Here is a 54,452-nt window from a genome sequence, read left to right as displayed (position 1 = left end):
TGGTCAGCACCCGCTCGACCAGGCCCAGATCGGCACGCACCAGCGGCAGGCCGGGCGGGAAGTCCGCGTGCAGGCGCTGATTGCGTGCCTGCGCCGCCAGCTCGAACTTCTGCAGCACGTCCTGCAGCAGCTCCGGCAATGCGAACACCTCCCACTCCAGGCGTACTTCGCCGTGCTCCAGCCGCGCCAGTTCGAACAGCGCACGCGCCAGCCGGCCAACCTTGGCACTCTGCGCCAGGGCAATGCCGAGATAACGCCGGCGCTCATCCGGCGACAGCGTCGCATCCTTCAATGCCAGCGTTTCCAGGTAGCCATGCAGTGATGACAATGGCGTACGCAGATCGTGCGAAATGTTGGCGACCAGCTCGCGGCGCTGCAGGTCCTGCTGCCGCAGCTGCTGCCACTGCTCACCCAGCCGCTGCGCCATCTGCGCGTGTGCGTGTTCGAGGATCACCAGCTCGTCGCGCTCACCGGGGCGCAGCGGCTCCGGCGGCGGCAACGGCGTGGGTGCGTCGATGTCGAACGCCTGGATGCGCCGGGTCAGCCGCCGCAACGGGCGCGTCACCCAGTAGAAGGCCACCAGCCCGGCCAGCAGGCCCAGGCTGCCGACCAGCACCACCGACCACCAGGTGGTGTTCCACTGGCTGCCGGCGGCAAGATCGTCGGCGAGCATCTGCCTGTGCTCGCCTACCAGCACCACGTACACATAGCCGGCCTGGCGGCCCTGCACGATCAATGGTGCTGCACTGAACACCTTGCGGCCATCCGCGCTGCGCGGGTCATCGCCGAGGATCGGCAACGGCGCACTGGCCAGCAGGCGGCGCAGCGGTGCCACGTCCACCCGGTTGCGCACCAGATGGCCACTGGGTGCATCGTGGCCAAGGATGCGACCCTGGTCGTCCAGCAGGTAGACCTCGACACTGGGATTGACCGCCATCAATTGGCCGAACAGCGCGCGCACCGCGGCATCACGCATGCCGCTGGTATCCATCAGCTCGCTGCGCTGGGCGATATGCTCGGCCAGGCCCAGCGACAGCCGCTGCACCACCTCCTGCTCGTGGCGGGTATTGGCACGCATCTGCAGCGCCAGCAGCGCCATGCAGCACATCAGCATCAGCGCGGCGATCACCGCCGCCAGTTTCTGCCACAGGTTCGGCCTGATCATGCCGCCGCCCCGGCCGGGTCCACCAGCTTGTAGCCACGGCCCCACACCGTCAGCAGCCGCCGTGGATTGGCCGGGTCCGGCTCGATCTTGCTGCGCAGGCGATTGATGTGGGTGTTGACCGTGTGCTCGTAGCCATCGTGCTGGTAGCCCCAGACCTGGTTGAGCAGTTCCATGCGCGCGAACACCTGGTCCGGATGACGGGCGAAGAACAGCAGCAGGTCAAACTCGCGCGGCGTCAGCTCCAGCGCGTTGCCATCCACCGAGGCGGTACGCGCAACCGGATCCAGCTGCAGCCCGCCCAGTTCGATCGCACCGGCATCGATGCGTGCACTCTGCGCCATCGCCTCGGCACGACGCAGCAATGCGCGCACCCGTGCCACCAGTTCCGGCATCGAGAAGGGCTTGGCCAGGTAGTCATCCGCACCCAGTTCCAGGCCGACGATGCGCTGCGTTTCGCTGCCGCGCGCACTGATGATGATGATCGGTACATAGCGCGCCATCGCGCGTGCACGCTGGCACACCTGCAGGCCATCCACGCCGGGCAGCATCACGTCCAGTACCAGCGCATCCCACGGGCCGTCCTGCTCGAGCAGGCGCAGCCCGGCATCGCCACTGGCAGCATGGGCGACGTCGTAGCCCTCATCGCCCAGATGCATGCGCAGCAGGTCGGCGATGTGGGCATCGTCTTCAACGATCAGCACGCGTTTGGTGGACATCGGCAGCTCGGGGCCAGTGGGGAAGCTGGTTGCATTGTGGCGCGGGACGGCCGCCGATACCTCACGAAAAATTGAATCCTGCGTGAGGATTCGTTGACCCGGGCGGGCGCAGCATGGCCCCGTCGCCCCTTCCCGGAGTCCGCCATGTCCCTGTCCCGCCGCCATCTGCTGGGCCTGGGCGGTGTTGCCACCGCCGCCGGCCTGCTCGGCCTGGGGGCCTGCAGCCGCGCCACGCCGGCGGCCGCTGAAGCGCGCCCGCCGCGACAGTTCGAGGTCATGCACAGCGATGCGCAGTGGCGCCAGCAGCTGACCCCGGCGCAGTACGCCGTACTGCGCCAGCAGGCCACCGAGCGCCCGTACAGCAGCCCGCTCAACAAGGAACATCGGCAGGGCACTTTCGCCTGCGCGGGCTGCGCGCTGCCGCTGTTCTCCTCGTCCACCAAGTTCGAGAGCGGCACCGGCTGGCCCAGCTTCTGGGCGCCGCTGCACAACGCCATCGGCGAAGACCGCGACGTCACCTTCGGGATGCTGCGGGTAGAGGTGCACTGCCGCCGCTGCGGTGGCCATCTCGGCCATGTGTTCAACGACGGCCCGCGTCCGACCGGGCTGCGTTACTGCATGAACGGTGCGGCGATGGTGTTCGTTCCCGGTGCCGCTGAGGGCGGCACTGCCGATGGCTGGCGGGTGCCGGTCGGTTCTTCCCCTGCTTCCGGAGCCTGACGATGCTGCTGTTGCTGCTTGCCTACCTCGGGGGCGCGCTGACCCTGCTCAGCCCCTGCATTCTGCCGGTGCTGCCGTTCGTGTTCGCGCGTGCCGACCGTCCCTTCCTGCGCAGCACGCTGCCCTTGCTGCTGGGCATGGCGCTCACTTTCACCGTGGTCGCCAGCCTGGCCGCGGTGGGCAGCCAATGGGTGGCGCAGGCCAACCAGGTCGGACGCTGGATCGCCCTGCTGCTGATGGCGTTGTTCGCGGTCGCCCTGCTGTGGCCGCGACTGGCCGACCATCTGCTGGCGCCGTTCCAGCGTGTGGGTGCACGCCTGAGCGCGCGTGCCGATGCCGCTGATGCTGCTGGGCATGGCGGCGCATGGACCTCGCTGTTGATCGGCATCGCCACCGGCCTGCTGTGGGCACCCTGCGCCGGGCCGATCCTCGGCCTGGTGCTGACCGGTGCCGCCCTGCATGGCGCCAGCGTGGGTACCAGTGCCCTGCTGCTGGCCTATGCGCTGGGCGCGATCACCGCGCTGTCACTGGCGGTATGGGTGGGGGGTCGTGTGTTCCGTGCACTGCAGGCGCGGCTTGGCCTCGGCGATGTGCTGCGCAAGGTGCTGGGCGTGGCCGCGCTGCTGGCGGTGGTGGCGATCGGCATGGGCTGGGATACCGGCCTGCTCACCCGCCTTTCAACGGTCAGCACCGCGCGTATCGAGCAGGGCCTGCTGGATGCGGTACCCGGCGCGCAGCCGGCGGCACCGCCGATGATGATGATGGCCGGTGCCAACGCCGCGGCCGATGCACCGCTGCCAGTGGAAGGCACCCTGCCCGCGCTGGATGGCGCCACCGGCTGGCTCAACAGTCCGCCGCTGACGGCCCAGCAGCTGCGCGGCAAGGTGGTGCTGGTCGATTTCTGGACGTACTCGTGCATCAACTGCCTGCGCGCGATGCCGTTCGTGCACGAATGGGAGCGCCGCTACCGCGACCACGGCCTGGTGGTGGTCGGCGTGCACACGCCGGAATTCGCCTTCGAACGTGACCCACGCAATGTGATGAAGGCGGTGCAGCAGCTGAAGGTCGAATACCCGGTGGCGCTCGACAACCAGTACACGATCTGGCGCGCGTTCAACAACCGCTACTGGCCGGCGCAGTACTTCGTCGACGCGCAGGGCAACATCCGCGGCCACCAGTTCGGCGAAGGCAACTATGCGCGCTCGGAACAGATGATCCGTCGCCTGCTGACCGAAGCGGGCCAGACCAATCTGCCGCCACCGGCCGATCCCGCTGCCGCCGACCTGAAGGGCGTGGCCGCGCAAGCCGACATGGGCAATCTGCGCTCGCCGGAAACCTATCTGGGCCACGCCCGCGCCGAGCAGTTTGCCTCGCCCGGTGGGCAGCGCAGCGATGCCGCGTTCGACTACACCTTGCCGGCCACGCTCGCGTTGAACCAATGGGGCCTGTCCGGACGCTGGACCGTCACCGACGAGGCCGCACAACTGCAGCAGGCCGGTGGCCGCATCGCCTTCCAGTTCCACGCGCGCGACCTGCACCTGGTGCTGGCACCGCGCCAGGATGGCACGCCGGTGCGCTTCCGCGTCTGGCTGGACGGCAAGCCACTGCCCGCCGCCGATGCCGGCAGCGATGTCGGTGCCGATGGCAGCGGTGTGGTCGACGAGCACCGCCTGTACCAGCTGGTCCGCCAGCGCGGCACGGTCGGCCCGCATCGCTTCGAGATCGAATTCCTCGATGCGGGCGTGCAGGCCTATGCCTTCACCTTCGGTTGAACCAGGAGGACATGATGAGACTCTCCTTTGAACAGGGCATCGCCGCCGGTGTTGCCGGTCTTGTGGCCACGGCATTGATTGCCGGCGTGCTCCTGGTCGATCACGGCGCGGTCGCGGCGCCTATCGAGGCCAGCGCGCAGACCCAGGCACTACCGGTACCCACGGGCGATGCTGCGTTCCGCGATGACGCCACCCACGCCAGCGTCGTGTTCGCCGGCGGTTGCTTCTGGGGCGTGCAGGGCGTGTTCCAGCACGTCAAGGGCGTGAGCAATGCAGTGTCCGGCTACATCGGTGGCAGCGCGGCCAATGCGCGCTATGAGCGCGTCAGCGGTGGCCAGACCGGTCATGCCGAAGCGGTGAAGATCGACTATGACCCGCGCCAGGTGAGCTACGGGCAGTTGATGCAGGTGTTCTTCTCGGTGGTGCACGACCCGACCCAGCTCAACCGCCAGGGGCCGGACCACGGCAGCCAGTACCGTTCGGCGATCTTCAGTGATGACGCGCGACAGCAGGCGGCCAGCCGTGCCTACATCGCCCAGCTCGGCCAGGCCGGCAGCTACCGCTCGCCGATCGTCACCCAGCTGGTCAGCGGACAGCGCTTCTACCCGGCCGAGAGCTACCACCAGAACTACATGACGAACTACCCGCAGGCGGCCTACATCCGCTACTACGACGCACCGAAGCTGGCCGCGCTGGGCAAGCAGTTCCCCGCGCTCTATCGGCGCGAGGCGGCGCTGGTGCCGATGCGGTAACGGCACGACCTGCAAAAAAAGACGCACGGCCATCCGGCCGTGCGTTTCGAAAGTACCGGCCACGCCCCGATCAGGCCCGGCCGACAACGACATGCTAGGCTCGCCATCATCATGGGTACAGCACCAGATGGCGGGATGTTCGATGGATACAGATGACCAGACTTCGATGATTCCCCCCCGCTACCAACGGCTGTCGGATGAGTTGGCCGAAGCCATCCATGGTGGTCGCCTTCCGGTCGGCAGCCGCCTGCCCTCGCTGCGGCAGATGGCGTCGCAGCGCAGGCTCAGCCTCAACACGGTGATCGCGGCCTATCGCCAGCTGGAAGACGCCGGCCTGGTCATTCCGCGGCCCAAGGCCGGTTTCGAGGTCGCGCCGCGACTGTCGGTGCCGGAGCGTTCGCTGCGTGATACCCCGTCCGCGCCCACTGCACCGCTGCAGCAGGTACTGATGGCCCGCGTGCTGGAAGCACAACGCCGCCCCGGTGTGATCGACCTGGCGTTTGCCGGTCCGCGCGGGCGCCAGTTCTATCCGGGCGCGCAGCTGGCAAGGCATACCGCGCAGGTGCTGCGCCACGGCCAGCAGACGGTGGAAACCTATGCACGACCGAACGGCTCGCCCCGGCTGCTGGCGCAGATCGTGCGCCGTGGCCCGCGCATGGGCCTGCATACCCACAGCGAACGCCTGCTGCTGACCCACGGTGCGATGGAAGCGCTGCAGCTGGCGCTGCGTGCAGTGACCCAGCCCGGTGACGCGGTCGGCATCGAGGCGCCGTCCTACTTCAACCTCTACCCATTGCTGGCCAACCTCGGCCTGCAGGCCATCGAGCTGCCCACCCACCCGCAGCATGGGCTGGATGTGGATGCGCTGGATGCGCTGCTGGAACACACATCGCTGGCCGCACTGGTGGTGATGCCGACCGTGCACAACCCGCTGGGCTGCACCATGCCGACGGCCGCCAAGCAACGCCTGGCCGAACTGGTCAACGCACGCCAGCTGCCGCTGATCGAGGATGCGGTGTATGCCGAGCTGCAGTTCTGCGAACCGCCGGCGCCCTTGCTGAAAGCCTTCGATCGCGACGGCTGGGTGATGGTGGTCGGTGGTTTCTCCAAGACGCTGGCGCCGGATTACCGCATCGGCTGGCTGGATGGCGGCCGCTTCGCCGAGCGCATCGCGCTGCTGAAATTCCAGTCCACCGGCGGCGAGCCGCAGCTGCTTGGCGACGCGGTGGCCGCGTATCTGGAAGCAGGCAGCTACGAGCACCACCTGCATCGCATGCGCCGGCTGTACCGCGAACAGGTCGGGCGGCTGCGCCAGCTGGTGGCCGAGCACTTCCCGGCCGGCACCCGTGCCACCGAGCCACAGGGCGGCTTCCTGCTGTGGCTGGAACTGCCGGGCGTGGATACGCGCGAGCTGTTCGAGCATGCACTGCAGGAGGACATCGTGTTCATGCCCGGCCAGGTGTATTCGCGCGGGGCGCGCTACCGCCACTGCCTGCGGCTGTCGTGCTGCCAGACGCTGGATGCACGCTTCATCGGTGCGGTGGAACGGTTGGGTGCGATCGCGCGGGAGCTGGCGGCTGCAGCACGGTAGCGCCGGCCGCTGGCCGGCAACATCGGGATCACCGGGTGGATGCAGTTGCCGGCCAGCGGCCGGCACTACCCAGGATCAATCGAGCAGGTGCGCGCTCAGCGCTTCGCCATCCGCTCCCGGCAGATACGGCAGTCGCCCCCAGCACGGCATCGGCAGGCGCTGCTGCAGCGTTGCGATGTTCTCATCCTGGCGCTGCATCGCCGGGTCGATGTGGTTGCCGATCCAGCCCAGGCACTCCACGTCACTGGCCTGCAGCGACTGCGCGGTCAGTCGCGCATGGTTGACGCAGCCCAGCCGCATGCCCACCACCAGCAGCACCGGCAGCCGCAATGCGCGCACCAGGTCGAGCTGGTCGAGCGTGGCCGAGACCGGTGCCAGCCAACCGCCAACCCCCTCCACCACCACGACATCGGCCTGCGCACGCAGGCGCTCGAACGCAGCCACGATCAGCGCCAGCTCCACCTGCACGCCATCCTCGGCCGCCGCCAGCTCTGGTGCCAGCGGCTGGCGCAGCGCATACGGGTTCAGATCGGCATAGTCCGGCACCGGCCAGCTGGCCGCCTGCAGCGCCAATGCGTCTTCGTTGCGCAGGCCCTGGCCCAGATCCTCGCTGCCGCTGGCCACCGGCTTCATGCCCACCGCGCGCAGGCCGCGCCGGCGCAGTGCATGCAGCAGCGCGGTGCTGGCCGCGGTCTTGCCGATCTCGGTATCGGTGCCGGTGACGAACAGGGCGGGCGGCAGCGTGGCTGGCAACGGCATCGAAGGGCTCCAACGGGGCAACAGAGCGTGCATTATCGCCGGCCCGGCGCGCTTGCTAGACTGCGGGCATGTTCGCCAATGCCTCGCTCACCGGCAGCAAGCCGGAACAATACGCCCAGCTGCTGGAACAGGCCCGTGGCCTGGTCTACGCAGAGTCCGACCGCATCGCCAACGCGGCCAACCTCTCGGCACTGGTCTACCACGCCCTGCCCGACCTGAACTGGGTGGGCTTCTACCTGTACGACGGCAAGGAGCTGGTGGTCGGCCCGTTCCAGGGCCTGCCGGCCTGCGTGCGCATTCCGCTGGACAAGGGCGTGTGCGGTGCCGCCGCCAGCCAACGCGTGACCCAGCGCGTGGAGGACGTCGATGCCTTCCCCGGCCACATCGCCTGCGATTCGGCCTCGCGCTCGGAACTGGTGGTGCCGCTGCTGCGCGGCGATGAACTGATCGGCGTGTTCGACATCGACAGCCCGAAGGTCGGCCGCTTCGATGCCGACGACCAGGCTGGCCTGGAAGCCATCGCCCGCGTGTTCGTCGAGGCGCTGGGATGAGCGCACCGAAGCTGCGCAACATCGGCCCCAAGAGTGCGGCGTGGCTGCGCCAGGTCGGCCTGCGCAGCCGCGAAGACCTGGTTGCGACCGGCGCAGTCGGCGCCTTCGTGAAGGTCAAGCGCGCCGGCTTCAAGCCCAGCCTGAACCTGCTGTACTCGCTGGAAGGCGCACTGTTGGACTGCCACTGGCAGGAACTGAGCGAGCCGCAGCGCGAGGCGCTGGTGCAGGATTACGAAGCGCGCATTGCCGCGCATCCGCTGAAGGCGGCCGGCCCGGCGTCGGGCCCGGTGCATGAGCAGCGCTTCGATGCTGACGATGACGCTGAGCACAGCGTGGCCGAGCGCGCGGACGAGGATTGAGGCCTCCGCGTTCCTGGGGATGCCGGCCGGCGGCCGGCACTACCATTGTGATGCGGGATCGGTAGCGCCGGGCCATGCCCGGCGAGTGCGCTCAGGGCTGCTGCAGCTCCAGCAGCTCGCCCACCAGCCCGACCTCACCCCGCTCCAGCCACACCCGCAGGCGCGTGCCGTGGTCGATGCGCAGGGCCCAGCACAGCGACATCGGCAGGCCGCAGACCTGGGACAGCACCATGCGCAGCGGGCCGCCATGGCTGACCACCAGCGTCGGCACCGGATCGTCATCATCGAGCAGGCGATCCAGCGCGCGCGCGATGCGCCGCTCGAAGTGGCCCCAGCTCTCGCCATTCGGTGGCGGGAACGCGTGCGGATCGGCATGGAAGGCCGCCAGTGCATCCTCCGGCAGGTCGAACAGCGACTGCCCGTCCCAATCACCGAAATCCAGCTCTTCCCATTCCTCATCCGCTTCCACGTCCAGCCCACGGGGGGTGGCCAGGGCCATCGCCGTGTGCAGCGAGCGCAGCCGTGGCGAACTGATCACCCGTTCCCAGGGCCGCGAGGCGTAGGCGTCGACCAGTTCCTGCGGCAGGCGGGCCAGCTGCGGTGGATCACTGCGGCCATCGAGGAACTCATCGCGACCGTTGCCGGCATGGCGGACCAGGTCGAGGATCATGGCAGTGCAACCCTATACAACGAGCTTGCCGGCGACTGCATCACGCGCGGCGCAGGAAAAATCGACGTTTGAAGCAACATCATGAACACCACTTCTGGACAGCGTCCCCGTAGTGGGGCGCGTCATTCTAGCGTGGGCCGCCCTCAGCCTGCCTGGGAGAGGACCCTGCACGTGATGCGGACAGCGATGCCATCAAGCGTTTGCCCAGCCGGATCATCGGTGCTTCGATGCAGCGATGCCCCAGCGCAGCCAACGGCATTGCGACTGCCAGTACTAGCGCAGCGCACAGCAGATAGCCGGTTGTCCCATCTCCAACGACCGCCAACAGCCGGCGAAGCGCCGGCCCCAGCACAGCGATCACAATGGGATGCCCCAGGTAGAGCGAGTAGCTCACCGTACCCAACCAGGCCGTCGCCCGGTTGACGAGCAAACGCGGCGGGCATTGCGAGCAACCCAACAGCAACGCCAGATAGCCCAGCCCGGCCAGCTGCCATTGTCCTGCCCCGCTCCAGCCACCTGCGATTCCAGCCATGACCAGCAACAGCAGGAGGACACCGGCCATGTTCAGTGCCATTCCCCACAACCGCGCCCGCGCCGGTGGCAGCTGCGAGATTGCGTTGTACGCGTGGAACGCCACCAACCCCATAGCGAACACCGGCGCGTGCGTCAGCCAGCCATAGCCGCCCAGCGAAGCCTCCGCGCGTGCACCCAGCGTACCTGTCCCGGCCAACGCCGCCAGGCCCAGCAGGGACAAGAGGAGCATCCAGGCCCGGCGTCCGTCATCTACCAGCAGGTACAGCGCCGGGAAGATGAGGTAGAACAGCATCTCCACGCCAACCGCCCAGCTGGCCCATACAATGCCCTGCTCCCAGCCGGGGAACAGGTTGAATGTGAATGTGGCGTTCGCAACAATTTCGGCCCACGGGTGGCCGGCATGGCTGCCACGGCCATCGCGGAAGATCGAGAACGCCAGCAGCAGATAGAAGAGCGGTGCGATGCGCAGGAAGCGGTGCAGGTAGAAACTCAGCAACGGCCGGCCGCTGGCTCTGTGACGAGGCTGGGTATAGCACAGGGAGAACGCGCTGATCACAAAAAACAGTGCGACACCCGTGGCCCCCAGCTGCAGGGCGGGCAACAACCAGCCCGCGACAGACAGCGTCGGCGTCGGCATCGACTGCACGTGAAACAACACAACGTAGACGGCAGCCAGGCCCCGAAGCGAATCGAGGAACTGCAGGCGATCCTTTGCAATCATGTTCCAGGTTCCAACCAGAAGCGCGTGCGACGCTGCTCACTCTACCAGCCTGCGATGCCGTAGACTGCGCGCACTTCCAGGTGACCTGCGGCCACAGCCGGCAGGTTGAAACGGGAAGCCGGTGACGCGTGATTCCACGCCAGGCCGGCGCTGCCCCCGCAACGGTAAGCACGTCAGTTCCAGGCAACAACGCCACTGTGCCGCAGGCATGGGAAGGCGCCTGGACGGTGGCCTCGCGCCACCCGGCGGCAAGCCCGGAGACCGGCCCGGAAGCCTCAGGTCGCGATGCGGTGGGCATGGCGCTGGATGACCGCAGCCTGCGCTGCGGCGTCGGCGCATGCCTGCCTTCGCGGCTCCTCCCCTTCGCCACGCGGGCGTGCGTGGCACCTGGAGTCCCCCATGAAGCTGCAGTCCCGAATGCTGTCCCTGGCCGTGCTGGCCGCCCTGCCCGCGCTGGCCCAGGCCGCCGATGACACCACCGCGCTCGACCAGATCCTGGTTACCGCCACCCGCACCCCGATTGCCCTGCAGGACAGCATCGCGCCGGCCCAGGTGATCGACCGCGCGCAGATCGAATCCAGCCAGGCCACTTCGCTGCAGGAGCTGCTGCGCGGCCGCGCCGGCATCAACCTGACCAATGCCGGCGGCCTCGGCAAGCAGAGCTCGCTGTTCCTGCGCGGCACCAACTCGGGCCACACGGTGGTGCTGGTTGATGGCGTGCGCATCAACAGTGCCGACCTCGGCCTGGCCATGTACCAGGACCTGCCGCTGGCGCAGATCGAGCGCGTGGAAATCGTACGCGGCCCGCAATCGAGCCTGTACGGCGCCGACGCCCTCGGTGGCGTGATCCAGATTTTCACCCGGCGCAACCAGGGCGATTTCGCTCCGCACTTCCAGCTCGGCGGCGGCAGCAACGGGCTGCGCGAAGCCAGCGGCGGCATTGGTGGTGGCAGCGAACGCGGCTGGTTCGGTGCGGATATCGCCTACCAGCATTCTGACGGCATCGATGCCTGCCGCGGCTCCGCCTCGGTGTTCACCGCGGGCTGCTTTGCCGACGAGCACGACCGCGACGGCTACCGCAACCTGTCCAAGAGCCTGCGCGGCGGCTACAGCTTCAACGACCAGTGGACCGTGGAAGGCAGCGCATTGCGCGCCGACGGCAAGAACCACTACGACGGTTACTACAACTACTCGGAGACCCGCCAGCAGGTGCTGGCCGGCAAGGTGCGCTACACCCCGTCCGAACGCCTGGCATTCACTGCCAACGTCGGCCGCAGCGACAACGAGTCGGACAACTTCGGCGCACCGGGGGTGTTCGGCAGCGCCCAGACCCATCGTGACAGCGCCTCGCTGCAGGGCGACTTCGGCGTGGCCGAGGGTCAACTGCTGAGTGCAGGCGTGGATTGGAGCGAAGACAACCTGGATGGCAGCAGCGCCGGGTATCTCGTCGACAGCCGCCGCAATACCGGCGTGTTCGTGCAGTACCAGGGCCGCTTCGGCCGCCACCAGCTGCAGGTCAGTGCCCGCAACGACGACAACCAGCAGTTCGGCAACCACGCCACCGGTAGCCTCGGCTGGGCGATGCAGCTGGAGCATGGTCTGCGCGTCAATGCCAGCTACGGCACGGCCTTCAAGGCACCCACCTTCAGCGACCTGTACGACCTGTGGAGCGGCGTGTCGACGTTGAACCCGGAAAAGTCCAAGAGCGCCAACCTCGGCGTTTCGCAGCAGGGTCAGGGTTGGCATTGGGGCCTGGATGTGTACGAAACCCGCATCGATGACCTGATCACCTACGATGCGTCCACGATGAAAATGCAGCAGGTGGAGAAGGCGCGTATCCGTGGCGCCGAGCTGACCGGTGGCGTGCTGTTGGCCGGCTTCGACATCAACGCGCAGCTGAGCTACACCGACCCGCGCAACCGCACCCACGGCAGCACCCAGTTCGACAACTGGCTGCCGCGCCGTGCACAGCAGACCGCGCGCCTGGACATCGACCGCCGCTTCGGCGATTTCCGCGCCGGCCTGACTGTGCAGGGTGCGGGCAAGCGCTATGACAACGCCAGCAACTCGGTGAAGGTTGGTGGCTACGGCACGCTGGACCTGCGCGCCGAGTACGCGCTGACGCCGGAGTGGTCGCTGCTGGCGCGCGCCGCCAACGTGTTCGACCGTCGCTACGAAACGGTGGCATGGTTCAACCAGCCCGGCCGCGAGTACCAGCTGAGCGTGCGTTACCAGCCGAAGTGACCGCAACGGTCATGGTAGTGGCGGCCGCTGGCCGGCAACATCATGACCTTCGGCAACGTCCCCGGGGTTGCCGGCCAGCGGCCGGCACTACCCATTGCGCCGGCCCGGGGTTATCCGTTGCATCAGTCCTGCAACCCCGGCAACTCACGCAGGTCGTCGATCACCGCCACCGCATGCGCGGTGGCCAGGTCCAGGCCGCGCGGGTAGCCGTAACGCACCAGCGCGATTGGCATGCCGGCATCTTCGGCGGCACGGTAGTCGGTCACCGAATCACCGACCATCAGGCAGGCGTCCACCGGCAGCCCGAAGTGCGCGGCGATGTGCCGCAGCGGTTCACCACTGGGCTTGCGCTGCGGCAGCGAATCGCCGCCCAGTATCAGCGCGAACGCATCACCAATGCCCAGGTGCTGCAGCAGCGGCGGTACCAGCGCTTCGGGCTTGTTGGTGCAGATCGCCAGCGGCACGTTGCGTGCACGCAGTTGCGCCAGCGCTTCAGCCACGCCATCGAACAGACGCGGGCTGCGCAGCAGGCATTCGCGATAGTGCACCATGAATACCGGCATCACTTCGGCCAGGTCGATCTCGCGGCCGGCCACATGCACGGCCTGTTCGACCAGGCGGCGCACACCGTCGCCGATCCAACCGAGCACCGTGGTCTCCGGCACGCGTGCCACACCGATGTGCTCCAGCGTGCGGTTCAGCGCTTCGGCGATATCAGCTGCGCTGTCGACCAGCGTGCCATCAAGGTCGAACACGACCAGCGGATAGGGATACGACAAGGGACGGCACCTGCATGACGTGGGGCCGTCCATTGTACGCCGCTGTTTTTTGCGCCGATCCGCCTCAGCCGATCCGGCGCGCGCGGGTAGCCAGGAAGGTGGGCAGATAGCGGTCGATCAGGAAACGCGGCTGCGGCTGCCAGTCTTCCATGAAGCGATCGATGATGAAGCCGGCATCCAGCTGGCCACCGATCAGTTCGGTCAGGCTGTGGCCGAAGGTCAGTGCGTCGCCCCGTGCCAGCTTCGCCTCGCGCTCGGCCGGCGGCAGGTCTTCCAGGTCCGAATAGGGAATGGCGTACTGCGGCCGGATCAGGCCCTGTGCATCCAGCTGCGGATCGCGCGCACCAACGAACAGCACCGGGTTGTAGAAGCTGGCCATCAGCATGCCATCGCGTGCCAGCACGCGGCGGCATTCGGCCCACACCGGGCGCACATCAGGCACATACAGGTTCGAGATCGGGTGGAACACCACATCGAAACTGTCGTTGGCGAACACGTGCAGATCGCGCATGTCACCCTGCACGGTGCGCAGCTGCAGGCCATCGCGCGCGGCGACCCTGCGGTCCTGTTCCAGCTGCCCGTCGGACAGGTCGAACACGGTGACGTCTGCCCCGGCCGCCGCCAGCACCGGCGCCTGCTGTCCACCGCCCGAGGCCAGGCACAGGATGCGACGGCCGCGCACATCACCCATCCAGTCCAGTGGCAACGCACGGGGCGTCAGGTGCACCTGCCAGCGGCCTTCGCGCGCGGCGGCAATCGTTGAACTTTCCACCGGGCGCGACCATTCGCGCACTTCGCTGGCCTGGCGGTCCCAGGCAGCACGGTTGTGGTCGATCAAGGCCTGTCCATGGTTCATGTGTTCTCCTTGCCCGGTGGGCGCCAATCCAGATCCTGGAAGGCCGGGCTGGCGAAACACTCGCCCAGGAAATCCAGGAATCGCCGCATGATAGCGGGCTGCTGGCGCCGTGACGCGTACACGGCATGAATGCCGAGTTCGTCCAGGCTGAATTCGGGCAGCAGTTCGATCAGCTCGCCACTGCGCAGCAGCGGCGCCACCTGGTAGGTCGGCAGCATGGCGATACCGGCACCGGCGCGCACCGCCTCCAGTAGCAGCGAGGCCTCGTTGGCGCTGATGTTGCCGCCCACCGCCACCGACAGCGAACGCCCATCGCGGTGCAGCTGCCACAGGCTCTTGCCGACGTAATGGTGGGTCAGGCAGTTGTGCGCGGCCAGGTGCTCGGGGGCGGTCGGCGTGCCGCGCGCCTGCAGGTACGACGGCGTCGCGCACAGCACCGAGCGGCAGGTGGCCAGCCGCCGCGCGATCAGGCTGGGGTCGATCTGGCGCGCGATGCGCACGGCCAGGTCCACCCGCTCCTCCACCAGGTTCACCGTGCGGTCGACCAGCAGCAGCTCGATGCGTGCCGCCGGGTGGCGCGCGACGAAGCCGGCCACGGCCCGTGCCAGGTGACTCTGCCCGAATGAGACGCTGGCGGTCACCCGCAGCGTGCCGTGCGGCTCGGGATCATCAATGGCCAGCTCGCCCTGCAGTTCTTCGCCGATCGCCAGCATCTGCCGGAAGCGCGCCAGCGCCGCCTCACCGGGGCCGGTCAGGCTGATCCGGCGCGTGGTCCGGTGCAGCAGGCGCGCACCCAGCCAGCCCTCGACCTCGGCCAGGTAGCGGCTGACCATCGCCCGTGACATGTCCAGCACCTCGGCGGCGGCAGTGAGGCTGCCGCGCTCGGCGACCTCGACGAACACGGTCATGGCGGTCAATCGGTCCATATGCTCGATCCATGCAACAAACAAGCGCGTTATACGCTGTTTTTCGATCAACTGCAGCAACCTAGAGTGGCCCTATTCCCAGCCCACACCGCCCCACGGAGTCCTGCCATGAAGATCGCCCTCGTTGGTTCCACCGGCAACATCGGCCGCCAGATCACCCGCCACGCGCTGGCCCACGGCCACGAACTCACTGTCATCGTGCGCAGCGCGCAGGACCTTCCGGCTGAACTGGCCGGCGCCCACCCGGTGATCGCTTCGCTGGATGACCAGGACGCGCTGGTTGCCGCCATCGCCGGCCACGACGTGCTGGCCAGTGCCTACGGCCCGCGCCCGGGCGATGACATCGGCCGCGTCGGCGAGGTCGCTGCGCAGCTGGCTGCCGCCGCACGCAAGGCCGGCGTGCCCCGCCTGGTGGTGGTCGGTGGTGCCGGCAGCCTGGAAGTGGCGCCCGGCGTGCAGCTGGTCGATACCCCCACCTTCCCGGAGGCCTACAAGCCATACGCGCTGGCCCACCGTGAGGCGTTCAACCGCCTGCAGGCAGTGGACGACCTGGACTGGACCTTCTTCTCGCCGGCCGCCGAAATCGGCCCGGGTGAAGAGCGCGGCCAGTACCGCGTGCAGCCCAAGGCCTTCCTCGCCGATGCCAGCGGCCACAGCCGCATCAGCTATGCCGACTACGGCGCGGCGTTCGTCGCCGAGCTGGAAGCGCATGCGTATCCGAAGCAGATCATCACGGCCGCGTATTGATCGACACGCCTGTTCTGTAGAGCCAGGCCCACGCTCGGCTCTACGCAAACATGCCGCCGGGCATGGCTCGGCTCTACACAAGGACATTCCCATGCGTACCGCTACCCTGCTGCTTCCGCTCGCCCTGGCCGCCAGCTTCGCCAGCGCTCCGTTGCTGGCTGCACCGGCCTCCTCCCCGGCGCCGGCCACGGCAACGAAATCCCAGCTGCACCTGCAGACCTTCCATCCCGGCCCGCAGGCGATGTTCTCGGTGTCCTCGGTACTGATCGAAGGCCGCCACGACGCGATCCTGGTCAATGCGCAGTTTGGTGCCAGCGACGCGCGCAAGCTGGTCGAACTGATCCGCGCCAGCGGCAAGCAGCTGACCACCATCTACATCAGCCACGGCGATCCGGATTACTACTTCGGCCTGGCTACCCTGCAGGACGCCTTCCCGCAGGCGCGCATCGTCGCCACCGCGCAGACCGTCGCCCACATCCAGCAGACCCAGGCCGGCAAGCTGGCCTACTGGGGGCCAAAAATGGGTGCCGACGTGCCGGCACGCATCGTGGTGCCGCAGGTGCTGGACGGTGATGCCCTGCAGCTGGAAGGCCAGCGCCTGCCGCTGATCGGCCTGGATGGCCCGACCCCGGACCGCACGGTGCTGTGGGTGCCGTCGCTGCGCGCGATCGTCGGCGGTATTCCGGTGATGGCCGGTGAACACGTGTGGATGGCCGACACGCAGACGCCGAAGTCGCACGCCGACTGGCTGCAGACCCTGCAGCGGCTGCAGGCGCTGAAGCCGAAGGTGGTGGTGCCGGGGCACTACGCGCCGGGTGCGGCGCTGGATGCCAGTGCGCTGCGCTTCACCGCGGACTACATCCGGGCGTTCGATGCCGAGACGGCAAAGGCCAAGGACAGTGCGGCGCTGGTGAAAGCGATGCAGGCGCGCTATCCGAAGCTGGACGGCGTGGCATCGCTGGAGCTGAGTGCGAAGGTGGCCAAGGGCGAGATGCAGTGGCCATGAGGTAGGGGGGGCTTTTGCAGGTCTGCGCCCTGCACCTGCTCAATGCAACGGCAACAGCCGAAGCAACAGCAACAGCTGGCTATCCGTGGGATGGCGAGGTGGGTCCGGTTGCGGGGGACGCCGTGAATCCGTCCATGGAGGCTCGATCGCGCCATCCATGGCGCTCACGCCCCCGCAACTGGACCCACCCCGCCTTCGACAGTTCTCTGCGATCTGCCTGGGTGGCATGTCTGCGCAACCTGTCGGGATGGAATGACCTGCTCTTGGTGGGTGTCGACCTTGGTCGACACGTAGATCCACGCCATGCGTGGATGAACGATCAGGAGCGATCGGTCTGGGTGTGCTCGAACAATTCGCCCTGCACCACCGGTTCCTTCTCGCGGAAGCCACCAAGGCCGACGCCGACCAGGCGGTAGCGGGTCTCCGCCGGCAGGTCGACGCGGGCGCGCAGGGCCAGTGCGATGTCACGCAGTTCTTCCATCGATTCCGGCGGGCGCTCCGGGGTGAAGCTGCGGGTGAGAATGCGGAACTGCGCGGTCTTCAGTTTCAGCACCACGGTGTGGCCAACGCGTTCGGTCTTGCGCGTGGCATTCCAGGTCTTCTCCGCCAGCTGCACGATCGCCTCGCCCAGGTCTTCCAGCGGCAGGTCTTCGGCGAAGGTGTCCTCCGAGGAAATCGACTGCACCTGCTGGTCCGGTTCCACCGGCCGCTCGTCGATGCCGCGTGCGCGGTTGTACAGGCTGCGGCCGAAACTGCCGAACGCCTCTTCCAGATCGATCAAGGCCCACTGCCGCAGGTCGCCGCAGGTGACGATGCCGCGCGCGGCCAGCTTGCCTTCCATCACCTTGCCGACGCCGGGCACCCGGTTCACCGGCAGCGGCAGCAGGAAGGCATCCACGCGCTGCGGCGGAATCACGAACTGGCCATCGGGCTTGCGCCAGTCCGAAGCGATCTTGGCCAGGAACTTGTTCGGCGCGATCCCGGCTGAAGCAGTCAGGTTCGTTTCCTCGCGGATCTGCGTGCGGATGGTACGGGCGATGTCGGTGGCCAGTTCGATGCCGCTTTTCGGCTCGGTCACATCCAGGTACGCCTCGTCCAGCGACAACGGCTCGACCAGGTCGGTGTGGCGCAGGAAGATCGCGCGTACCTGCTGTGACACCGCCTTGTAACGTGCGAAGTCCGGCGGCACGAAGATCGCGTCCGGGCACAGGCGCTCGGCACGCACGGCGGGCATCGCCGAACGCACGCCGAACACGCGCGCCTCGTAGGACGCCGCGCATACGACCGAGCGGGCGCCGCGCCATGCCACAACCACCGGCTTGCCGCGCAGTGACGGATCGTCGCGCTGCTCCACCGACGCGTAGAACGCGTCCATGTCGACGTGGATGATCTTGCGCAGTCGGGTCATGTCAGGCGGAAAGGGCGGGGGCGTGCCGAATGGGCCACACGCCGAAGTATGGTCTTTGCACATCAACAGGATGCGCGTATTCCATTGAAAACACTACGGTTGCGTACGGTTGAAATGTTTGATCGGCGCAGTTTCCACGGGCATCCTCGAGCGCTTGTTTCCCTGTTTCCCCGCTTCCAGGATTGTGCTTCATGACCCGTCTCCACGCGTTCAACCGCGAACAGCTGCTGGCCAGCGCACGCGGTGAACTGTTCGGCGCCGCCGCCGGCCGTTTGCCCAACGATCCGATGCTGATGTTCGACCGCATCACCGACATCCGCGAGGACGGCGGACCGCATGGCAAGGGCATGGTACGCGCCGAACTGGATATCCGCCCGGACCTGTGGTTCTTCGGCTGCCACTTCATCGGCGACCCGGTGATGCCCGGCTGCCTCGGCCTGGATGCCATGTGGCAGCTGACCGGCTTCTTCCTGACCTGGCTGGGCGCCCCCGGCAAGGGCCGCGCACTGGGCTGCGGCGAGGTGAAGTTCACCGGCCAGGTACTGCCGGAGGCCAAGCTGGTGCGCTACGAGATCGACATCAGCCGTGTCATCAACCGCAAGCTGGTGATGGCCCAGTCGGATGCCCGCATGTACGTGGATGACCGCGAAATCTACAGCGCGCGCGATCTGCGCGTCGGCCTGTTCACTGAAACCGGGAGCTTCTGATGCGTCGCGTCGTCATCACCGGCATGGGCATCACGTCCTGCCTCGGCAATGATCTGGATACCGTTTCGGCCGCACTGCGCGAAGGCCGCTCGGGCATCACCGCCCTGGCCGACCACGCCGAAGCGGGCCTGCGCAGCCAGGTCGGCGGTCGTGTCGACCTCGACCTGGAGGCGCTGATCGACCGCAAGCAGAAGCGCTTCATGAGCGATGCGGCGGCCTTTGCCTACCTGTCCATGCGCGATGCCATCGCCGATGCCGGGCTCAGCCCCGAGCAGGTCAGCAACCTGCGCACCGGCCTGATCGCCGGTTCCGGCGGCGGCTCCAGCGAATGGCAGATCGGCGCGGTCGACCTGCTGCGCGAACGTGGTGTGCGCAAGGTCGGCCCGTACATGGTGCCGCGCACGATGTGCTCGACGGTCTCTGCCTGCCTGGCCACCGCCTACCAGATCAAGGGCGTCAGCTACTCGCTGTCGGCCGCCTGCGCGACCTCGGCGCACTGCATCGGCGCGGCGGCGGACATGATCCGCCATGGCGCGCAGGACATCATGTTCGCCGGTGGCGGCGAAGACCTGCACTGGTCGATGAGCGTGATGTTCGATGCGATGGGTGCGCTGTCGACCAGCTTCAACGAGACCCCGGCCAGCGCCTCGCGTCCGTACGACAAGGACCGCGACGGCTTCGTCATCGCCGGTGGTGGCGGCATGCTGGTGCTGGAGGACTACGACCACGCCGTTGCGCGCGGCGCGCACATCCATGCCGAGCTGATCGGCTATGGCGTGACCTCCGACGGCGCCGACATGGTCGCCCCGTCCGGTGAAGGCGCGGTGCGCTGCATGAAGATGGCGCTGCAGGGCGTCGATCGCCCGCTGGACTACCTCAACACCCACGGCACCTCCACGCCGCTGGGCGACGTCACCGAGCTCAATGCGATCCGCGAAGTGTTCGGCGATGCGGTGCCGCCGCTGTCCTCGACCAAGGCGTTGTCCGGCCATTCGCTGGGTGCGGCCAGCGTGCACGAGGCGATCTACTGCCTGCTGATGATGCGCGATGGCTTCGTTGCCGGTTCGGCCAACATCGGCGAGCTGGACCCGAAGGTGGAGAGCTTCCCGATCCTGCGCGAAAGCCGCGAGCAGAAGCTGGATACGGTGATGTCCAACAGCTTCGGCTTCGGCGGCACCAACGCCGCGCTGGTGTTCGGGCGGGTGTGATGGGGGCAGGTGTGCCGACCAACGGTCGGCACCCGTAGAGTCGAGCTTGCTCGACTACATTGAAAAGCGTGCCAACCAAGGTTGGCACCCACCGGGGCATTGGGGTGTGCCGACCAACGGTCGGCATCTACCGGTTACCTCGGCAACAACGGCAGCAGCAGTGCGTGCGCGTCCACCAGCGAACCAACGATGCGGTGGCCCAGTGCGCGCAGTTCTTCGTCAGGATGCACCAGGTCCGGCACCTGGATCACGGTCATGCCGGCGGCCAGCGCCGCACGCGTACCGGCCGGTGAATCCTCCAGCGCCAGGCAGCGTTCCGGGGCCTGGCCCAGCCGCTGCGCGGCCAGCAGGTAGATGTCCGGCGCCGGTTTCGGCCGCGCCACGTCGCCACTGGTGATCACCGCATCGAAATACGGCAGCAGGCCGGCGGCGGCCAGCTTGCGGTTGGCCCGCGGCTGCCGCGTGGTGGTTGCCACCGCACGCGGTACCGCGTGCGCCTTCAACAGCTCCAGCAGCTCCAGGATGCCCGGACGCAGCGGCAGGCCGGTCTGAGTGCGTGCCTCGTACAGCTCATGGCAGCGTGCAGCCACCGCCTCGATCACGCTGTCCTCGATCCCCTGCGCACGCAGCAGCGCGTGCGTGTCGCGGTCACCGAGGCCGACCATGCGCAGGAACACCGCCTCGTCCAGGCCCAGCCCGAACGCGTCGGCCGCCTCGCTCCAGCAGGCCAGCGAGACCCGCTCGCTGTCGATCATCAGGCCGTCCATGTCGAAGATGACGGCGTCGGGGAGGAACGGCAGCGCAGCGATGGTGGTCATGGAGCGAACAGCGTATCCAGGTCGGTGGAGGTGAGCTGCCGCCATTGCCCCTCGTCCAGTCCCTGCAGGTCCAGCCCGCCGACGCGGCTGCGGTGCAGGGCCTGCACGTGGTTGCCGGTGGCGGCGAACATGCGGCGTACCTGATGGTAGCGGCCTTCGTGCAGCACCAGGCGCGCGCGACGCGCATCGAGCACTTCCAGTTCAGCCGGCAGCAGGGGCGTCTTCTCGGACTCCAGCATCAGCGTACCGCTGGCGAACAGCGCTACCTCGTCGCCGCGCAGGTCGTCGCTCAACTCGACCTCATAGACTTTCGGCAGCTTCGACTTCGGCGAGATGATCCGGTGCAGCAGGCTGCCATCGTCGGTCAGCAGCAGCAGGCCACTGGTCTCGCGGTCAAGGCGGCCCACCGTGGACAGCACCGGATCACGGTCGCGGAAGCGCGGCGGCAGCAGGTCGTAGATCAGGCGGCCGGTATCCTTGGTCGAACAGGTGTAGCCGGCCGGCTTGTGCAGCGCGATCGACAGGCCCACCGGCGGGTCCAGCGGCTCGCCGTCGACGCGGATCGCCTCGTGCGGCACCTGGTCGTCGGCATACAGCACCTCGCCGTCGGCGTCGGTGACGCGGCCTTCGCGGAACATCCACTGCACCTGCTTGCGGCTGCCATAGCCCAGGTTGGCGATGAGCTTGACCAGCTTCACTTGCCCTTCCCCTTCACCGCTTCCACCAGCTTGAAGCCATCACGCTCTGCGATCACGCGCACCGCGCCAAAGCTCTCGTTGAGCGTGTACTCGTACGGCAGGTGGCGATTGGCCACCACGTACAGGCGTCCGCTCGGGCGCAGCGCCTGCGCGGCCACGGCGATGAAGCGCTGGCCGATGTCCGGGCGATCGGCGCGCGACGGCGTGTGGAACGGCGGGTTGCTGATGATGACGTCATAGCCCGGCTCGATGCCCGCGGTGACGTCCTGCCACAGGAAGCGCAGCGGCAGCGGGCGCGGCGGCGGCGCCAGATTGAGTTCGGCCAGTGCCAGCGCGCGCTGCTCGGCTTCGTACAGGTCCAGCGCGGTGATCTTCGGGCAGCGTTCCAGCAGCTCGCGCGACAGGTAGCCATAGCCCGCGCCGAGGTCGGCGGCGCGGCCGGCCAGGTCGGCCGGCAGGTGCTCGGCCAACAGCGCCGACGCCGGGTCGATGCGATCCCAGGCGAACACGCCCGGGCGGCTGAGGAAACGGCCGCCGACGATCGGCCGCACCGCATCCAGTGCCGACCAGCGCTTGGCCAGGTCGGCGTCGTGCTGGCCCTGCATCGGGGCGGTCCAGTACACGCGGCAGTGGTTCTTGGTCAGGCTGCCGCCGAGTCCGGTCAGCTGCTTGAGGTCACCCTCGCCCGAGCGTGCACCTTCGTTGTTGGACTGGCAGGCAACGATGCGGCCGCCGTCGGCAACCAGCGCCAGCGCGCGGGCGAACAGCGCGCGGGCTTCTTCACGCTGGCGCGGCGGCAGCACCAGCACCAGCGGGTAGCGGCCCTTGCCGGCCACATCATCCAGCTGGCCGCTGACGGTCCAGCCGGCGGCCTGCTGCAGCGGCTGCGCGAACGGGGCAAAGCTCTGCTCGCAATGCACCTCGCGGTTGCCGGCCGCTTCGCGCAGCGGCCAGCCGTCGCGGGCACGCAGGAAGGCCACCGGGCCCTCCGGCCAGCGCAGGGCGCCTTGGGAGAACGGCAGGAACAGGGTCTGCAGGGGGGCGTCGTCGCTGGAGGCCATCGGCGCGGGTACTTCAAGCGTGAGGGCCGTCCATTGTACCGGCTTGGCCGGGCCGGCCCCGGCAGCCGCTTTGCGAAACCCGAACGGGGCCTTGATCCGCCAGAAACATTGGAACGTTCAGGGTAGAGGCTCCCCCGGAAACCCAGGAGAACCTGCATGCGAGCCTTGTTCGTCGGTGGCGTGGTCGACAACAGTGAAATGGACCTGGAAGGCAGCCATCCGCCCGTGCATTACCCCGAGGACACCGGCGGCGGCCACTCGCGCTACCGGCTGCACCAGGTCGGCCATGGTGCCGACGGCAGCGTGGCCTATGCGGTGTATGGCGCGCCGGACCTGGCCGACGACGAGGTGGCCAGGGTCGCAGAGGAACGTGCGTACGCACGCCGGTTCGAAGCGACGCCGACCTTGTTCGAGCACTGAGCGCAGCAGCCACGCATGGCGTGGCTCTACTGCAACCTCTGGTAGATCCACGCCATGCGTGGATGGCATCAGGCCTGGCCGATGACGAGGTCACGCATATCCATGCGTGGCCCTTTCAAGTAGATCCACGCCATGCGTGGATGGGCCCAGCAGGTTGCCGTCAAACCCTCGGCGGCAACCTGCGGATGCTGGCGATCTCGTCCAGCCACACATGGTGCTGCTGCACCGGCGTGTCGTAGTCATCCAGGCGCAGCTGGCCGTTGCTGCCTTCGTCGCCTGCTTCGTTGCGGTACTGCTGCACGGTCGGCTTCACCGCCACGGTGCCGAGCAGCTGGCGACCATCGTGCAGGGTAAGTTGCACCTGCGTTTCACCTTCCAGCTGCGGCAGCAGGGCTTCCAGGCGCGCGATCTGCGCCGGATCGGTATGGATGCGGGGAGCTGTACGGGACATCGGCGACCTCCTGCGTGCAGGGTCGCCGATCGGCCGTGAATGCTCAGTGCAGCGCGCTGTCCGCGCGTGGCACCTGCACCTTGCGTACCGCAGCCACCAGCTGGGCCACCGAGTACGGTTTGGCGACATGTTCCTGGAAGCCGGACGCCAGCGCTCGGCGCCGGTCATCGGCACGTGCAAGCGCGGTCACGGCAACCGCCGGCAGGGTCATCGCATCCACGCCCATGTCCTCGCGCAGCGTGCGCACCAGGCCATAGCCATCCATGCCCGGCATGCCGATGTCGGTCAGCATCACGTGGTACTGCAGGTGGCCGGTATCAGCCAGCAGCGCCAGCGCTTCACCGGCCGAGCTGGCGGCCGACACGCTCGCGCCCTGCTCTTCCAGCATGCGCCGCAGGTACTCCAGCACTTCCGGCTGGTCTTCCACCGCCAGCACGTGCATGCCGCGCAGCGGATACGGTTCAACGATCACCGGCTCCAGGATAGGCCCGCTGATCACTTCGCGCAGTGGCCGCCGTTCGGCATCGGGAATGTGCTGCGGCAGACGCACGGTGAAGGTGGCGCCGTGGCCATGGCCTTCGCTGGCAGCGGTGACGGTACCGCCATGCAGTTCGACCAGCTGCTGCACGATGGCCAGGCCCAGGCCGAGGCCGCCATGACGGCGCGTGGTGGTGCCATCGGCCTGGCGGAAGCGGCTGAACAGATGATTGAGGAATTCGGGCGCGATGCCGTCGCCGGTGTCGCGCACGGTGATCACCCAGTGGTTGCCGTCGGCCTGCAGCTGCAGGTCGATGCGGCCTTCGGCCGGGGTGAACTTGATCGCATTCGACAGCAGGTTCCACATCACCTGCTGCAGGCGGGTGGCATCGCCCAGCACCAGGCTGGGCTGCTCCGGCAGCAGCAGGCTCACGTCCAGTGCCTTGCCTTCGGCGACCAGCTCCTGCGCACCGATGGCTTCGCCCAGCAGGTCGCGCAGGTCCAGTATCTCCACCTCCAGCTGCACCTTGCCCAGCAGCATGCTGCTGAGGTCGAGCATGTCCGAGATCAGCCGCTTCTGCGCACCGGCGCTGTTGGCGATCACGTTCAGGCCCTTGTACAGCGGGCTGGTGTTGTCCACGCGCTGCAGCAGCAGCTCGCTCCAGCCGAGGATGGTGGTCAGCGGCGTACGCAGTTCATGCGACAGCGTGGCCAGGAACTCGTCCTTCAGCCGCGCCATGTTCTCGGCGGCGCTGCGCGCGGCACGCTCGGACTGCAGCAGCTCCTCGCGGGCCAGTTCGATCTCGCGGCGTTCGGTCACGTCCGGGCTGCTGCCGGCCAGGCCGATGAAGCGGCCCATCCGCGAGAAGCGCGGGCGTGCGTTCATCTCCAGCCAACGCCACTCGCCATCGGCGCGTCGGGCCCGCACCAGCGCATGCATCGACCGCTGCGCCTTCAGTGCTTCCTGCAGTTCGTACTCGAACACCGACGCATCATCCGGATGCACCAGGCCGCGCCAGACATCTTCCGGCACGCGTGTTTCGTCACCGCCGAAGAACTCGCTGAAAGCGCTGTTGACGAAACGGGCATGGCCGCGCTCGTCGAGCACCCACACCGGCATCGGCAGGCCGTCGGCCAGCGCACTGAAGCGGGCTTCGCTTTCGCCCAGCTCCACTTCCATCTGCTTGCGTGCGGTGATGTCGAAGAACAGGATGCCGACCTTGTCTTCGCCCGGACGGCCCACGCGCACCGCATCCACCGCGAACGAGCGGCCCAGCGCACGCGCTTCCATCTCGAACTGGGCGGGGCGGCCACTGCGCGCGACTTCGCCGTAGATGCGGAACCAGTCTTCCTCGTGGCCCGGTTCCAGCGCCGTCATGCGCTGGCCACGCGCATCCTTCAAGCCGGTGTGGCGCTCGAACGCATCGTTGACCTCGATGAAACGGTAGTCCACTGCGCGATCACCCTCGAACAGCACCTGGATCACGCAGAAACCGGCGTTGATGCGCTCAAGCACGCCATGATGCAGGTCGGGTTCGGGCGCTGGCACCATCATCGGTGGGCGCTCCACGAGGGGCGGCAGTGTGGACAAGGGCGTCTGTGCAGGCCGGATTGGAAGCACAGCATCTTCCAAAGCGCGTATTCACAGCGTCAAGCGTCGTCAGTCATGGTTGACGTCGATGAATTGGCGGCAACCACCCTTGCGCACGACGCAATCGGCCATTGCGGTGGCCCGGCCACAGGATCACACTCGATCTGTGATCAACATCGTCCCCAGCGCGGGGACGCAGGAGACCGTCATGAAACGCTCACTCGCGATTGCCCTGCTGGCAGGCGCCCTGGTGGCGGGCGGCGCCAACGCTGCACCGCGTACCGTGACCGATGCGGACGCGCCGCGCGCGTTGCAGGCCGATGGCCCGGTCAGCGTGAAATGGGAGGATCCGGCCAAATTCACCGAGATCCGCCAGAGCACCAACCGCTTCGAGGCCGAACGCGGTGACTGGGTACAGCAGCTGGCCCGCCACCTGCAGACCACCGCTGCCAAGCCGCTGCAGCCTGGGCAGACCCTCGATGTGACCCTGGTGGACATCAAGCGTGCCGGTGACTACGAGCCGTGGCACGGCCCACGTGGCCGCGACATCCGGATCATGCGCGACATCTATCCGCCGCGGATCAGCCTGCAGTACACGTTGAAGGACGCCAGCGGCCGTATCGTCAGCGAGGGCGATGCGCGCCTCAGCGATACCGGCTACCTGCACAACCTGGGGCTGAGGAGCGACAGTGATCCGCTGCGCTACGAGAAACGCCTGATCGATGACTGGGTGAAGCGCCAGCTGGCCAGCCAGGCCACCGCTGCGCGTTAGGCCCCTCGGTCGACACGCATTCACAGCGCCGACCAAGGTCGGCCGCTACCAGAGCGGCGCATGGCGACCGCTGCGCGTCAGGCCCCTCGGTAGGTGTCGACCTTGGTCGACACGCATTCACGGCGCCGACCAAGGTCGGCCGCTACCAGAGCCGCGCATGGCGACCGCTCCGCGCTAGGCCCTTCGGTAGGTGTCGACCTTGGTCGACACGCCCTTCACGGCGCCGACCAAGGTCGGCCGCTACCAGAGCCGAGCGTGGGCTCGGCTCTACACGTACACCTTCGCCACGCGCTTGACCGCGCACGGCAGCTGGTACGCGCTCACGCCGCAGCGCGGCGCCAGTTCGGACAGCGTCGGCGCTGAACCCCACAGTTCCACCACGCTGCCGATGCCGGCCTGCGCATGCGCGGTCAGGTCCACGGTCAGCATGTCCATCGACACGCGCCCGATCAGCGCACCGGGCTGGCCGTCGATCAGCACCGGGGTGCCATTCGGGGCGAACTGCGGATAACCGTCGGCATAGCCGAGCGCGACCACACCCACGCGGGTGCGCGCCTTGGCCACGAAGCGCGCGCCATAACCCACCGGCTCACCCGCCTCGATCCAGCGTTCGGCGATCACCTTCGACTGCATCGTCATCACCGGGCGCAGGCGCTCGGTCAGTGCGGTGTTGTCCGGCAACGGATTGGCGCCGTACAGCATCAGGCCCGGGCGTACCCAGTCGCTGCGTACATCCGGCCAGCCCAGCAGCGCCGGCGAATTGCACACGCTGGTCTCGCCCTCCAGACCGTCGATGGCCCGCGCGAAGGTCGCCGCCTGTTCGTGGGTGCGTTCGCTGTCCAGCTCATCGGCGCGCGCCAGGTGGGTCATCAGCACGATGCGCTCGACCTGCGGCAGCGCCGACAGGCGTGCATGCGCGGCACGGAAGCTGTCCACGTCCAGGCCGAGGCGATGCATGCCACTGTCCAGCTTCAGCCACACCGTCAACGGACGCGGGCTGTCGAAGGCAGCGACGGCCTCAAGTTGCCACGGCGAACCCACGGCGAACCAGAAGTCATGCTCGGCCACCAACGCCATGTCGCTGGGCTCGAAGATGCCTTCCAGCAGCAGGATCGGCGCACGGATGCCGGCCTGGCGCAGTTCCAGTGCCTCTTCGATGGTGGCCACGCCGAAACCATCGGCCTCGCCTTCCAGTGCCTGCGCACAGCGCACTGCGCCGTGGCCATAGGCATCGGCCTTGATGATCGCCAGGGCCTTGCCACCGCCCAGTTCACGGGCCAGCCGGTAGTTGCTGCGCAGGGCGCCCAGATCGATCAGCGCGCGGGCAGGACGCATGTGCGGTTCTCTTGTTGCGGCGCGTGACCGTACTGGCCGTAGCGGAAAATATCCAGGCCTTCGGTGCTGATCTGCGGCTGGCGCGCGCTCATCAGGTCGGCCAGGTAGCGGCCCGAGCCGCAGGCCATGGTCCAGCCCAGCGTGCCGTGGCCGGTGTTGAGGTACAGGTTGCGGAACGGCGTGGCGCCGATCACCGGCGTACCGTCCGGCGTGGCCGGGCGCAGGCCGGTCCAGAACTGCGCGCGCGACAGGTCACCGCCCTTCGGGTAGAGGTCGCTGACCACCAGCTCCAGGGTCTCGCGGCGGCGCTGCGACAGCGACAGGTCGAAGCCGGCCACTTCGGCCATGCCACCGACGCGGATGCGGTCGTCGAAACGGGTGACCGCCACCTTGTAGCTCTCATCGAGGATGGTCGAGGTCGGCGCCATCGCCGGGTCGGTGATCGGCAGGGTCAGCGAGTAGCCCTTCAGCGGGTACACCGGCAGGCGCATGCCCAGCGATGCGACCAGCGCCGGCGAATAGCTGCCGAGCGCGACCACGAAGCGGTCGGCGGATTCCAGCTTGCCGTCGATGCGCACGCCGGTGATGCGGTCGCCATCGACCTCCAGGCCGGTGATGTCCTGGTCGAAGCGGAACTCGACACCGGCATCCACGCACATCTGCGCCAGGCGGCGGGTGAACAGCTGGCAGTCGCCGGTCTGGTCACGCGGCAGGCGCAGCGCGCCGACCAGGCCATCGACATGGGCCAGGGCCGGTTCGGCCTGGATGATGCCAGCGCGGTCCAGCACCTCGTACGGCACGCCGTACTGGGCCAGGATCTCGATGTCCTGCGCCGAGGCATCCAGCTGCTGCTGGGTGCGGAACAGCTGGGTGGTGCCCAGGTCGCGGCCTTCGAACTCGATGCCGATCTGCGCGCGCAGCTCGTTCAGGCAGTCGCGGCTGTACTCGGACATGCGCACCATGCGCGCCTTGTTGATCGCGTAGCGCTCATGGGTGCAGTTGCGCAGCATCTGCCACAGCCAGCGGTACTGGGCCAGATCCATGCCCGGCTTGATCGCCAGCGGCGCGTGCTTCTCGAACAGCCAGCCGATGGCCTTCTTCGGCACGCCCGGGGCCGCCCACGGCGAGGTGTAGCCGAACGACAGCTGGCCGGCATTGGCGAAGCTGGTCTCCAGCGCCGGCCCGGGTTGGCGGTCGATGACCGTGACTTCAAACCCGGCCTGTCGCAGGTACCAGGCACTGGTGGTGCCGATCACGCCGCTGCCGAGAACTAGGACTCGCATGGGACTTCTCCAACCCGATCATTCCCTGCACTGGAGCGTGCCGGGACCATAATTGGGGAAGTATAGACAGCCATTCCCAGTTGATTTGCCTGTTTTGAAATCAACCGGCAGGATGTTCTCCTGCAATTCATTCCCCAAGGTTGACGGCCATGGCCACCCGTATCCGCGAACTGGACAAGATCGACCGCAAGATCCTGCGCATCCTGCAGGCCGAGGGCCGTATCTCCTTCACCGAGCTTGGCGAGCGGGTCGGCCTGTCGACCACCCCGTGCACCGAGCGCGTGCGTCGATTGGAGCGCGAAGGGGTGATCACCGGCTACCACGCCCACCTCGACCCGGCTGCGGTGAAGGCCAGCCTGCTGGTATTCGTGGAGATCAGCCTGGCGTACAAGTCCGGCGACATCTTCGAGGAGTTCCGGCGTGCGGCCCTGAAGCTGCCGAACGTGCTGGAGTGTCATCTGGTGTCGGGCGACTTCGATTACCTGCTGAAAGCACGGATCAGTGAAATGGCCTCCTACCGCAAGCTTCTCGGCAGCACGTTGCTGACACTGCCGCACGTACGTGAGTCGAAGAGCTACATCGTGATGGAAGAGGTGAAGGAAACGCTGAGCCTGCCGATTCCGGATTGAGGCGGTTGCAGGATGGGGTCAGAGCCCGCTGTGCGGGATCCGACCCCGGAGTCCGTCAACGCTGCTGCGGATGTTTCTGCGAGCGCTGTTCCTGTTGCTTGCCGCCCTTGTGCGGCTGCTGCGGGTCCATCTGCTGTTGCTGTTGCTGCTGTTGTTGCTGCTGCGGGTTGCGGCCCTGCGGTTCCTTGCCGGGATGACGGTTCTGCTGGTTTTTCATGATCGCGATCCAGTGGACGAAGGACATGCGGCGGCGGAATGCCGGCGCAGGGCCACGGTGGTCCTGGAACGGTTAATCGCAGGCGAAAAAGCAGTGATCGCCAGGAAGCTGTTTTCGTGCGTTCAGCCCGCACCGCGTGCGGTCGCTGCCAACCTGCGTTGGTACCCGAGGTCAGCGCTTGATCTGCTGGCCATCGCCGGCCGGCACGCTGTCGTAATAGCGGCCGGTGCGCGAGTCGAACACGCGGTTCGGGCCGGCCGGGCGCACCCCGGGAACGATGCGGCCATTGCGGTCATAGACCTTGTCGGCCGGCTTCGGTACCGGCGCCGGCGCAGCCTGGGCCGGACCGGTGGACTTGATCGGCTGTGCCGGCTGCGGCGAGGGCAGTACCTGCGGCTGCGGGCGCGCAGCCTGTGGCGGCGGCACCACCGGCTGCGGTGCCACGGTGGTGGCACTGCGGGTGGCGGTCGGGCTCGACGACGTCGGTACCTGGGCCTGCGCGACCAGGGGCAGCAGGGCCATCAACAGCAGGGAAAGGGTCGGTTTCATGTCACGCTCCGGCGTGGATCGCATTCACCTTGCGCCTGCACCTGTGTGCCGGCCATGAACGGCCATCACACTTGCAAGCACGCGCCGGCACCCCCACGTTTTCCGGCATCCCCAGGCCATCGACCCCACGGAGCGCCGCCATGACCGCCTTCGACCTGACGCCCCCCACTGCTACCCAGACCGAGGCGCTGGTCGCCGGCCTCAGCAGCGAGGAACGCCGCGTGCTGCTGCAGCACGGCACCGAGGCGCCGTTCTGCGGCGTATTCCTCGACAACAAGCGCGAGGGCGTCTACTGCTGCCGGCTGTGTGCGCTGCCGTTGTTCCGCTCCAGCACCAAGTTCGATTCCGGCACCGGCTGGCCCAGCTTCTTCGCGCCGTTCGATCCGGCGCACGTGCGCGAGATCCGCGATACCAGCCACGGCATGGTCCGCACCGAGATTACCTGTGCGCGCTGCGGCAGCCACCTGGGCCACGTGTTCCCGGACGGCCCGCCGCCCACCTTCGAGCGCCACTGCCTGAATTCCGTCTCACTTTCGTTCACCGGCAACGGCGAGCCCTGGCCCGATCCATTGCAGCGTGGCGGCGCGGAAAGCGGTGTGGCGGGCTGAAATACCCCGCTGACCGATTTCACAGAATTCCCTCTTCAGAAATCCGGGCGATGGGCCGACAAGGAGATATCCCCTCTCCTTGCGTCGCCCCATGCTCATCATCGTTGGATTCCTGGTCGTCATCATCAGCGTGCTCGGGGGCTACCTCGGGGCCCACGGACGCCTGGGTGCCCTCTGGCAGCCCTACGAGCTGGTCATCATCGGCGGCGCCGCGCTCGGCGCCTTCCTGGTCGGTACCCCGGCCAAGACGGTCAAGCAGACCCTGCAGGCCATGGTCGGCGTGTTCAAGGGCCCGCGCTACAAGCAGCAGGACTACATCGATGTCCTCAGCCTGCTCTATGAACTGCTCAACAAGGCCCGCCGCGAAGGCTTCATGGCGCTGGAAGACCATGTCGAGCGGCCGGCCGAGAGCGCGCTGTTCGGCAACTACCCCAAGGTGCAGGCCGACCACCACCTGATCGACTTCATCACCGACTGCCTGCGCCTGATGATCGGCAGCAACATCGAGCCGCACGAGCTGGAACCGCTGCTGGAACTGGAGCTGGAAAAGCACCACGCCGAGGCGATGGCACCGTCGCAGGTGATGAACAAGGTCGCCGACGGATTGCCCGGTTTCGGCATCGTGGCGGCGGTGCTGGGCATCGTCATCACCATGGGCTCGATCGGCGGCGACATCGTCGAGGTCGGCGGCCACGTGGCCGGCGCGCTGGTCGGCACCTTCCTCGGCATCCTGCTGGGCTACGGCTTCGTCGGCCCGATGGCGGCCGCGATGGAAGCGCGCGCCGAGCAGGACAGCCGCATCTACGAATCGGTCAAGACCGCCCTGCTGGCCTGCCTGCGTGGCTACAACCCGAAGATCGCGCTGGAATTCGCCCGCAAGACGCTGCCGTCGAACGTGCGCCCGGCCTTCTCCGATTTCGAGCAGCACCTGAAGACGGTCAAGTAAGCCATGGCCGAGACCAAGCCCACCGTCATCGTCCGCCGGGTCAAGAAGGCCGGCCACGCCGCCCACCATGGCGGTTCGTGGAAGGTGGCCTATGCCGACTTCGTGACCGCGATGATGGCGTTCTTCCTGGTGCTGTGGTTGATGGCCACCACCAACAAGAACGACCGTGCGGCCATTTCCGAGTACTTCCGCAACCCCAGCCCGCTGAGCGGGCAGAACGCCACGCCGGCCCCCGGCATGGCCGGCCCGGGCGGCGCCAGTACCTCGATGATCAAGCTGGGCGGTGCCACCGACATCTCGCGGGGCAGCAGCAACGATCCCTTCCAGAACCAGAAGGAAGCAGTACCGCAGCCGGTGGACCAGCAGCAGCGCGACAAGCAGCAGCTGGAAGCGCTGATGAAGGAGCTGCAGGAAGCGATCAGCAGGAGCCAGGCACTGGAGCCGTTCAAGGACCAGCTGCTGCTGGACCTGACCCCGGAAGGCCTGCGCATCCAGATCGTGGACAAGCAGAACCGGCCGATGTTCGACCTCGGCAGCGCCACGCTGAAGCCGTACACGCAGCAGATCCTGCACGAGCTGGCCGAGTACCTGAACCACGTGCCGAACCGGATCAGCCTGACCGGCCATACCGACATCACCGCCTATTCGGCCGCGCGCGGCTACGGCAACTGGGAACTGAGCGCCGATCGTGCCAACGCCGCACGCCGCGCACTGGTGGACGGCGGCCTGGAGGACAGCAAGATCACCCGCGTGGTCGGCCTGTCTTCGTCGGTGCTGTTCGACAAGACCGACCCGCAGAACCCGATCAACCGCCGCATCAGCATCGTGGTGATGACCCAGGCCGCCGAAGCAGCCGCACTGGCCGGCGCCGGCCCGCAGGTGGGGCTGTCGGCGCCCACCGCCGACCCGGACGTGCAGGCTGCACAGGGGCCGGCAAAGTAAACGGTGGGTGCGGACCTTGGCCCGCACATCCGGGAGAAGCGTGCGGACCAAGGTCCGCACCCACCAGGGGCATCACCCGGCGCACCCGCTACAATGGCGGTCTTTCCGTTTCCAGGTGACCCCACCCCATGTCCCAGAACTCCAAGGCCAAGCGCGACAAGCGCAAGAAGCAGCAGGCCAAGCGCCCGTTCCTCCGCCTGAACGCGCAGCAGCAGGTGCAGAACCATGCCGTGCTGACCAACGAAGACGGCCAGGTGGTCGCGGCCATCGGCCTGCAGGGCCGTGAGTGGCTGCTGGCCATCGGCGGCCAGACCATGGGCAACGCCGAGAACCCGGTGCCGATGCTGGCCATGCTCAAGCACCTGGCCAACGTGCAGGAGAAGGAAGGCCGCAAGGTCAACCTAGAGTACTCCGAACTGCTGCAGACGCTGCTGGATACCCTGGCGGCCGAATCCGAGCAGACCGCTGACGAGTACCTGGACAAGCTGGTCGCCGAGTTCGAAGGCGTCGACGCTGCTGAAGGCGAGGAAGGCGAAGCCGCCGAGGGCGACGTGGCCGAAGACGCCGCTGCCGAGGCCGCTCCGGCCGCTGACAGCGACAGCAAGCCGCAGGCCTGAACCGGCCGCGGCGGTGACGGTCTACGTCGATGACGCGGTGCATCCCTGGCGCGGACAGCGCTGGGCGCACCTGATGGCCGACACCCTGGCCGAGCTGCACGCGATGGCGGCGCAGCTCGGCATTCCCCCGCGGGCCTTCCAGAACAAGGCCAGCGGTGCCCACTACGACGTCACTGCCGAACTGCGCGCACAGGCGATCGCGCTCGGTGCGCGGGCGATCTCACGGCACACCGACCGTGACCTGGTCAAAACGGTGATTGCCAACGCCAGGGCGCAGTACCGGCCGTAGGCAGGCGTTGGGGGCTACCGCTTGCTGTGGTGGGTGCGGACCTTGGTCCGCACATCAGGGACAGGGCATGCCAACCAAGGTTGGCATCCACCCATGGGCGGGCTCCGCACCCACCTGCCCTGCTCAGAACGGGTCGCTGCCCAGGCGGATTTCCACGTTCAGCAGCGAGCACAGCGCCAGCATCGCGTCGTCGTCGCGGGTCAGCGCCATCACGCCGGTGAAGCCGTCGCTGCCGGCATCCACGCTCCACAGCGTGTAGTTGTGCTCGCGCAGGCGGTCGAAGGCGGTGGACATCAGCTGCACGCCGTCCAGGTCTTCGGCGAAGTCCTCGTCATCCAGGTCGCCGCCCCAGTCCAGCTGCAGGTTGAAGCGCGCCGACAGCTCGTTCACCGCCGACTGCAGCGATTCCAGATCATCACGTTCCACCTCGAAACCGGACTGCCAGGCGATGGCCGTGAGCAGGGCCGGCAGCCAGTCGCTGTCCGCTTCCAGCGGCTGCCCGTCCTCGGCCAGGTGCTCGCGCCAGCGGTTGAACTGCTGCAGGGCCAGCTCTTCGTCGCCCGGGTTGATCAGCACCAGCAGGTTCCAGACCCGTGCCTCGAAGCCCTCCTCGTCGAAGTCGTGGATGTCTTCCTCGAAGTCGAAATAGTCGCTGTTGTCGGGCATTGCGGAACTTCCTCTGGGGCAGGCCGGCATTCTACGGTTTATCCTGTGCCGCTGAAGCCGGCCTTGGTGGCCGTCACTGTGAATGAAGCGATGAGCGATACCCCTCCCGACCACCTGGCAATCAACCCGGCCAGCCCCTTCCATGATGCGCAAGCGCTGGAGCGCGGCGTTGGCGTGCGTTTCAACGACGTCGAGCGCGACAACGTCGAGGAATACTCGGTCAGCGAAGGCTGGATCCGCGTTCAGGCCGGCAAGGCCCGCGACCGCCGCGGCAACCCGATGACCATCAAGGTCAAGGGCAAGGTCGAGGCGTATTTCCTGGAAACGAAGCCGGAATAAGGGCTGAAAGGTGTGCGGACCAAGGTCCGCACCCACCCGGGGTACACGGTCATTCGCGCTTGCGCGATTCCAGCAGGTCCAGGTTGCGGATCAGGCGCCGCGAGATCTCGTCGGAGATCACCCCGCGCCGGGTCAGCCGGAACAGCTCCTCGCGCTCGGCATTCAGGCCCGCGCTGCGCAGCTGGCGGTACCCCATTTCCATGCGCCGCACCTTCTCCGGGTCCACGTCGGGCCCGTCGCTGTCCTTCTCCAGGTGCCGCTGGTACAGCAGGCTGACCCGCGAGGCGGCGTCGTTGTACAGCTGCACGTTCTCGGTGTTCTGGTTCATCACCATCTGCTGGCGCATGCGCTCGACCCCGGCCAGCGCCGCCTTCGACGACAGCCGGCGCGCCAGATCCTCTTCCTTGCGCTCACCCGAATCGGACGGCAGCTGCAGGCCCTTCAACAGCCGCGGCAGCGCGATGCTGGCGCCCAGCAGCGAGAACAGGATCACCGACGCGGCCAGGAAGATCACCAGGTCACGCGCCGGGAACGCACTGCCGTCAGGCAGGAACAGCGGCAGGGTCAACACACCGGCCAGGGTGATCGCACCGCGTACGCCGGCCACCGAGGTCGCCACCACGATGCGCCAGTTCGGCGCCTCGCCCCGCTCCAGGCCGCGGCGGCGCGCGCGCAGCAGGTTCCAGCGCAGCGACAACCACACCCACAACAGGCGCAGCACGACCAGTGCCAGATTGATCACCACCACATACACCAGCAGCCACCACGCACTCTGGTGGCCGGTCTCGTTCATGGTGGTGGTGGCGCGTTCGACGATGCCCGGCAGCTGCTCGCCCAGCAGCACGAACATGATGCCGTTGAAGCTGAACTGCAGCATGTTCCAGACCCCGGCGCGCTGCACGCGCATGCTGCCGGAGACACGGCCGGTCAGCTCGACATAGCTCATCGCGATACCGGCGGCGACCGCTGCCAGGATGCCCGAGGCATGGATCTCTTCGGCCAGCAGGTAGGCCGCGAACGGAATGAGCAGGTTGACCAGCATCGCCGCGCCCGGCTCTTCGCCGAAGCGGCGCCACAGCCAGCGCTGGAAGGTGGACACACCCAGCGTCACCGCCACGCCCACGGCGAGGCCGGCCACCGCCACCCACACGAAGGTCAGCGAGGCCGTGGCCAGCGAGAAGGTGCCGGTCATCACTGCCGCCACCGCGAAGCGGAAGCAGACCAGGCCCGATGCATCATTCAGCAGTGACTCGCCTTCCAGGATGTGCATCAGGCGCTTGGGAATCGGCGCCTTGGACGCGATCGCACCGACTGCCACCGGATCGGTGGGTGACACGATCGCCGCCAGCGCGAAGCACACCGCCAGCGGCATCACCGGAATCAGCCAGTGGATCAGCAGGCCGGCGCCGATGACGGTGAACACCACCAGGCCGAAGGCCAGCTCGAGGATCGCGCCCTTGTCGCGGAACAAGCCCTGCTTGGGAATGCGCCAGCCATCAAGGAACAGCAGCGGTGGCAGGAACAGCAGGAAGAACACCTCCGGCTCCAGCGCATGGCCGCGGTTGAACACCCCGGCGATGACCGCGCCCAGGCCGATCTGCACCAGCGGCAGCGGCAACGAGAACGGCAGGACGCGAACCAGGTAGCCGCTGGCGACAACGGCCACCAGCATCGCCAGGACGACTTCAATGGTATGCATGCTTCTTCCAGGAAGCGGCGCGCGGGGAGGCTCGAGGGCCAGCGCCGGAAACCCGGAAAAAACTACCACATGCGGCCATGACCGCGACGGCCGGGGCCGCCGCGCGTCAGCCCCGGCTCATGCCCCGTCGAAGCGGTACAGATCCATGGCGAGGAAGCCGGCGTCGATGCCGGCGTCAATGCGGCGTGCACCGAAACCATCCTCTCCGGCCGCGCCCATCGCAAAGAACAGCGGCAACAGGTGCTCGTCGGTCGGGTGCGCACGTTCGGCGAACGGCGCCTGCCGGCGGTAATCCAGCAGGGCCTGGCGGTCATCGGCGGCCAGGCGCTGCTCCACCCATTCGATGAAGGGCCGCACGTACGGCGCTTCCTTGCCGTCCTGGTAGTCGCCCCAGTCGTGCAGGTTGTGGGTGATGCTGCCGGAGCCGACCAGCAGCACGCCCTGTTCGCGCAGCGGCGCCAGCGCACGGCCCAGCGCGAACTGATGCTCGGGGCCGAGCAGCGGCTGGATCGACACCGGCACCACCGGGATGTCGGCCTGCGGGCGCAACAGCCGCAGCGGTACCCACGCGCCGTGGTCGAGGCCACGCTGCGGGTCGAGCGCCACCGGCAGGCCGGCGGCGGCGATGCGGCCGGCCACCTCTTCGGCCAGCGCCGGATCACCCGGCGCCGGGTACTGCAGTTCGAACAGCGCGCGCGGGAAGCCGCCGAAGTCGTGGATGGTCGGCGGCTGCGGATGCGCACCGACCAGCGGCTGCCGGCCCAGCCAGTGCGCCGAGGCCATCACGATGGCGCGTGGCGTCGGCAGATCGCGCGCCAGCTCGGCCAGGCGCACGCCAACCTGGCCCGGATGCAGGGCAGTCATCGGCGAACCATGGGAGATGTACAGCGAAGGCAGGCGGGACATGGAATTCTCCAGTTGCAGGATCAGGCGGCGATCAGCGCGAACGCAGGGTCCACTTGCCGTCGCCGACCAGGAACAGCACCACCAGCGCCAGCGCCCAGAACGCCGGGTATTCCCAGCCGCCGCCGGCATTGGCGAAACCGAAGCCGTTGGCGCCGTGCACGGTGACGATGGTGCCCAGCAGCAGCGGCACGCCGAGCAGGCCCACCCAGCGCGCGTAGATGCCCAGCAGCAGCGCGACGGTGATCACCAGCTCGACGCCGATGGTGAGGTAGCCGAGCACGCCAGGCAGCCCCAGCGACTCGAAGAACGCCGCCGTACCCGCCGGGGTGAACACCAGCAGTTTGGTCAGCGCATGGACCAGGAACAGCACGCCCAGGGCCAGGCGCAGCAGGGTGGCGCCATACGGCGCCAGCGGCGAAACAGGAGCAGTCGTGGTGTGCATCGGAAAGCACCTTGAAGGGAGTGGACACAGGTTATTGCGCCTTCGCGGGCCGATAAATACGATCGTTTGACCGTATTTATTTCATAAGGCGCAACAATGGACACCCTCGAGGCGATGCGCGTGTTCGTGGCGGTGGTCGAGCGCAACGGCTTCAGTGCCGCCGCCCAGGCCCTGGATATGTCCACCGCCGGCGTCACCCGCCAGGTCGCGGCGCTGGAGAAGCGCCTGTCCACCCGCCTGCTCCACCGCACCACGCGCCGGGTCAGCCCGACCAGTGCCGGCGCCGCCTATTACGCCCAGTGCGTGCGCCTGCTGGCCGAGTTCGACGCGCTGGAGGCCAGCATCGGTGCGCAGGCGCTGGAGCCCTCGGGCACGCTGCGCATCAACGCGCCGGTCAGCTGGGGCATTGCCCGCCTCGGCCCGTTGCTGGCCAGCTACCGCGAACGCTTCCCGCAGGTGGAACTGGACCTGGCCCTGTCCGACCGCCTGGTGGACATGGTCGAGGAAGGCTACGACGTGGCCATCCGCATCACCCGCGAGCCCAGCCCCACGCTGATCGCACGCCGCCTGGGCGAATCGCGGGTGAGCCTGTGCGCCGCGCCGGCCTACCTGGCCGCACACGGCACCCCGCAGACCCCGCAGGACCTGCAGGCACACGCGTGCCTGAGCTACAGCTACTGGGCCGCCGGCAACAACTGGCCGCTGCAGGGGCCCGGCGGTGAAGTGAAGGTGGCGGTAAGCAGCCTTCTGCATGCCAACAACGGCGACGTGCTGCGCGAAGCCGCGATTGCTGGCATGGGCGTGATCCTGCAGCCGGATTTCCTGCTGGAAGACGCGCTGGCCGATGGCCGCCTGGTGCGCATCCTGCCGGAGTGGGAGGCCTCGCCGATCGGCATCTTCGCGGTCTACACCAGTCGCAGCCACCTGGCACCGAAGGTACGCAGTTTCATCGACCACCTGGTGGAGGCCGGGGTGTAGCCGAGCCTGGCGTTTGCCGGCAGTGCCGGCCGCTGGCCGGCAATCAGACCCATCCCGGTCCTGGGCGAATGCCGGCCAGCGGCCGGCACTACCACTTAGGCGGCCACCTCATCCAGCGCCTCGATGATCCGTTCCAGCGGTGCCGGCCGCCCCAGCAGGTAACCCTGCACCTGGTCGCAGCCGTGCGCAGCCAGCCAGTCCAGCTGTCCCGGCGTTTCCACGCCTTCGGCGATGATGGTCAGGCCCATGCTGTGGCCCAGCGACAGCAGCGCGCGGCAGATCGAGGCATTACGCGGATTGGTTTCCACATCGGCAACGAAACTGCGGTCGATCTTCAGGATGTCCAACGGCAGGTGCTGCAGGTAGGACATGCTGGAATAGCCGGTACCGAAGTCATCCAGCGACACGCTGATGCCCTGCTCGTGCAGGCGCTGCATGGTCTGCATCGCCTGCGCCGGCTTGCGCATCAGGCTGCTCTCGGTCAGCTCCACGTGCAGTGCGCCGCGGGCCAGGCCGAACTCCTGCTGGGCGCGGGTGAACTCGGCCACCAGGTCGCTGTTGAAGAACTGTACGGCCGATACATTGACTGCGATCGGCAGCTCGCCCCAACCGGCCTCGACCAGCCGGCGCTGCGCCTTGGCCGCGGCGCGGATCACCCAGCGGCCCAGCGCCAGGATCAGCCCGGTGTCCTCGCACAGCTGGATGAACTCGTTGGGTGGAATGAAGCTGCCATCGGCCTGCGGCCAGCGCAGCAGCGCCTCCAGCGCGGCCGGGCTGCCATCGCTGGCATGCCGGATCGGCTGGAAGTACAGCTGGAATTCGTTGTCGATGGCCGCATGGATGCGCCCGGCCAGGCGCAGGCGGTCGGCCAGCCGCGTGGTCACCGCCGCGTCGAACCAGACCACCACGTTGCCTTCGGCGCGCGCAGCATGCGCGGCCTGTGCAGCCATGCCGATCACCTGCTCGGCACTGTGGCCGTCGCCGGCAATGTGCACGGCCACGCCGATGCGCGGTTCGAACTGGTGCAGCGAATCCTTGCCGCGCATCGGCGCCGACACGATCTGCAGCAGGTCGTCCAGCACGCGCTGGGTATCGTGCTCGGCACCGATGGCGAACACGAAGTCCTCCGCCGGCTGGAATGCCAGCGTGCCGCAGCGCGCGCCCAGGCCACCGAGCCGGGTCGCCATCGACTGCAGCACCGCATCGCCGATCTCGCGGCCCAGCGTATCGGCCACCAGCTGCAGCCCGCGCAGCTGCACGAAGGCGATGGTGTAGCCCTGTTCCTGCTCGTCCAGCTGTCCGGTCAACGCACGCACGTTGAGCAGGCCGGTGGCCGGGTTGTGCCGCGCCTGGTAGGCCAGGTCGCGCTCGTAGGCCAGCCGTTCGCTCACATCCTCGGCCAGCACCAGGCAGGCGGGCTGGCCATCGAAATCGAGCTTGGAGAGATGTGCGCGCACTTCGAACACGCTGCCGTCCTTGCGCCGGTGCAGGCGCACGGTGGCATCCTGCAGCTCGCCGACACGGGCCTTGGCGATCGCACCCTTCACCTCGTCCCAGCCTTCGCGCGGGCGGATGTCGAGGATGCTCATCGCCAGGAATTCCTCGCGGCTGTAACCGTACTGGCGCACGGCGGCATCGTTGACCTCGATGAAGCGCAACGTGTCTGGATCGAACACCCAGAACGGCGCTGGATTGCGGTCGAACAACAGGCGGAAGCGGCGTTCCACTTCGCTCATCTGCTCGCGGGCCTGGTAGCGTTCGCTCAGGTCGGTCAGCGCACCGATCATGCGGCGCTCGCTGTCGGCCACCTCCACCCGCTGCCCGCGTGCGCCCACCCAGCGCACTGCGCCCCCGGGCAGTACCAGGCGGAACACCTGGTCGAGCACCGCGCCACCGGCGAAGGCCTGGTCGAAGGCCTGTTGCAGGCGCGCCGCATCATCACGATGCACGCGCGCGAAGAAATCAGCCACCGGCAGTGCATCGGTCTGCACGCCGAAGATCTCGCGCGCCAGCGGTGACCAGCGCAACAGCGCGGCATCCTCGTCCACGTACCAGGTGCAGACGCGCCCGACCTGGTGGGCCAGGCGCAGTTCGGCATGCCCGGTCTTCAGTTCCTCGGCCATCGACTGCTGGCGGCGGGTACTGCGGCGTACCGCGTACAACAGCACCATCAACACCACGATGTAGGCCAGCACGATGGCCACCGATGCCTGCAGATAGGGCCACCACGGTGCCAGCACATCCTCGTCGGCCAGGCCCACCTGTACCGCCAGCGGGCTGCGTTCCAGCGTGCTGATGGTGATGATGCGCTGCACGCCATCGACCGCGCCCGGCAGGCTGCCCAGCTCGACCACGGCCTGCTTGCCGAGCAGATCGCGATGCGGGAGATCGTAGCGACGACCGACCGTGCCGTGCGGGTCTGGCACGCGGGCCAGCATGTAGCCTTCCGCATCGCTGATCGAAACCAGCCCGTTCGGGCCAACATCGAGCCCGCCGACGATGCGCTGCAGTTCGCCGCAGCGCAGCCGCGCCAGCAACCAGCGGTCACCGGCCATCGGTAGCGCCAGCGGCACCACCCAGCCACCGTCGCTGGCGCGCAGCGGCGGGCCGATGTACAGCGAACTGCCCAGGCCGCGGCGCTGCGGATCGGTCCACAGCGGCAGGTTCAGGTCCCCTTTGCCGGCCGTCAGGGCGCGGCCATAGCTGTCCAGCACCACGATGCTGTGCAGCTCGGCATGCCGGCGCAGCACGCCGCCGATGGAAGCATCCAGCAGCGCCGGCGCCTGCGCGGGCACGCTGCGGAACACTTCAACGGCATCGGCGGCGATGCCGGACATCGCCCGCTCCAGGTTGCGCAGCTCCAGCGCCAGCAGGCGCTCGCTACCCACCGCCAGCGCACGGCTCTGGCGCTGTGCGGCCTCCAGCCGGCGGTGATGGTCGTTGGCCAGCATGGTGGCCAACCCGGCCACCAACAGAATGCCCAGCAACACCCCGCCCCAGGTAATGGCGCGCAGCGGCCGGGCCAACGCCCGTTTCAGCGCGGGCATCGGTTGGTCTTCCTTGTGCAGTCGGCTGGCTTCATGCGCGAACGAATCCTCAACGTCCCCGACCTCAACGGCCGGCGGACGCCATTCTTGACGCCTGACCCCACCCCGCATGGCCACCTCCCCGTGTCCGCGCAGGGTTCCTGGGCCCAGCATGCACCACCCCGGTGACGACGTGAAGATCGCTTCCGCGCGTTCAGCCAGATCCCGCACAGGGCAGGTGCCACAACGGGAGGGCCAGCCGGGGCGGAGCGGATTAGACTTGGGGTTTTCCGCTGCAAGAGAAGTCCATGTCCAAGCTGCGCCGTCCCACCCTGGCACTGGCCATTGTTGCCAGCCTGTCCCTGGCCGCCTGCGACCGCCCGGCCGATCCGGCGGCCGGCACCGCCGCGCCGGCCGATGCCGCACCTGCGGCCGCCAAGCCGATGCTGGGCAGCTTCGGCTTCGATGCCAGCGGCATGGACCGCAGCATCAACGCCGGTGACGACTTCTTCGGCTTCGCCAACGGCACCTGGGTGAAGAACACCGAGATCCCGGCCGACCGCTCGCGCTTCGGCAGCTTCAACGTCATCGCCGAGAAGACCCTGGCCGACACCCGTGCCATTCTCGAAGGCGCCGCCGGCAACACCCAGGCCAGCGGTGACGACAAGCTGATCGGCGACTACTACGCTGCTTACATGGACGAGGCCGGCATCGAGCAGCACGGCATCGCGCCGGTACAGCCGCAGCTGAAGGCCATCGATGCGATCGCCGACAAGGCCGGCCTGGCCCGTGCCCTGGGCGGCGACGTGCGTGCCGACGTCGATCTGCTCAATGCGACCAACTTCTACACCGACCGCCTGTTCGGCCTGTGGGTGTCGGTGGACCTGCTGCAGCCGGACCGCAATGCGCCGTACCTGGTGCAGGGCGGCCTTGGCATGCCCGACCGCGACTTCTACCTGGGCGGCGGCCGCATGGCCGAGCTGCGCAAGCAGTACCAGGCCTACATCGCACAGATGCTGCAGCTGGCCGGCGCTGCCGACCCGGCAGGCAAGGCGCAGCGCATTCTCGCGCTGGAAACGAAGATCGCGCAGGCGCACGCCACCCAGGAAGAAACCAATGACGTGACCAAGGGTGCCAATCCGTGGACCCAGGCCGACTTCAATGCCAAGGCGCCGGGCATGGACTGGAACGCTTTCCTCGACGCGGCCGCGCTGGGCAAGCAGCAGGACTTCATTGTCTGGCAGCCCAAGGCCGTGGCCGGCCTGTCCAAGCTGGTCGCCACCGAGCCGCTGGACGCCTGGAAGGATTACCTGGCCTTCCATGCATTGGACCGTGCCGCTGCCTACCTGCCAAAGAAGTTCGCCGACGCGCGCTTCGCCTTCCACGGCACCGCGCTGAGCGGCACGCCGCAGCAGAGCGACCGCTGGAAGCGTGCGGTGGACGACGCCAACCATGCAGTCGGCGAAGCGATCGGCAAGCGTTACGTCGAGAAGCACTTCGACGCCAAGACCAAGGAACGCGCGGACGAAATGGCGAAGAACATCATCGCCGCCTTCGCCAAGCGCATCGACGCGCTCGCCTGGATGTCGCCGCAGACCAAGGCCAGCGCCAAGGCCAAGGTGGCCGGCCTGACCGTGGGCATGGGTTACCCGGAAAAGTGGCGTGATTACACCGGCCTGGAGATCCGCCGTGATGACGCGCTGGGCAATGCGCAGCGCGCCGAACTGTTCGAGTACCAGCGCAACATTGCCAAGCTGGGCAAGGCAGTCGACCACAGCGAGTGGGCGATGCTGCCGCAGACCATCAACGCGATGAACGTGCCGCTGGAGAACCGCCTGGTGTTCCCGGCCGCGATCCTGCAGCCGCCGTTCTTCGACGGCGCCGCCGACGACGCGGTGAACTACGGCGCCATCGGCGCAGTGATCGGCCACGAGATCAGCCACGGCTTCGACAACGCCGGCGCGCTGTTCGACGAGACCGGCAAGCTGCACAACTGGTGGACCGCCGAGGACCTGAAGCAGTTCAACGCTGCCGGTGATGCGCTGGCCGCGCAGTTCAGCAGCTACGAGCCGTTCCCGGGCGTGCATGTGAACGGCAAGCTGACCCTGGGCGAGAACATCGCCGACGTGGCCGGTCTGGGCACTGCCTACGATGCCTACCAGCTGTCGCTGCAGGGCAAGCCGGGCCAGACCCTGGAAGGCTTCACCCCGGACCAGCGCTTCTTCCTCGGCTTCGCCCAGGCGTGGCGCAGCAAGAGCCGCGAGCAGGCGCTGCGCAACTCGCTGCTGACCGATGTGCATGCACCGGGCCAGTTCCGCGCACTCACCGTGCGCAACATCGACGCCTGGTACCCGGCGTTCGACGTGAAGGAAGGCCAGAAGCTGTACCTGGCCCCGGACAAGCGGGTCAAGGTGTGGTGATGTAACTGGAACGGGCGCCGCAAGGCGCCCGTTTCATTTCCCGGTAGCGGCCAATCTTGGTTGGCACATGCCTCGCTTTGGTAGCTGCCAACCTTGGTTGGCGAATGCCCCGCTCTGGTAGCTGCCAACCTTGGTTGGCGAATGCCCCGCTCTGGTGGGTGCCAACCTTGGTCGGCATATCTACAAGCCTACAAGCCATCCACGCATGGCGTGGATCTACCGGCGCGTTGTGGCGATCACCAGCGTGGCGACCATGGCAAGCCCGGCCGCGGCCCACAGATTCGCATGCAGGCCCATGCCATCCAGCAGCCGGCCACCGCCCCACGCGCCCATTGCGATACCGATGTTGAACACACCCACATACAACGCGGTGGCGATCTCCACGGCCTGCGGCACCGCTTTCATCATCCAGCTCATCAGGCCCACCGACACACCGCCATAGGCCAGGCCCCACAGCAGCAGCACCGCAGTGCCGCCGGTTGGCGTGCTGCCCAGCCAAAGGAACAACAACGGCGTCAGCAGCAGGCCCGATGCGATCGCCAGCACCGTGCCACGTGGATGCCGCGCCGCCAGCGGCCCGGCGATGAAGTTGCCCGCAATGCCAGCCAAACCGTAGGCGAACAACAACGCACCGATCCACGACGCATCCACGCCCGAGACGGACGTCAGCAGTGGCCGCACGTAGGTGAAGGCGATGAAGTGCCCGGACACCAGCAGCACGGTCAGCCACAGGCCACGCCGCAGGTCGCGCTGGCCAAGCTGCTGCACGAACTGCCGCAGCCGCACCGATGTACTGACCGGCAACGCAGGAACCACCCGCAGATGCAGCAGCACCACCGCCGCACTGAACAACGCCATCGCCACGAACGCGCTGCGCCAGCCCAATGCGTCCCCGATCAGCGCGCCCAACGGAACGCCCAGCACCGAAGCAGCAGCCACGCCACCGAAGATGATCGAGGTGGCCATGCCGGTGCGGTGAGCCGGCACCAGGCGCGCGGCCAGACCGCCGGCGATGGCCCAGATGCCGCCCATGCAGAACCCCACCAGCACGCGCGCGGCCAGCAGCCAGCCGATGCCCGGTGCCAGCGCCGAGGCAACGTTGGCGACCAGCAGCAGCCCCAGCAGCGCGCACAGGATGCGACGGCGATCGATGCCACCGGCTGCGATCACCACCAGCGGTGCGAACAGGGCCGCCAGCAGGGCCGGCAGCGAGATCATCAGGCCGGCGGTGCCGGTGGACGCGCCGAGATCTTCGGCGACAGGGGTCAGCAGGCCGACCGGCAGCATTTCGGTGGTGACCACCGAGAACGTGGCGAGGCCGACGGCGGAAACCGCCCACCACGGATGGCGGGGCACAGGCGCGGCGTGCGCAGGCGATGAAGCGCTCACGGGATGATGCCTTCAGGGGATCTGGATGCAGCAGACGGGCGCAGTGCACGTTGCGCGAGCACGGCGAACAGCAGCACGCCACCGCCTGCCACCAGCGCAACGACAAAGCCGCTGCGCACGCCCCCCGCATCAACGCTCTGCCCGGACAGCGCCGCGCCCAGCGCCACGCCGATGTTCAATCCGGCCAGCAACCAGGTCATGCCCTCGGTCAGGCGCGATTCGGGTATGTGCTGTTCGACCAGCGACATCGCCACGATCATCGTCGGCGCGAAGACCCCCCCGGCCAACAGCACGGCAACGGCCAGCCCCGGCAGGCTGCCGACCCACAGCAACGGCAACGTGGTCAGCGCGGTGGCCGCTGCGCCGGCCAGCAACAGGCGCGGCAACGGTGCCTGCAGCTTCAATGCACCGAACAACAGGCCGGCCGCGCAGCTGCCCAGCGCATAGGCCGACAGCACCGCGCTGGCGGCAAGCGGCTGCCCCCGCTGTTCGGCGAAGGCCACGCTGGTGATGTCGACCGTACCGACAATCACGCCCATCGCCAGCATCAGCAACGCCAGCAGGCGGATCTCCGGTTGCCGCAACAGCGAGCGCGAGGGCGTTGCACCTTCGTGGTGCTGCAGCGGTGGCTCGGTGCCCCCCTGCAGCACCAGTGCGGCGACGCCGACCACCAGCAGCAGGGCGGCCGCCAGTACGCCAGCCTGTGGCCATACCGCCATCGACAACCCGACGGACAACGGTGGCCCGGCGATGAAGGTCACCTCGTCGAACACAGTCTCCAGCGAATACGCGGTCTGCAGCTGCGGTCGTCCGCGATGGATCGCGGTCCAGCGCGCGCGCACCATCGCCGATACGCTGGGCATGCAGCCGGCCAGCATCGCCGCAATGAACAGCGTCCAGCCCGGTGCGGCCAGCAGCGTGCACGCGAGCAGCAACAGCAGACCGGCCGCACTGGCCGCAGTGGCCGCAGTGGCCCATGGCAGCACCCCGCCCTGCCCGCGCCGGTCGACCCAGCGCGACACCTGCGGCGACAGCAACGCGTAGGTCAGCACGAAGGTGGCCGACACCGCACCGGCCAGTGCATAGCTGCCGCGCAGCTGGGACAGCAGGGTGATGATGCCGATACCGGTCATCGGCAGCGGCAGGCGTGCAAGCAGCCCGGCCAGGGCGAGGCCGGCGGTGCCGGGGGCCGCGAACAGGTCGCGATAGGGGGTGGCCATCAGGATCTCCAGGGCAGCGACTTGCCTGGCGCACGGGGCGCCACGACAATACATACAGAGCGTATGAATAAGAGACTACATTCATACGCGCCGTATGTAAATAATCATGCACTGTGTATGTAAGGAGCTCCGGATGGTTCGTCGCACCCGCGCCGAGATGGAAGAAACCCGCGCCACCCTGCTGGCCACCGCCCGCCGGGTGTTCAGCGCGCATGGCTATGCCGCCACCTCCATGGACGACTTGACCGCCCAGGCCGGGCTGACCCGAGGCGCGCTGTACCACCACTTCGGCGACAAGAAGGGTCTGCTGGCGGCTGTCGTCGCCCAGCTCGATGCCGAGACCGACCAGCGCCTGCAGGTGATCAGTGACACCGCCGACGATGCCTGGGACGGCTTCGTGCAGCGTTGCCGCGCCTATCTTGAGATGGCGCTGGAGCCGGAGATCCAGCGCATCGTGCTGCGCGATGCGCGCGCAGTACTGGGTGGCGCCTCACCGGAATCGCAACGCCACTGCGTGCACTCGATGCAGCACCTGATCGAACATCTGGTTGCGCAGGGCGTAGTCGCGCCGGTGGATGCGCAGGCGCTGGCGTCGCTGATCTACGGCAGTCTGGCCGAGGCCGCGTTCTGGATCGCCGAGGGCGAGGATGGCGACGCGCGCCTGCGGCAGGCGACGGCGGCGCTGGAGATGCTGTTGCGTGGGTTGAAGTCGGCCGGGTGAGGTCCATCCACGCATGGCGTGGATCTACTGCGGAATCCGCTCCGGTAGATGCCAACCTTGGTTGGCACCCACCAGAATCATGGCATCAGTAGATCCACGCCATGCGTGGATGAAGCTCTATCGCACAACGCGTGCCAACCAAGGTTGGCACCTACCAGAATCATGGCGTCAGTAGATCCACGCCATGCGTGGATGAAGCTTTATCGCGCAACGCGTGCCAACCAAGGTTGGCACCCACCAGAACCATGGCGTCCGTAGATCCACGCCATGCGTGGATGAAGCTTTATCGCGCAATGCGTGCCAACCAAGGTTGGCACCTACCAGGCAATCGCGGGCCACTCGCGCACGGTTTCCACCGGCACGCCCATGCGCGTGCAGGCGCGGCTGGCCAGGCCATCGGGCAGTGCGCGGCGGAACAGCGGCGCCATGCCCTGCATCAGCTTCGCTGAAGCTGCCGCCTGCGCACGCTGGCGGCCACTGCGTTCCAGCATGCCTTCGGCCCAGTCCGGCAGCAGCGCCGCACCGGCGCCGAGGAACACTTCGCGCGACAGCCCCGGCACCGGTACCGGCAGGCGCACGCCGGACAATACCTCCAGCACTTCGCGCGAGCGCTCATCCACGCGCAGCTCCGGTTGCCGCGCGCAGAAGTACGCCGCCACTTCCGCTTCGCTGCGTGGCACATCCACCGCGCCCAGCGCCTCAGCCACGCGGCGGTACTCGTCGTAGTAGCGATCGGCGATGTGCGCCGGCACCTCCCGCCCGTAACGACGGAAGCCCTGCAGGAAGCCAAATGCTTCCGTCACGTGCACCCACGTCAGCAGTTGCGGATCGTCCGCCGCGTAGGGCTCGCCCTGCGCGGTCTGGCCACGGATCTGCGCATGGATGCGGCGCACCTTGGCCACCAGCGCCTCCACCTCGCCGGTGGGCGCATAGCTGGTGCCGGCAACGAAGGCGGTGGTGCGGCGCAGGCGTCCCACCAGGTCCTGGCGGAAATTGGAGTGGTCGTAGACCCCGGCCAGCGCGCGCGGGTGCAGGGTCTGCAGCATCAGCGCACACAGGCCACCGGCCAGCATCGAGGGGAACTCGGCGTGCAGGCGCCAGGTGACGCTGCCAGGTCCAAACCAGCCCGGGTCGCCCAGCGGGTGGTCGTAATCGATGCCACTCTGGCCACGCGGGAAGGCCTCCAGTACCCAGCGCCGGATCGGCGCGGTGACGGGGCGGGAGAGTCGCTGCAGCAGAGCCGGCATCACAGGTCCAGGAAAGGCGGAAGAGCGGCCGCAGGTTGCGCGGTCGGCCCCGATTCTGGGCGATCACGACGCCGGCGGCGAGCCTCCGCGCTCAGCGGCGGTTTCATGTGCAGCCGCAGCACGTTTCACCCTGCGACATCCTGTCGCAGGCTGCGGCCATGATGTTGCGACGCAACAACATTCACCCATTCAGACAAAACCCTTACGCCGCTAGGCATTGCGCCCATTGCACGGCTCGCTGGAAGTGCTAGAACTGAACCCGCCACACCGTCCAACGCTGATCGACGCACGTTCCACAAGGAGCCAGCCATGATTGCTTTGTTCAAGGGTTTGGGACTACTGCTTCGCGACAACGAGCTCTACAGCAGCCCGTTCGAAAAACAGGTCGCGCACTGGCGCAGCCTCAGCGAGCAGCAGATCCGCGATGAAGTGGCTGTGCTGGCCCAGGCCAAGTGCCAGTGGTTGATCGCCTCGATCGTCGGCTGGCAGGCGGCCTCGCTGCTGATCCTCGGGCTGATCACCAACTACCTGTGGCGCGACGATTACCACATCACCTTCACCCGCGTGGTCGTGGTGTTCGGCTCATGGATCTCGATCCTGTTCGTGATCTGGTTCATGGCCAACATGTTCGACCGCACCGCCGGTTTCGAGCGTTGGATGAAGGCCTTCAACAGCCGCGCCCGCATCAGCTCCAAGGCCGACAGCGTCGAGAACGTGGCCGAGGCGCTGGACCTGGCCGAGCACTACCCGGAAGTGCTGGACTACAAGCAGGCGGTCACCGCCAAGCGCGAGCTGCGCCACGAGGACATCCGCATCATGACCGAGATCGGGCGCATGAAGCAGCACTCCGAACTGGTCGGCCGCCTGAACCATGTGGGCGAGAACGAGCACCACCACGACCTGACACTGCAGCCTGCCTACTGACCCTTCAGGGAAGCGGGGGGACCCACAATGCCACCGTGATCACTCACGGTGGCATTGTTCTATCGGGTCCTGGCTGACGCACTGGCGGAAGCCGTTGGGCAGGTCGCGTATCGCCTCGGTCTGTCCCACCGCCACCGCGAACCGGCGCAGCGGTGGCTTAGCGCACGCCGCATCGGTACTGCAGGCAGGGTCCAGCACCACGTAATGGCAGTGGCCACTGCTGCTGGCGATGCACTGGAACCGCGCCTCGCCCTCGACCACGGTGCGTTTGCTGTACAGCGTATCCACGCCGTTGGCATTGGTACGGGTGATCGAGGTTTCGCTGGACTTCTCGCAGCCGGCCAATGACAGCGCAGCAACGCAGGCAAGCAGGAACAGGCGCATGGTGCCTCCAGGATGCGGCTACATGCCGCGGAACAGGCTCATGAAAGGTTGGCTGACCACCAGCGTCTCCGTACGCCCACGCAGGCGCAGCACACCGCGCCCGGTATCGTCACGGCTGACCGCTGCCACCGCCTTCATGTTGACGATGGTCGAGCGATGGATCTGGCGGAAGTGCTGCGGATCGAGCACTTCCAGCAGTTCGCGCAACGGCGTGCGCAACAGGCTCTCGCCGGCAGCGGTCACCACGGTGGTGTACTTGTTGTCGGCGCGGAAGTAGGCCACGTCTTCCAGCATGATCAGCTGCGTCTCGCGGCCGTTGCTGGCGGTGATCCAGGCCAATGGCGGGCGCTCTGCCGCACCCTGCGATGGCCCCAGGCGCCGCAGCAGGCGTTCGAGTACGGCATCGTCCTGGCGCGTTGATGGCAGCCGCGACAGGATGCGTTCGCGGGTGGCCAGCAGGCGCTCATCGCTGACCGGCTTCAGCAGGTAGTCCATCGCGCCCTGTTCGAACGCGTCGATGGCGTACTGGTCGTAGGCGGTGACGAACACCACCTGGGTACGCGGACTCAGCTCGGACAGCGAGCGCGCCACCTCGATACCACTGATGCCGGGCATGCGGATGTCGAGGAAGGCGATGTCCGGCTGCTTCTCGGCCAGCTGCTCCAGTGCACTGGCGCCATCCTCGCACTCGGCCACCAGCTTCAGGTCCGGCCACAACCGGCCCAGCTGCTCGACCAGCGACTGCCGCAGCAGTTCCTCGTCTTCGGCAATGAGCGCCTCAAGCGGCATGGCTGCGCTCCTTGCTCGACTGCGGCAGGGTCATGGTCGCGGCCACACCGCTGGGGAAGTTGGCGACGATCGCCACGCCGGCCTGCTCGCCGCAGGTCAGGCGCAGGCGCTCGCGCAGGTTCTTCAGGCCGATGCCGGTACCGCTGGTGCCCTGGCCGAAGCCGAGGCCATCGTCGGCCACCGTCACCGTCACATGGTCATCGAAGCCACGCGCCAGGATCCAGATCGTGCCACCGCCGGGCTTGGGTTCCAGGCCATGCTTGATCGCGTTCTCCACCAGCGTCTGCAGCGCCATCGCCGGCAGCTGCACGCCGTGCAGCTCGTTCGGCACCTGCACCTCCACCCCCAGCCGTGCGCCCATGCGGATCCGCAGGATCTCCAGGTAGGCACGGGTGCGCTCCAGCTCCACGCCCAGCGTGGACAGCGATTCGTCCACCTGTGGCAACGAGCTGCGCAGGTACTGGATCAGGTGGCCCAGCATCTGGTCGGCACGTGCCGGGTCGGTGCGGGTCAGCACCTGCGCGTTGGCCAGCGTGTTGTAGAGGAAGTGCGGTTCCACCTGCGCGTGCAGCAGGTTCAACCGGGCCACCGACAGTTCCTTTTCCACCTGGGTCTGCTCGGCCGCAGCCTGCTCGTCGCGACGCTGGTCGGCAACACGGCGGCTGATCGCGCGGGTGACCGCTTCGGCGTTCTCGAAGTTGCTGCCCTCATCCAGTGCCAGCAGGTCGGCCCACCAGCCGGCATCCGGTTCAAACAGCAGGGTGACGGTACTGGTGCCCTGCCCCGGCGTGACCGTGGCCAGCACGCTGTTGCGCTTGATCGCCAGCCGAGCCGGCAGGTTCCAGCGCGACGGCTGGCGGCCGTTCCAGGCATCCACGCGGCGCACGTAGGCCCGCACCTGCAGGCTGCCGGCCGAACTTTCCACGTCTTCAACGCGCGGCAGTTCGGCGATGGCCGCTTCCACCACCGAGAATGCCTGGCCAGCATCCATCGGCAGTTCCACCTGGCGGCGCTGGCGGCCGGAGAGCGTGGTCGAATCCAGCCGGCCGGCAACCAGCCAGACGCGGCGGATATGGGTGATTGCGCTGCCCAGCGCGGAGATCATCAGGAACATCGCCAGCAGGCCGAAGATCCAGCCCGGGCCATCGTTCATGCCGCTGAAGATGCCGCTCCAGACCATGCCGGCGACGAACAGCGCCGCAGCCCAGGCCAGCAGGTGACGAAGCAGGAGGGAGAGGCTGGCGAACACGGCGGCGCCTTGAAGGAAGGGGGTGAGCCGAGCATAGGGCGGCCCACCGGGCAAACAAGCGGGCTGCGACGAAGGGGGGAAAAGCGGGGATGGAAGCCGTTCTGACGGAGCCGGCCGCTGGCCGGCTCCGCGTTACCTCCGCAAGCCTCGCAGGGATGCCGGCCAACGGCCGGCACTACCCGGGAGGCGCCGGGCGAACCCGGCGCATGCCGTTATTTGCGCTGGTCAGCGCTGGCGTCACGCACGGCGCGGAACGACTCGTCCTTGCTCCAGTTCGGCCAGCTGCGCGCGTTGGCCAGCTGGTTGCCCAGCGTGTACAGCACTTCCAGGTCGCGGGCGGCGCCGGCAAACACCCAGTCCGGCTGCCACTCGTCGCCCTGCTGGTGGTAACGCTTGGCGGTGTAGTCGTCGGAGGCCTTCTTGCCTGCGGCCACGCCACCGTCCACCCAGTCCTGGCCGGCCGACCAGGACAGCGCCGGCACGCCACGCTTGGCAAACGGGAAGTGATCGGAACGGAAGAACAGGCCCGCTTCCGGCTTCGGGTCCGGCGTGTAGCGGATGTCCCAGCCCTTGGCCACTTCCTTCAGCTGGTCCAGCAGCTCGAAGCGCGCGGCACCGTAGATACCGAAGTCACGCGACGGCCCGAACGGCGCCATGCCGTCCATGTTGATCACCGCCACGGTCTTTTCCAGCGGGTACAGCGGATGGGTGGCGTAGTACTCCGAACCCAGCAGGCCCTTTTCCTCGGCGGTGACCGCCAGGAACAGCAGCGAGCGCTGCGGGCGCTTTTCCTTGGCGAAGCCACGGGCCAGTTCGATCAGCGAGGCGGTGCCACTGGCGTTGTCCAGCGCACCGTTGAAGATGCGGTCGCCACGCGCGTCCGGCTCACCCACGCCGATGTGGTCCCAGTGCGCGCTGTAGATGATCGTCTCGTCCGGGTGGCGGCTGCCTTCCAGGCGTGCGGCCACGTTGTGCGAGGTGATCACCTCGGTCTTCACCGCGTACTTCGCGTCCAGGCTGGCGCCGGTCAGCGGCACCGGGGTGAAGTCGCGCTGCTGCGCCTTCTTCTTCAGTGCCTCGAAGTCCTGCCCGGCCGAGCGGAACAGCTCCACCGCGAGGTCGCGCTGGATCCAGCCTTCCAGCAGCGGGTGGCTGTCGGCCGGGTTGTCGCGCACCACATCGAACATGGTGTTGGTGTTGGAGCCGGCCACGGTGGCCCAGCCGTACGACGCCGGTGCGGTCTCGTGCACGATCAGCACGCCCAGCGCACCCTGTCGGGCGCCTTCTTCGTACTTGTAGGTCCAACGGCCGTAGTAGGTCATGCCCTTGCCGTCGAAGTCACCCTGGCCGGTCTCGAAGTCCGGGTCGTTGATCAGCACGACGGCGATCTTGCCCTTCAGGTCCACGCCCTTGAAGTCGTCCCAGTTGCGCTCCGGGGCCTTCACGCCGTAGCCGAGGAACACCAGCGGCGCCTTGCTGATGTCGACGTTGCTGGCGCCGTTCATGGCGGCGCGCACGGCAATCTGCTTGCCCTGCTCCAGCGCAACGGTCTTGCCGCCCTGGTGCAGCGCCAGCTGCGGTGCGCCGACGATGTCGCCCTTGCGCAGGGGCACGGCCTGGGTCCACAGGCGCTTGCCGTCCTTGAGGTCACCGCCCGGCTGCAGGCCGGCGTCGGCGAACTGCTTGCTGAGGAAGGCGATGGTCTTCTCTTCGCCGGCGGTGGCCGGGGAGCGGCCTTCGTAGGCGTCGGAGGCCAGTTCCTTGACGTCGGCGGAGATCCGCGCGCCGTCGAATTTCGGGGTGGCCGCCATCAGTGCGCTCGACACCGACAGGGCCAGCACGCCCAGTACTACTCGTTTCATTGCTCTCTCCAGCAGGGAAATCCTTCTGGAGTGTAATGGGATTCGGCAGGGCTGCGCCCTGCACCTGCCGAAACAACGGCAACAGCCGAAGCAACAGCAAAAGCTGGTTTCCTGAGGGTAGGCGGGGTGGGTCCGGTTGCGGGGGACGCCGTAAACCCGTCCTTGAAGTGACCCCCGAGACTTGGACGGGGTCAGGCGACCGATTGGGCCCGCTCCCGGTACTTTACCGGGCTCAGGCCTTTCAATTTCAATTTGATGCGCTCTTCGTTGTAGTACTGGATGTATTCCACCAGCCCA

55 protein-coding genes and 1 riboswitch (1 of these 56 running past the window's edge) are annotated in these 54,452 nt (G+C 67.6%); of the genes, 24 read left to right on the top strand and 31 right to left on the bottom strand.

What is annotated here, in order from left to right:
• Both EKL94_RS08860 and EKL94_RS08855 read right to left on the bottom strand, forming a co-directional pair.
• Positions 1–1,165, bottom strand: partial view of a sensor histidine kinase gene (locus EKL94_RS08860; protein WP_126928795.1) — the 5' portion only. The gene continues 305 nt to the left of window position 1, outside the view; the window shows 1,165 of its 1,470 coding nt (coding positions 1–1,165); it begins with the start codon at positions 1,163–1,165; its stop codon lies beyond the left edge, outside the window.
• Positions 1,162–1,881 carry a response regulator transcription factor gene (locus EKL94_RS08855; protein ID WP_014035866.1) on the bottom strand — a complete coding sequence of 240 codons (720 nt, stop codon included), beginning with the start codon at positions 1,879–1,881 and terminating at the stop codon, positions 1,162–1,164. The genes EKL94_RS08860 and EKL94_RS08855 overlap by 4 nt, the downstream gene beginning before the upstream one ends.
• A 144-nt stretch (positions 1,882–2,025) precedes the next feature.
• On the opposite strand from EKL94_RS08855, the gene msrB (EKL94_RS08850) reads away from it, so the two are divergent.
• The 4 genes from msrB (EKL94_RS08850) to EKL94_RS08835 all read left to right on the top strand — a co-directional run bounded on the left by msrB (EKL94_RS08850) (position 2,026) and on the right by EKL94_RS08835 (position 6,716).
• A complete protein-coding gene (gene msrB, locus EKL94_RS08850; protein ID WP_126928794.1) occupies positions 2,026–2,601 on the top strand; it encodes a peptide-methionine (R)-S-oxide reductase MsrB in 576 nt (191 codons plus the stop codon).
• A gap of 2 nt (positions 2,602–2,603) precedes the next feature.
• Positions 2,604–4,373 (top strand): cytochrome c biogenesis protein DipZ, encoded by a 1,770-nt coding sequence (locus tag EKL94_RS08845; protein ID WP_126928793.1) that lies wholly within the window; start codon positions 2,604–2,606, stop codon positions 4,371–4,373.
• Between the two features lie 14 nt (positions 4,374–4,387).
• Positions 4,388–5,125: a peptide-methionine (S)-S-oxide reductase MsrA gene (msrA, locus tag EKL94_RS08840; protein WP_126928792.1), complete on the top strand. Its 738-nt coding sequence runs from the start codon at positions 4,388–4,390 to the stop codon at positions 5,123–5,125.
• Positions 5,126–5,267: 142 nt separating this feature from the next.
• Complete coding sequence (locus EKL94_RS08835; protein WP_126928791.1) at positions 5,268–6,716, top strand: aminotransferase-like domain-containing protein; 1,449 nt, start codon at positions 5,268–5,270, stop codon at positions 6,714–6,716.
• A 75-nt stretch (positions 6,717–6,791) separates the two neighbouring features.
• Here EKL94_RS08835 and bioD read toward each other — a convergent pair whose 3' ends face one another.
• Positions 6,792–7,475, bottom strand: coding sequence for a dethiobiotin synthase (gene bioD / locus EKL94_RS08830; protein ID WP_126928790.1), 684 nt, complete (start codon positions 7,473–7,475; stop codon positions 6,792–6,794).
• A gap of 68 nt (positions 7,476–7,543) precedes the next feature.
• Between bioD and EKL94_RS08825 the strand changes: the two genes are divergently transcribed.
• Complete coding sequence (locus EKL94_RS08825) at positions 7,544–8,026, top strand: free L-methionine (R)-S-oxide reductase MsrC (protein WP_005407940.1); 483 nt, start codon at positions 7,544–7,546, stop codon at positions 8,024–8,026.
• A complete protein-coding gene (locus EKL94_RS08820) occupies positions 8,023–8,385 on the top strand; it encodes a TfoX/Sxy family protein (protein WP_126928789.1) in 363 nt (120 codons plus the stop codon). Before EKL94_RS08825 ends, EKL94_RS08820 begins: the two co-directional genes overlap by 4 nt.
• A gap of 91 nt (positions 8,386–8,476) precedes the next feature.
• Here the strand turns inward: EKL94_RS08820 and EKL94_RS08815 are convergent, their stop codons facing one another.
• Positions 8,477–9,055: a histidine phosphatase family protein gene (locus tag EKL94_RS08815; RefSeq protein ID WP_126928788.1), complete on the bottom strand. Its 579-nt coding sequence runs from the start codon at positions 9,053–9,055 to the stop codon at positions 8,477–8,479.
• A 127-nt stretch (positions 9,056–9,182) separates the two neighbouring features.
• Positions 9,183–10,310, bottom strand: a complete 1,128-nt coding sequence (locus tag EKL94_RS08810) for an acyltransferase family protein (RefSeq protein ID WP_126928787.1) — start codon at positions 10,308–10,310, stop codon at positions 9,183–9,185.
• 61 nt (positions 10,311–10,371) lie between these two features.
• Positions 10,372–10,594: riboswitch (cobalamin riboswitch) on the top strand.
• Positions 10,595–10,709: 115 nt separating this feature from the next.
• Between EKL94_RS08810 and btuB the strand changes: the two genes are divergently transcribed.
• Positions 10,710–12,554, top strand: a complete 1,845-nt coding sequence (gene btuB, locus EKL94_RS08805) for a TonB-dependent vitamin B12 receptor (protein WP_126928786.1) — start codon at positions 10,710–10,712, stop codon at positions 12,552–12,554.
• Between the two features lie 122 nt (positions 12,555–12,676).
• On the opposite strand, the gene gph is transcribed toward btuB, so the two are convergent.
• The 3 genes from gph to EKL94_RS08790 all read right to left on the bottom strand — a co-directional run bounded on the left by gph (position 12,677) and on the right by EKL94_RS08790 (position 15,115).
• Positions 12,677–13,333: a phosphoglycolate phosphatase gene (gene gph, locus EKL94_RS08800; RefSeq protein ID WP_126928785.1), complete on the bottom strand. Its 657-nt coding sequence runs from the start codon at positions 13,331–13,333 to the stop codon at positions 12,677–12,679.
• Between the two features lie 64 nt (positions 13,334–13,397).
• Positions 13,398–14,189: a class I SAM-dependent methyltransferase gene (locus tag EKL94_RS08795; protein WP_126928784.1), complete on the bottom strand. Its 792-nt coding sequence runs from the start codon at positions 14,187–14,189 to the stop codon at positions 13,398–13,400.
• Positions 14,186–15,115 carry a LysR family transcriptional regulator gene (locus EKL94_RS08790; protein WP_126928783.1) on the bottom strand — a complete coding sequence of 310 codons (930 nt, stop codon included), beginning with the start codon at positions 15,113–15,115 and terminating at the stop codon, positions 14,186–14,188. Before EKL94_RS08790 ends, EKL94_RS08795 begins: the two co-directional genes overlap by 4 nt.
• Positions 15,116–15,223: 108 nt before the next feature.
• Here EKL94_RS08790 and EKL94_RS08785 point away from each other — a divergent pair, with 108 nt between their 5' ends.
• Both EKL94_RS08785 and EKL94_RS08780 read left to right on the top strand, forming a co-directional pair.
• Positions 15,224–15,862: an NAD(P)-dependent oxidoreductase gene (locus EKL94_RS08785; RefSeq protein WP_126928782.1), complete on the top strand. Its 639-nt coding sequence runs from the start codon at positions 15,224–15,226 to the stop codon at positions 15,860–15,862.
• 91 nt (positions 15,863–15,953) lie between these two features.
• A complete protein-coding gene (locus EKL94_RS08780; RefSeq protein WP_126928781.1) occupies positions 15,954–16,868 on the top strand; it encodes an MBL fold metallo-hydrolase in 915 nt (304 codons plus the stop codon).
• A 319-nt stretch (positions 16,869–17,187) separates the two neighbouring features.
• Here EKL94_RS08780 and dinB read toward each other — a convergent pair whose 3' ends face one another.
• The gene (dinB, locus tag EKL94_RS08770; protein ID WP_126928780.1) at positions 17,188–18,276 is read right to left on the bottom strand and encodes a DNA polymerase IV; all 1,089 of its coding nucleotides are present in this window, start codon (positions 18,274–18,276) and stop codon (positions 17,188–17,190) included.
• Between the two features lie 191 nt (positions 18,277–18,467).
• Here dinB and fabA point away from each other — a divergent pair, with 191 nt between their 5' ends.
• Both fabA and fabB read left to right on the top strand, forming a co-directional pair.
• The gene (gene fabA, locus EKL94_RS08765) at positions 18,468–18,983 is read left to right on the top strand and encodes a 3-hydroxyacyl-[acyl-carrier-protein] dehydratase FabA (RefSeq protein WP_049480813.1); all 516 of its coding nucleotides are present in this window, start codon (positions 18,468–18,470) and stop codon (positions 18,981–18,983) included.
• On the top strand, positions 18,983–20,191 hold the full coding sequence (gene fabB, locus EKL94_RS08760) for a beta-ketoacyl-ACP synthase I (RefSeq protein WP_014645811.1): 1,209 nt from the start codon (positions 18,983–18,985) through the stop codon (positions 20,189–20,191). Before fabA ends, fabB begins: the two co-directional genes overlap by 1 nt.
• Positions 20,192–20,325: 134 nt before the next feature.
• Here fabB and EKL94_RS08755 read toward each other — a convergent pair whose 3' ends face one another.
• From EKL94_RS08755 to EKL94_RS08745, 3 genes are read right to left on the bottom strand one after another with little or no spacing between them, the layout of a single operon-like run.
• Positions 20,326–21,009 carry an HAD family hydrolase gene (locus EKL94_RS08755; protein ID WP_049449764.1) on the bottom strand — a complete coding sequence of 228 codons (684 nt, stop codon included), beginning with the start codon at positions 21,007–21,009 and terminating at the stop codon, positions 20,326–20,328.
• Complete coding sequence (locus tag EKL94_RS08750) at positions 21,006–21,707, bottom strand: pseudouridine synthase (RefSeq protein ID WP_126928779.1); 702 nt, start codon at positions 21,705–21,707, stop codon at positions 21,006–21,008. The genes EKL94_RS08755 and EKL94_RS08750 overlap by 4 nt, the downstream gene beginning before the upstream one ends.
• Complete coding sequence (locus tag EKL94_RS08745; protein ID WP_126928778.1) at positions 21,704–22,768, bottom strand: class I SAM-dependent methyltransferase; 1,065 nt, start codon at positions 22,766–22,768, stop codon at positions 21,704–21,706. Before EKL94_RS08745 ends, EKL94_RS08750 begins: the two co-directional genes overlap by 4 nt.
• 156 nt (positions 22,769–22,924) lie before the next feature.
• Here EKL94_RS08745 and EKL94_RS08740 point away from each other — a divergent pair, with 156 nt between their 5' ends.
• The gene (locus EKL94_RS08740; RefSeq protein WP_005407925.1) at positions 22,925–23,188 is read left to right on the top strand and encodes a hypothetical protein; all 264 of its coding nucleotides are present in this window, start codon (positions 22,925–22,927) and stop codon (positions 23,186–23,188) included.
• 160 nt (positions 23,189–23,348) lie between these two features.
• Here the strand turns inward: EKL94_RS08740 and EKL94_RS08735 are convergent, their stop codons facing one another.
• Both EKL94_RS08735 and EKL94_RS08730 read right to left on the bottom strand, forming a co-directional pair.
• Positions 23,349–23,639, bottom strand: a complete 291-nt coding sequence (locus EKL94_RS08735; protein ID WP_126928777.1) for a DUF3247 family protein — start codon at positions 23,637–23,639, stop codon at positions 23,349–23,351.
• A 43-nt stretch (positions 23,640–23,682) separates the two neighbouring features.
• Positions 23,683–25,671: a hybrid sensor histidine kinase/response regulator gene (locus EKL94_RS08730; RefSeq protein ID WP_126928776.1), complete on the bottom strand. Its 1,989-nt coding sequence runs from the start codon at positions 25,669–25,671 to the stop codon at positions 23,683–23,685.
• A 244-nt stretch (positions 25,672–25,915) separates the two neighbouring features.
• Here EKL94_RS08730 and EKL94_RS08725 point away from each other — a divergent pair, with 244 nt between their 5' ends.
• Positions 25,916–26,479 (top strand): DUF3016 domain-containing protein, encoded by a 564-nt coding sequence (locus tag EKL94_RS08725; RefSeq protein ID WP_126928775.1) that lies wholly within the window; start codon positions 25,916–25,918, stop codon positions 26,477–26,479.
• A gap of 267 nt (positions 26,480–26,746) precedes the next feature.
• Here the strand turns inward: EKL94_RS08725 and alr are convergent, their stop codons facing one another.
• Positions 26,747–27,814 carry an alanine racemase gene (alr, locus tag EKL94_RS08720; protein WP_126928774.1) on the bottom strand — a complete coding sequence of 356 codons (1,068 nt, stop codon included), beginning with the start codon at positions 27,812–27,814 and terminating at the stop codon, positions 26,747–26,749.
• Entirely contained in the window at positions 27,793–29,097 is a 1,305-nt protein-coding gene (locus EKL94_RS08715) for a D-amino acid dehydrogenase (protein WP_126928773.1), read from the bottom strand. Before EKL94_RS08715 ends, alr begins: the two co-directional genes overlap by 22 nt.
• Positions 29,098–29,246: 149 nt before the next feature.
• On the opposite strand from EKL94_RS08715, the gene EKL94_RS08710 reads away from it, so the two are divergent.
• Entirely contained in the window at positions 29,247–29,726 is a 480-nt protein-coding gene (locus EKL94_RS08710; RefSeq protein WP_019660918.1) for an Lrp/AsnC ligand binding domain-containing protein, read from the top strand.
• A 55-nt stretch (positions 29,727–29,781) separates the two neighbouring features.
• Here EKL94_RS08710 and EKL94_RS08705 read toward each other — a convergent pair whose 3' ends face one another.
• Both EKL94_RS08705 and EKL94_RS08700 read right to left on the bottom strand, forming a co-directional pair.
• Positions 29,782–29,970 (bottom strand): lana protein, encoded by a 189-nt coding sequence (locus tag EKL94_RS08705; RefSeq protein ID WP_126928772.1) that lies wholly within the window; start codon positions 29,968–29,970, stop codon positions 29,782–29,784.
• A gap of 144 nt (positions 29,971–30,114) precedes the next feature.
• Positions 30,115–30,492, bottom strand: coding sequence for a classical arabinogalactan protein 4 (locus tag EKL94_RS08700; RefSeq protein WP_126928771.1), 378 nt, complete (start codon positions 30,490–30,492; stop codon positions 30,115–30,117).
• Positions 30,493–30,632: 140 nt separating this feature from the next.
• On the opposite strand from EKL94_RS08700, the gene msrB (EKL94_RS08695) reads away from it, so the two are divergent.
• The 5 genes from msrB (EKL94_RS08695) to EKL94_RS08675 all read left to right on the top strand — a co-directional run bounded on the left by msrB (EKL94_RS08695) (position 30,633) and on the right by EKL94_RS08675 (position 33,894).
• Positions 30,633–31,100 carry a peptide-methionine (R)-S-oxide reductase MsrB gene (gene msrB / locus EKL94_RS08695; protein ID WP_106466945.1) on the top strand — a complete coding sequence of 156 codons (468 nt, stop codon included), beginning with the start codon at positions 30,633–30,635 and terminating at the stop codon, positions 31,098–31,100.
• 91 nt (positions 31,101–31,191) lie between these two features.
• On the top strand, positions 31,192–32,046 hold the full coding sequence (gene motA, locus EKL94_RS08690; protein ID WP_126928770.1) for a flagellar motor stator protein MotA: 855 nt from the start codon (positions 31,192–31,194) through the stop codon (positions 32,044–32,046).
• Positions 32,047–32,049: 3 nt separating this feature from the next.
• On the top strand, positions 32,050–32,988 hold the full coding sequence (gene motB / locus EKL94_RS08685; RefSeq protein ID WP_126928769.1) for a flagellar motor protein MotB: 939 nt from the start codon (positions 32,050–32,052) through the stop codon (positions 32,986–32,988).
• A 128-nt stretch (positions 32,989–33,116) separates the two neighbouring features.
• A complete protein-coding gene (locus EKL94_RS08680) occupies positions 33,117–33,605 on the top strand; it encodes a hypothetical protein (RefSeq protein ID WP_126928768.1) in 489 nt (162 codons plus the stop codon).
• Positions 33,606–33,618: 13 nt separating this feature from the next.
• Positions 33,619–33,894 carry a DUF4031 domain-containing protein gene (locus EKL94_RS08675; RefSeq protein WP_126928767.1) on the top strand — a complete coding sequence of 92 codons (276 nt, stop codon included), beginning with the start codon at positions 33,619–33,621 and terminating at the stop codon, positions 33,892–33,894.
• A gap of 123 nt (positions 33,895–34,017) precedes the next feature.
• Here the strand turns inward: EKL94_RS08675 and EKL94_RS08670 are convergent, their stop codons facing one another.
• Positions 34,018–34,560 (bottom strand): DUF6630 family protein, encoded by a 543-nt coding sequence (locus tag EKL94_RS08670; RefSeq protein ID WP_126928766.1) that lies wholly within the window; start codon positions 34,558–34,560, stop codon positions 34,018–34,020.
• 90 nt (positions 34,561–34,650) lie between these two features.
• Between EKL94_RS08670 and EKL94_RS08665 the strand changes: the two genes are divergently transcribed.
• Positions 34,651–34,899, top strand: coding sequence for a DUF3297 family protein (locus EKL94_RS08665; protein ID WP_012509930.1), 249 nt, complete (start codon positions 34,651–34,653; stop codon positions 34,897–34,899).
• Between the two features lie 49 nt (positions 34,900–34,948).
• On the opposite strand, the gene EKL94_RS08660 is transcribed toward EKL94_RS08665, so the two are convergent.
• From EKL94_RS08660 to EKL94_RS08650, 3 genes are all read right to left on the bottom strand, one after another.
• On the bottom strand, positions 34,949–36,598 hold the full coding sequence (locus tag EKL94_RS08660; protein ID WP_126928765.1) for a Na+/H+ antiporter: 1,650 nt from the start codon (positions 36,596–36,598) through the stop codon (positions 34,949–34,951).
• A 117-nt stretch (positions 36,599–36,715) separates the two neighbouring features.
• Positions 36,716–37,504: a dioxygenase family protein gene (locus EKL94_RS08655; RefSeq protein ID WP_126928764.1), complete on the bottom strand. Its 789-nt coding sequence runs from the start codon at positions 37,502–37,504 to the stop codon at positions 36,716–36,718.
• Between the two features lie 31 nt (positions 37,505–37,535).
• Positions 37,536–37,946, bottom strand: coding sequence for a DoxX family protein (locus EKL94_RS08650; RefSeq protein ID WP_126928763.1), 411 nt, complete (start codon positions 37,944–37,946; stop codon positions 37,536–37,538).
• 96 nt (positions 37,947–38,042) lie between these two features.
• On the opposite strand from EKL94_RS08650, the gene EKL94_RS08645 reads away from it, so the two are divergent.
• On the top strand, positions 38,043–38,924 hold the full coding sequence (locus EKL94_RS08645; protein WP_126928762.1) for a LysR family transcriptional regulator: 882 nt from the start codon (positions 38,043–38,045) through the stop codon (positions 38,922–38,924).
• Positions 38,925–39,019: 95 nt separating this feature from the next.
• On the opposite strand, the gene EKL94_RS08640 is transcribed toward EKL94_RS08645, so the two are convergent.
• Positions 39,020–42,082 (bottom strand): bifunctional diguanylate cyclase/phosphodiesterase, encoded by a 3,063-nt coding sequence (locus EKL94_RS08640; RefSeq protein ID WP_126928761.1) that lies wholly within the window; start codon positions 42,080–42,082, stop codon positions 39,020–39,022.
• 176 nt (positions 42,083–42,258) lie between these two features.
• Here EKL94_RS08640 and EKL94_RS08635 point away from each other — a divergent pair, with 176 nt between their 5' ends.
• Positions 42,259–44,370 (top strand): M13 family metallopeptidase, encoded by a 2,112-nt coding sequence (locus tag EKL94_RS08635; RefSeq protein ID WP_126928760.1) that lies wholly within the window; start codon positions 42,259–42,261, stop codon positions 44,368–44,370.
• Positions 44,371–44,586: 216 nt separating this feature from the next.
• Here the strand turns inward: EKL94_RS08635 and EKL94_RS08630 are convergent, their stop codons facing one another.
• Both EKL94_RS08630 and EKL94_RS08625 read right to left on the bottom strand, forming a co-directional pair.
• A complete protein-coding gene (locus tag EKL94_RS08630) occupies positions 44,587–45,759 on the bottom strand; it encodes an MFS transporter (RefSeq protein ID WP_126928759.1) in 1,173 nt (390 codons plus the stop codon).
• Complete coding sequence (locus EKL94_RS08625; protein ID WP_126928758.1) at positions 45,756–46,979, bottom strand: MFS transporter; 1,224 nt, start codon at positions 46,977–46,979, stop codon at positions 45,756–45,758. The genes EKL94_RS08630 and EKL94_RS08625 overlap by 4 nt, the downstream gene beginning before the upstream one ends.
• A gap of 133 nt (positions 46,980–47,112) precedes the next feature.
• On the opposite strand from EKL94_RS08625, the gene EKL94_RS08620 reads away from it, so the two are divergent.
• Positions 47,113–47,700, top strand: coding sequence for a TetR/AcrR family transcriptional regulator (locus tag EKL94_RS08620; RefSeq protein WP_126928757.1), 588 nt, complete (start codon positions 47,113–47,115; stop codon positions 47,698–47,700).
• 317 nt (positions 47,701–48,017) lie between these two features.
• Here EKL94_RS08620 and EKL94_RS08615 read toward each other — a convergent pair whose 3' ends face one another.
• Entirely contained in the window at positions 48,018–48,947 is a 930-nt protein-coding gene (locus EKL94_RS08615; protein ID WP_126928756.1) for an oxygenase MpaB family protein, read from the bottom strand.
• A 309-nt stretch (positions 48,948–49,256) separates the two neighbouring features.
• On the opposite strand from EKL94_RS08615, the gene EKL94_RS08610 reads away from it, so the two are divergent.
• On the top strand, positions 49,257–49,871 hold the full coding sequence (locus EKL94_RS08610) for a hypothetical protein (protein ID WP_032128761.1): 615 nt from the start codon (positions 49,257–49,259) through the stop codon (positions 49,869–49,871).
• A 39-nt stretch (positions 49,872–49,910) separates the two neighbouring features.
• Here EKL94_RS08610 and EKL94_RS08605 read toward each other — a convergent pair whose 3' ends face one another.
• The 5 genes from EKL94_RS08605 to EKL94_RS08580 form a co-directional block, all read right to left on the bottom strand.
• Positions 49,911–50,255 carry a hypothetical protein gene (locus tag EKL94_RS08605; protein WP_126928755.1) on the bottom strand — a complete coding sequence of 115 codons (345 nt, stop codon included), beginning with the start codon at positions 50,253–50,255 and terminating at the stop codon, positions 49,911–49,913.
• Between the two features lie 18 nt (positions 50,256–50,273).
• Complete coding sequence (locus tag EKL94_RS08600; RefSeq protein WP_010484137.1) at positions 50,274–51,044, bottom strand: LytR/AlgR family response regulator transcription factor; 771 nt, start codon at positions 51,042–51,044, stop codon at positions 50,274–50,276.
• Positions 51,034–52,293 (bottom strand): sensor histidine kinase, encoded by a 1,260-nt coding sequence (locus EKL94_RS08595; protein WP_126928754.1) that lies wholly within the window; start codon positions 52,291–52,293, stop codon positions 51,034–51,036. The genes EKL94_RS08600 and EKL94_RS08595 overlap by 11 nt, the downstream gene beginning before the upstream one ends.
• A 212-nt stretch (positions 52,294–52,505) precedes the next feature.
• Entirely contained in the window at positions 52,506–54,155 is a 1,650-nt protein-coding gene (locus EKL94_RS08590) for a M28 family metallopeptidase (protein WP_126928753.1), read from the bottom strand.
• A 191-nt stretch (positions 54,156–54,346) separates the two neighbouring features.
• Positions 54,347–54,452: IS3 family transposase (locus EKL94_RS08580; protein WP_148105804.1), on the bottom strand; the 106-nt coding region annotated here is incomplete at its 5' end.

The sequence above is a fragment of the Stenotrophomonas maltophilia genome (assembly GCF_003970865.1).
GTDB classification, from domain to species: domain Bacteria; phylum Pseudomonadota; class Gammaproteobacteria; order Xanthomonadales; family Xanthomonadaceae; genus Stenotrophomonas; species Stenotrophomonas maltophilia_AR.
The sequence above is the reverse complement of the archived record's forward strand: the minus strand, read 5'-3'. Positions and strand labels throughout refer to the sequence as shown.

Excerpts from the sequence above, each read along its gene's own strand:
- alr (WP_126928774.1), bottom strand. The coding sequence starts at position 27,814 with ATGCGTCCTGCCCGCGCGCTGATCGATCTGGGCGCCCTGCGCAGCAAC.
- EKL94_RS08820 (WP_126928789.1), top strand. The coding sequence starts at position 8,023 with ATGAGCGCACCGAAGCTGCGCAACATCGGCCCCAAGAGTGCGGCGTGG.
- dinB (WP_126928780.1), bottom strand. The coding sequence starts at position 18,276 with ATGACCCGACTGCGCAAGATCATCCACGTCGACATGGACGCGTTCTAC.
- bioD (WP_126928790.1), bottom strand. The coding sequence starts at position 7,475 with ATGCCGTTGCCAGCCACGCTGCCGCCCGCCCTGTTCGTCACCGGCACC.
- EKL94_RS08855 (WP_014035866.1), bottom strand. The coding sequence starts at position 1,881 with ATGTCCACCAAACGCGTGCTGATCGTTGAAGACGATGCCCACATCGCC.
- EKL94_RS08610 (WP_032128761.1), top strand. The coding sequence starts at position 49,257 with ATGATTGCTTTGTTCAAGGGTTTGGGACTACTGCTTCGCGACAACGAG.
- EKL94_RS08845 (WP_126928793.1), top strand. The coding sequence starts at position 2,604 with ATGCTGCTGTTGCTGCTTGCCTACCTCGGGGGCGCGCTGACCCTGCTC.
- motA (WP_126928770.1), top strand. The coding sequence starts at position 31,192 with ATGCTCATCATCGTTGGATTCCTGGTCGTCATCATCAGCGTGCTCGGG.
- EKL94_RS08700 (WP_126928771.1), bottom strand. The coding sequence starts at position 30,492 with ATGAAACCGACCCTTTCCCTGCTGTTGATGGCCCTGCTGCCCCTGGTC.
- btuB (WP_126928786.1), top strand. The coding sequence starts at position 10,710 with ATGAAGCTGCAGTCCCGAATGCTGTCCCTGGCCGTGCTGGCCGCCCTG.
- EKL94_RS08645 (WP_126928762.1), top strand. The coding sequence starts at position 38,043 with ATGGACACCCTCGAGGCGATGCGCGTGTTCGTGGCGGTGGTCGAGCGC.
- EKL94_RS08740 (WP_005407925.1), top strand. The coding sequence starts at position 22,925 with ATGCGAGCCTTGTTCGTCGGTGGCGTGGTCGACAACAGTGAAATGGAC.
- msrB (WP_126928794.1), top strand. The coding sequence starts at position 2,026 with ATGTCCCTGTCCCGCCGCCATCTGCTGGGCCTGGGCGGTGTTGCCACC.
- fabA (WP_049480813.1), top strand. The coding sequence starts at position 18,468 with ATGACCCGTCTCCACGCGTTCAACCGCGAACAGCTGCTGGCCAGCGCA.
- EKL94_RS08785 (WP_126928782.1), top strand. The coding sequence starts at position 15,224 with ATGAAGATCGCCCTCGTTGGTTCCACCGGCAACATCGGCCGCCAGATC.
- EKL94_RS08835 (WP_126928791.1), top strand. The coding sequence starts at position 5,268 with ATGGATACAGATGACCAGACTTCGATGATTCCCCCCCGCTACCAACGG.
- EKL94_RS08710 (WP_019660918.1), top strand. The coding sequence starts at position 29,247 with ATGGCCACCCGTATCCGCGAACTGGACAAGATCGACCGCAAGATCCTG.
- EKL94_RS08725 (WP_126928775.1), top strand. The coding sequence starts at position 25,916 with ATGAAACGCTCACTCGCGATTGCCCTGCTGGCAGGCGCCCTGGTGGCG.
- EKL94_RS08640 (WP_126928761.1), bottom strand. The coding sequence starts at position 42,082 with ATGCGGGGTGGGGTCAGGCGTCAAGAATGGCGTCCGCCGGCCGTTGAG.
- msrA (WP_126928792.1), top strand. The coding sequence starts at position 4,388 with ATGAGACTCTCCTTTGAACAGGGCATCGCCGCCGGTGTTGCCGGTCTT.
- EKL94_RS08780 (WP_126928781.1), top strand. The coding sequence starts at position 15,954 with ATGCGTACCGCTACCCTGCTGCTTCCGCTCGCCCTGGCCGCCAGCTTC.
- EKL94_RS08815 (WP_126928788.1), bottom strand. The coding sequence starts at position 9,055 with ATGATCCTCGACCTGGTCCGCCATGCCGGCAACGGTCGCGATGAGTTC.
- EKL94_RS08730 (WP_126928776.1), bottom strand. The coding sequence starts at position 25,671 with ATGATGGTGCCAGCGCCCGAACCCGACCTGCATCATGGCGTGCTTGAG.
- EKL94_RS08810 (WP_126928787.1), bottom strand. The coding sequence starts at position 10,310 with ATGATTGCAAAGGATCGCCTGCAGTTCCTCGATTCGCTTCGGGGCCTG.
- motB (WP_126928769.1), top strand. The coding sequence starts at position 32,050 with ATGGCCGAGACCAAGCCCACCGTCATCGTCCGCCGGGTCAAGAAGGCC.
- EKL94_RS08825 (WP_005407940.1), top strand. The coding sequence starts at position 7,544 with ATGTTCGCCAATGCCTCGCTCACCGGCAGCAAGCCGGAACAATACGCC.
- EKL94_RS08625 (WP_126928758.1), bottom strand. The coding sequence starts at position 46,979 with ATGGCCACCCCCTATCGCGACCTGTTCGCGGCCCCCGGCACCGCCGGC.
- EKL94_RS08590 (WP_126928753.1), bottom strand. The coding sequence starts at position 54,155 with ATGAAACGAGTAGTACTGGGCGTGCTGGCCCTGTCGGTGTCGAGCGCA.
- EKL94_RS08665 (WP_012509930.1), top strand. The coding sequence starts at position 34,651 with ATGAGCGATACCCCTCCCGACCACCTGGCAATCAACCCGGCCAGCCCC.
- EKL94_RS08670 (WP_126928766.1), bottom strand. The coding sequence starts at position 34,560 with ATGCCCGACAACAGCGACTATTTCGACTTCGAGGAAGACATCCACGAC.
- EKL94_RS08735 (WP_126928777.1), bottom strand. The coding sequence starts at position 23,639 with ATGTCCCGTACAGCTCCCCGCATCCATACCGATCCGGCGCAGATCGCG.
- EKL94_RS08615 (WP_126928756.1), bottom strand. The coding sequence starts at position 48,947 with ATGCCGGCTCTGCTGCAGCGACTCTCCCGCCCCGTCACCGCGCCGATC.
- EKL94_RS08795 (WP_126928784.1), bottom strand. The coding sequence starts at position 14,189 with ATGAACCATGGACAGGCCTTGATCGACCACAACCGTGCTGCCTGGGAC.
- fabB (WP_014645811.1), top strand. The coding sequence starts at position 18,983 with ATGCGTCGCGTCGTCATCACCGGCATGGGCATCACGTCCTGCCTCGGC.
- EKL94_RS08635 (WP_126928760.1), top strand. The coding sequence starts at position 42,259 with ATGTCCAAGCTGCGCCGTCCCACCCTGGCACTGGCCATTGTTGCCAGC.
- msrB (WP_106466945.1), top strand. The coding sequence starts at position 30,633 with ATGACCGCCTTCGACCTGACGCCCCCCACTGCTACCCAGACCGAGGCG.
- EKL94_RS08790 (WP_126928783.1), bottom strand. The coding sequence starts at position 15,115 with ATGGACCGATTGACCGCCATGACCGTGTTCGTCGAGGTCGCCGAGCGC.
- EKL94_RS08660 (WP_126928765.1), bottom strand. The coding sequence starts at position 36,598 with ATGCATACCATTGAAGTCGTCCTGGCGATGCTGGTGGCCGTTGTCGCC.
- EKL94_RS08600 (WP_010484137.1), bottom strand. The coding sequence starts at position 51,044 with ATGCCGCTTGAGGCGCTCATTGCCGAAGACGAGGAACTGCTGCGGCAG.
- EKL94_RS08680 (WP_126928768.1), top strand. The coding sequence starts at position 33,117 with ATGTCCCAGAACTCCAAGGCCAAGCGCGACAAGCGCAAGAAGCAGCAG.
- EKL94_RS08605 (WP_126928755.1), bottom strand. The coding sequence starts at position 50,255 with ATGCGCCTGTTCCTGCTTGCCTGCGTTGCTGCGCTGTCATTGGCCGGC.
- EKL94_RS08715 (WP_126928773.1), bottom strand. The coding sequence starts at position 29,097 with ATGCGAGTCCTAGTTCTCGGCAGCGGCGTGATCGGCACCACCAGTGCC.
- EKL94_RS08755 (WP_049449764.1), bottom strand. The coding sequence starts at position 21,009 with ATGACCACCATCGCTGCGCTGCCGTTCCTCCCCGACGCCGTCATCTTC.
- EKL94_RS08745 (WP_126928778.1), bottom strand. The coding sequence starts at position 22,768 with ATGGCCTCCAGCGACGACGCCCCCCTGCAGACCCTGTTCCTGCCGTTC.
- EKL94_RS08655 (WP_126928764.1), bottom strand. The coding sequence starts at position 37,504 with ATGTCCCGCCTGCCTTCGCTGTACATCTCCCATGGTTCGCCGATGACT.
- EKL94_RS08620 (WP_126928757.1), top strand. The coding sequence starts at position 47,113 with ATGGTTCGTCGCACCCGCGCCGAGATGGAAGAAACCCGCGCCACCCTG.
- EKL94_RS08705 (WP_126928772.1), bottom strand. The coding sequence starts at position 29,970 with ATGTCCTTCGTCCACTGGATCGCGATCATGAAAAACCAGCAGAACCGT.
- EKL94_RS08650 (WP_126928763.1), bottom strand. The coding sequence starts at position 37,946 with ATGCACACCACGACTGCTCCTGTTTCGCCGCTGGCGCCGTATGGCGCC.